This window comes from Shinella sp. WSC3-e (assembly GCF_945994535.1).
GTDB classification, from domain to species: domain Bacteria; phylum Pseudomonadota; class Alphaproteobacteria; order Rhizobiales; family Rhizobiaceae; genus Shinella; species Shinella yambaruensis.
Map to the genome: position 1 here is coordinate 57,672 of NZ_OZ000537.1, position 57,671 is coordinate 115,342.

Genomic DNA, 57,671 nt, shown 5'->3' on the forward strand with positions numbered 1-57,671 from the left:
ATGCCGATAATGTCATCTATCCTGCCTGCTTACGTAAGCTGCGGCGTGCTTTGATAGCGGCGGATGCCGATGCTGCCTACAGTCAACTGGTGATGTTTGGTGACATCACGGACATCGGCCTCGCAGACTATTGGTCAAAAGCCCTTTTAGCGGAGGGCCCATATATTGACGCGATGGCGCTAGTGCATAAGCGTGTATGGGAACGAGTGGGCGGTTATACACACTTGGACGGCGGATGGGAGGACTACGACTTCTGGTGCAAGCTCATCGAATTTAATTCACTGTGCTGTTATGTTCCAGAGTTTCTTGGAAAATACCGCGTTCACACCTCTTCTATGCTACGTACAGACACAGTAAAGAGTTACGAACGTCTCTTTAATATTATATCAATGCGGCACCCTTGGACGAAACTAAAGTGATGCTGGAGACCTCGAATTACCGCTGAATTGGTGATCGGCAGGGCGTCCTGATGGCTGTTGGCGGTTTTTGGCTGCGATTTCATGCTCGCTTGCGTCGTGTCACAGCCCTTTCGGGACGGCATTTGTCAATCGGCGCACAAATCTGGCTCTGAGGAGGTGCGGACGAAAACTTGGACTGCTTATGCTGCAGTTCCGAGATTCCGGCGGTATTCGGCGGGGCTAAAGCCGCCCAGTGAGAGCTTTATGCGATGCTGATTGTACCACTGGATGTAGGGATCCAGCTGCTGCATGAAGTCGTCAGCGGTCGTATTGATCCAGGTGCGATTATAGAGCGAATCCGATCATGTTGCATCATATCCTGCGGCGGCGAAATAGTTCTGGCATTCGTTTGGCGTGAAGAGTTTGAGCAATCGCCCGATGGTGTTCCAAAGGTCGCCGATGGAGCGTTCGGCGGCCTTTCTCAACAGCGTTTTGAGTTTCGAGAAGGCGTTTTCGATGGGGTTGAAGTCAGGGCTGTAAGGCGGAAGATATTCGAGCCTCGCGCCGATGCTTTCGATCATTTCCCGGACCCTTGGCCCCTTGTGGCTGGACAGGTTGTCCATCACCACGATGTCGCCGGGTTGAAGCTCGGGCAGCAACACCTTTTCGACGTAAGTCTCAAATGCGATGCGATTGATCGGCCTGTCGATGACGAATGGGGCAATGAAGCCGCGTAGCGTCAACGCTCCGATGAAAGTCGTGGTTTTCCAGTGGCCATGCGGAAGGCTGATCCGCAGGCGCTCGCCTCTGGCGCATCGGCCGTAGCGGCGGGCCATGTTTGTCGAAGCCCAGGTTTCGTCGATGAAAACGAGGCGCGCCGGATCAAGGTCAAGCTGGCCGTCGAACCATTCCTGCCGCCGTCTCAAGATATCGGGGCGATCTTGCTCCGAGGCATGCGCACTCTTTTTTTGCGCGTGACGTTGTGACGAGTGAAGAAGCGCTGGATCGTATCCGTCCGGCGAACCTTTCAATTACCCACATCTCTTGCCTTGGTTGAATCTCGTATGATTCCTTATCTGGCACCGAATCGAGGGGCGCCGGTGCATGGACGGAATAGCGACACCATGGTTTGATGAGGAACTTGCCGGTTGCAACCTTGCCGACAAGCGCCTTGACCGGCGACTGCGGCAATTGGTGGAGAGGATGGGCGGTTCTATCGGAGCAAGCATCCCGTTGGCATGCCAGGACTGGGCCAATACGAAGGCGGCCTATCGCTTCTTCTCGAACGACCGCGTTGGAGACGCGGACATTCTCGCTGGTCATTTCCAGTCCACCCGTGGCCGTTTCGTTGCAGCGTCTGGCCCCATCCTGGTCCTGCAGGACACGACGGAATTCACCTATCAACGGGAAAGCACCGATGCGATCGGCATGACGTATCGCATCAAAAGTGGCAAGGACAAAGCCGGGCGTTTCAGAATGCACACGGTCTGCGGTCTTCTGATGCATTCCAGTCTGGCGGTCACACTCGACGGCCTGCCGCTGGGGCTTTCAGCCATCAAGTTCTGGACGCGGTCGAAGTTCAAGGGCACGGCTGCATTGAAAAAGAAGATCAATCCGACGCGGGTCCCCATCGAGCAGAAGGAGAGTTTCCGCTGGCTGGAAAACATCCGGCAATCTGTCGCCCTGCTCGGCGATCCGGGCCGATGCGTGCATATCGGCGACCGTGAGAGCGATATCTATGAACTCTTCTGCATGGCCCATGATCTCGGCACCCATTTTCTGGTCCGCACATGTGTCGATCGTCTGGCGGGCGATGGCGATCATACGATTGCCGCCGAAATGAAGGACGCGCTGGTCGAGGGCTTTCATGAGATCGAGGTCCGCGACGACAAGGGGAACCGGGAAACAGCCACCGTCGAAATTCGATATCGCCGGATCCGCGTCCTGCCGCCGATCGGCAAGCAGAAGCGCTATCCGGCTCTCGAACTTACCGTCATTTATGCCCAGGAGCGGGACGAACCCCAGAACCGGCCGCGCATCGACTGGAAGCTGATCACCGACCTGCCGGTCCAGTCGGCTACGGACGCGATAGAGAAGCTGCATTGGTATGCAATGCGCTGGAAAATCGAGGTTTCCATAAGATTCTGAAATCCGGATGCAAGGCTGAGGAGGCCAGACTGCGAACGGCCGAGAGGCTCGTCAAGCTGATCGCCGTCTTCTGCATCCTGGCTTGGCGGGTATTCTGGATGACCATGCTCAATCGCACCACGCCTGGCGCCAAACCGGAAATGGCGATCACAGCCGTCGAGATGAACCTGCTCGATCGTCTCATCACCGGCAAACCGTCATCGTTTGAGCCTTGGTCAGGTTGTTGCGGTCGATGGTCATCAGGCGAACGACGGTGCGCGCGGCGGGAGCATAGCCGAGTCCGCTTTCAGCCTTTTCTGCTCGCCTTCGTCTCGTTGCCCATTCGGTGACAACACGCAGGCCTCCGCCAAAACCGGCCAGTCGAAGCTGCCGCCACAGTTCGGCGCCATTACGCAATCCAGCATCCCATTGAGCTTCAAGCCAAGGCAGGTGCGGTTCGAGAGAGGTTTGCCGGACCCGGAAGATGTCTGTCCGCTGACCACGAACGACACTGCGGACCAGCTTTCGGCTATGCCCAGTTCGGTGCACGATTTCCTTGATGGAGACACCATCGGCGACGAACCCGCGGATTACGGCATTTGCCTCTTCACGCCGCAGATATCCCTCGTATTGCAGCCGCTCAGCGGCAGTCAGCAGTTTCGGATTTACGGTTGCAGTGCCGATCGCCATCCGGACCTGCCGCATCGATTTACGAACAGCGTCGAGAAAAGCGTGGCTGGCGTTTTCCATCAGATGCCAACGGTCGGCGACCTGATCTGCGTGTGGGAGAGCTCGTGCGACGGCCTTCGCATATCCACCGCCACGGTCTCTTGCGACGATCTCGATCTGGGGCTGCTGGATCAGCCAGGCCTCGGCGGTCGCCTGTTCCCTGTCGGGCAACAATGCGATTGCCCTTCGGCGTTCAAGATCGCAAATGATGGTGCCGTATCGATGATTGCGTCGCCAGGCCCAGTCATCAATGCCGATGACGCTCGGTGGTATCGGCGCAGGACGGTCGTATCGGCGAACGGTTCGCAGCAGCGTGTCATTGCTCACCGGGAATCCGAGACGATCTGCAAATCGGGCCGCCGGGCGACCACCCAATGCGAGAGCAAGATGGCGAACCAGACAGTCCAGGCGTGCTGTACGGCGAGCCATGGGGCGAATTACGTCGTCACCAAAGCGCTCGGCGAAAATCTTTCGGCGGCAATTGCCGGCACTACAGACGAAGCGTCTGACAGTCAGGTGCAGCTCGATCCGCCGACCCGCACACGGCAGGTCGACAAGCCTCCGAGGATAGCGACTATGAATGCGCCGGGAGACGGTTCCACAGTGGGGGCATCTACATTGTTCTGACCGGCCAGATGCTACGACAACAATCGCGCCGGCCGCATCGTGCACTGCTTCAACGTTGAATTCGGCCGGGATCAGATCGGAAAGTCGAAATCGGGTCCGCATGGCGCTGATTCTCCAGAGAAAACAACGCCAATTGAAGCCTAAACATCATCGAGATTGAGTCAGAGCCGAATATTGACCCCTCTGTGGAGTGCGCCCCTTGGGGTGGGCAGACCGGGATGACGAATTGACCGGCCTTCCGGGTTTTCGGAAAGAAGACCCATGGCAAAACACCGAAGTCACAGCGTCGAGTTCAAACGTCAGGTCGTGCAGGAATTCCTGGCCGGCGAAACGCTGCATGGTCTGGCAAAACGCCACGACGTGTCTCGCAACCTTATCCGCATCTGGGTTCAGAAGTACGAGCAAGGCGCATTCGAGGACGATGCGCGGGCGGCCGATCTCGTCCAGGAATACGAGGCCCGGATCGCCGCCCTCGAACGGCTGGTTGGCAAGCAGGCTCTGGAACTGGAGTTTTTAAAGGGGGCTCTGAAAAGCGCATCGGGGCCGAAAAACGGAACTACATCCGTCATCATCGGCCCCGTGGCATCTCCGTCGCGGAAGGATGCCGGCTGATGGGAATCGCGCGCTCCACCTATTATGACCGCCCAGAACGGCCGGCCGACGACACCGCGATCGTCGAAGCGATGTTCGCGATCTGCGACGAGTTCGAGTTCTACGGCTACCGCCGCGTCGGTGCGGCCCTACGACAGCAGGGTCTTGTCGTGAACCACAAGAAGGTCCGTCGCCTCATGCGCGAACACGATCTGCGTCCGAAGATCAGGCGACGGTTCATTGCCACGACCGACAGTGACCACGACGGCCCGATCTTCCCGAACTTGGCGAAGGCCATCATCCCGAGCGGTCCCAACCAGCTCTGGGTCAGCGACATCACCTATGTCTCCTTGCCGGCCCGGTTCATCTACGTCGCCATCATCCTCGATGCCTGGTCGCGGTTGATCGTCGGTTACGCCATCGGTCGGTCGATCGACGCACGGCTGACGGTGGCAGCCTTGAAGGCGGCCATTGACAGGCGAAAGCCGCCGCGGGGCGTGGTTCATCATTCCGACCGCGGCTCGCAATACGCTGTCGAGGTCTACCGCGAGACATTGGCCGCCAATGGCCTGATCGGTTCGATGGGCCGCCGCGGCAATCCGTACGATAATGCCAAGGCCGAAAGCTTCATGAAAACGCTGAAGGTCGAGGCGGTCTATCCGATGGCCTTCGAGACCTTCGAGGACATCACTGAACACCTTCCCCACTTCATCGAGGAGGTCTACAACAAGCGCCGGCTCCATTCAGCACTCGGCTACCTGAGCCCCCCAACAGTTCGAGGATCAACACATCCGGCAGACTGGCAAATCAGCAGCCTGATCAGTGTCCACCCCAAGGGGCGCACTCCAGATTGCGGGAAATTATCACTGAGATTTGACCCATGTTTCAATCACCCCTCGCGAGGTTTCAGCGGGGGCTCTGGAGTGATCGACATGGCGTTACTGAGCGTAATCCGACGCTGGCATTTTCGAGAGCATCTATCGATCCGGGAGATTTGCCGCAGGACCGGCCTTTCCCGGAACACTGTCCGCAAATACCTGCGCCTGGACGGCGTGGAGCCGAAGTTCAAGGTCCCGGAGCGGCCGAGCAAGCTTGATCCGTTTGCAGATCGGTTGTCGGCCTGGCTGAAGACCGAATCCAAGAAGGGCCGCAAGCAGAAGCGCACCCTGAAGCAGCTCTACGCCGACCTGGTGGGCCTCGGTTACGACGGCTCCTATTGCCGTGTTGCAGCCTTTGCCCGCGAATGGAAGGCAGACCGGCAGAGGGAATTCCAGACGACAGGGCGCGGAACGTTCGTGCCTCTGGCCTTTGAGCCGGGCGAAGCGTTCCAGTTCGACTGGTCGGAAGACTGGGCCATTATTGGCAATGAGCGCACCAAGCTGCAGGTGGCGCATACGAAGCTGAGCTACAGCCGCGCTTTCATTGTTCGGGCCTATCTCCTCCAGACGCATGAGATGCTGTTCGATGCCCATAATCATGCATTCCGGGTCTTCGGCGGCATCCCCGGCCGCGGAATCTACGACAACATGCGCACGGCGATCGACAAGGTCGGCCGCGGGAAAGAGCGCGACGTCAATGTCCGTTTCCTGGCGATGGCCAGTCACTACGTATTCGAGCCGGAGTTCTGGCGAACATCACTCTGGCACATTGCGATGCCGTCGGGAGGGGGCATCCACTCCATCAGCTCTCAGTGCAAATCAACATCGAGGACACAAAGGACACGAAAGCGCCTGCCATCGACCAGCGCATCCGAGACGAAGTCCAGGCTCCAGCGCTGGTTCGGTCCCTGTGGGATTGCCATCGGCGCTCGCGTTCCCAGCGCTCTTTTGCGACCGCCGCGCTTGCGCACGGTCAGCCACTCCTCCTTGTAAAGCCTATACAGCTTCTTCCAGTTGATCTCGACGCCTTCCCGCTTGAGCAGAATATGCAGGCGACGATAGCCGAAGCGACGCCTTCGGCTGGCCAGTTCCTTTAGCCGCGTGCGGATCGCGACATCATCGCCTCGCGTCGACCGATAGCGGAAGACACGCGGATCGATGTTGACCAGACCGCAAGCGCGGCGCTGCGAATAACCTTTCTCGCTCATAGCCCAGTTCACGGCGTGCCTCCTTGAGCCGGGCTTCAGAAGTTTTTTCCGAGCATTTCCTTCAGCGTCGATACATCGAGCATCGCTTCGGCCAGGAGGCGCTTCAGCTTGGCATTCTCATCTTCAAGAGCCTTCAGGCGTTTGGCCTCCGGCACGTCCATGCCGCCATACTTCGAGCGCCACTTGTAGAAGGTCGCATCGCTGACCCCGTATTTGCGGCACAGCTCAACGACCGACAAACCGGCCTGGTGCTCCTTCAAAATGCCAATGATCTGCTCGTCGCTGAAACGGGATCGCTTCATTCTCTGTCTCCATCTCCGGAGAACAGACTAACCTCAAACCGAGGACATTCCAGGGGACCACGTCAAGGTTTTCGGCAACAATGTTCGAAACGCGCAGATCGGGGTTCAGGAAGGCGCAGGGTGTGATAACAACCTATTGGGCCCTAACTTGTTTAGGGGGTTATCGGAATACACGCTGTCAGCGGGGCCGGGACGCGTGTGTTGCAGGTTCCTCGAAAATACACCCCGCCATCAGCAGGTGCTGCCGCCATCAACGGAGAGCAAGCATACGACGACAATTATTTCTACATTGCGACTGCATCCAACACTTGGAAGCGCGCGGCAATAGCAACGTGGTAAGAGATGAGCCAGGCGGAGCTATATGGGCCGCTTGGCTAGGAAGACTTCGGTATATTCTCCGAGTATCCCGTGCGTTCTATCACAGAACCGATACACTCGAACATCGAACCCACCCCAGGCGGAAAGGGCTTTGTGGATGTCGTAGCCGTAATCTACCGTTACAATTGAACCTTTCGCATCCACGGGATTCCCGTGCCACTCTTCGGGTTTGACGTTTGTAGTGGTGCCATCATCATTGTATACAACTCTGCGCTCGATTGCGCCAACTTGGTTCTTTCGAACCGGCCAAGTGCAAAGCATAGCTCCACCGGGCTTGAGCGTGCGGCAAATCTCCCGAACCGCCGCTTCGGGATCAGGAATATGCTCCATAACATCTAATGATATAAAGAGATCAAACACATGGGATGGAAAAGTCAGATTCTGCAGATCTTCGCACTGATACTCTCTTTCCTTCGAGCCCCGTGGTAGATCGGGGTAGAACTGCGTTTGGACGAGGTCGGTCGCTTCTCTCTTGATCTTCGCAGAGATGCCTCGGGTAATTGGGGATGATTCATGGATTTTGAGTCGTCGCCAATTTGGGAAGTGCTCTTCAAGGACAAGGGCCAAGGCACGCTCGCGAGGCACAGATCCGTTTGGGCAACTGCGACATGTTAATGACCCGCGGTACCAGTCATCGGTCGCGCTAAAGCTTGCCTCAGCTTGGCAGATTGGGCAAAATCCTTTGTAGTTCATAGCGGCGACCATCTAATCCTCCAGCACGATCCCTCATTAGACCGTGTGCCATAGTCATCGGAGTCGAACAACCGAAATACACTTGACCGTCCTCAAAGAGCGGTAGCTTCGGCTTCACGTACTTTGTGAAGCTACTCTCCGATCATTCCCTGTAGCGCTTTCCTAGGTCGCCTGCTCGCGAGGCGGGGACATCGGGACTGAGGGGGATATCAAAGGGAAAATGGAGCGGCCAGGTGTGACGGTCTGCGCTGTTGCGCGGCGTTGCGGATGCCTACCAGTCCGCATGCGGATCTGCGATGAACGGCGAAAGGTCTTTACTCGAAAAGCCGGCGGCCTCGATAAGGCCGATGCAACGGGCCCGTTCCTGCTCGATGGCGTCGACGATCATCTTCACCGGATCGCGCTGGCCGCAGCCGAGATGACGAGTTGCGATCCGCCATGCGGCGCGCTCCGTCAGCGATGAAAAGATTGCAGAATCCACGTCTACCTCTTTCTCCCCCAGCAGCGCGGAAACTGCCATCCGAACCTTGCGTCTAGTTGGAGGAGGGAACCAAAAGACCCGGCCGAGCGCCCTATCGCTCAACCGGGTCCTGCCGGAAGGACTTTGGGGGAACATCCGGCGCCCCCTTTTACCGTGCCGCGTTCTAAAATTCCATCTCCCGCAAGTCTCCCATTGCGCGACGGCACCTAGCCGCAATTCTGCTGCCAACTGGTCTTGACTGCGTCCGTCCGAGCAGCTGCGCCCCCTCGATGCTAGCTTTGTCGGCTGCAATTAACCGCTAAGGTGGCGTTTTTACTTGGCGGCGCGAAATGCCAGACCGTCAAGTGAGACACGCAAGGAGGGCGAAGAACAGGTCGGGACCACATTACCGTTCACGGCGTCAACGATCACGTAAACATTGCTGTTGTCGACCGTATCGATCGCGTTCAGGCGTTGCGTCCTCATGGGATAGTAGAACGAGGGCAGGGCAAAAATCGGCGCGCCATTTGTCCCGACCCTGGCCTCTCCATAGAGGTGAATATAGCCGTTGCTGTCCTTCTGATAAGCCACCGGTCGAGCGCCGACGGAAGACCCATTCAGGAACGCGGTTACTGTGGTTGGCTGGCAGGGCGTGAGAACGGACGGGCTTGGTGCATGATTGTCGGCCGTGCCGACATCAACGCTTGAAGTTGCGAATCCGACTTGCTGCTGATGCAGCCGATTTCGCTTGAATTCTCCGCCTTTCATATTGGGGATGGAGAAATTCGCACCCATCCCTATGAAGTTATTGTTTATGCTGGCGCCGTACATAGCGGTTGTGTGGGAGAAGGGAAGGGTGCTCGTGCCCTCGACGTAATTCTGGCAGAAATAGAGTGATGCCCCGCCATCCGCAAGCGAGTACACTTGATAGCAATATTCAAAGTCGGAATTCTGTATGACGATATTGTCGGTGTGTCCGGCAACATGCAGGAAACGTCCATTGCTGGCTAGGCCGACATTGTATGCCTTGAACCGGTCGATGACTAAATTATGGCATGAGGTCGAAGAATTTATCATTATTCGACCGACATTTACCGCCTGGCATCGTAAGAAGCTCACCGCATAACTTGCGTCCATCAGTACGCCGTCACGCATTTCGTTGAAACTCACGCCTTCAAACTGCGCACCGTTTGCGTTCTTCAGCTCGAATGCCGTTCCCGCAGTCGTCCCGCCGCCAACGAAGGACATATCGGAGACCCGGAAATTTGTACCGCCGGCTGCAAGCGCGCCTCCGACGTAGAAGGCGGCTTTAGACGATGCAACGGAGGCGCAATTGATGATCGTGCTGCCCCATTCGCCAAAAACATGGATAGATTTGTTTGCTGTCTTTGGGAAAACAACCTGTGTGGCGATGCGATAGTTACCGGCAGGAACGAACAGGGAAGCCCCATTTGGTTCGGCCAAGATATCGGCGATGGCTGCGGCAAAGGCTGGAGAGTTGTCTGCCACTCCATTGCCGTTTCCGCCGAAGTCGAGCAAATTCCGGATGTTGATCATGGTGCGCGTCTCTCCATTTGACCCATGAAGCGTCGAAGCCGTTGCGCCCATCGGCACCATCGGCAATATGCTTGCAGTTCACACGGAATATTCCACTTATGCTTGAATGAAAGCATGGGTGGAGCACATAGTCGAGTCACAATTTAAAAGACCGCATGACGCCGCGCTCCCCAGCGCTTGCCTAGCCGCTTAGGCGGCGCCTCCTATGCCACCGAAAGGGTACCCCATGGACCGCACCATCCCGTATGGCGCGACGATCCTTCTCGCCTTCATCCGGAAAACGGAAGTCGGCCGGGAAGACCGCGCGTCTTATGACGTCATCTTCGCCAACAAGCAGGGCAAGCTTCCCGTGCCACTCACGTCGATGACCTATGGCGACATCATCGACGCCCAGCGGGCGTGGTCGAAAAACCACGGCTCCAGCGCCGCCGGCGCCTACCAGTTCATGCGCGCCACACTCATCGATCTGGCCAAGGCCAATCCCTGGATCAGCGGCAGCGATCCGTTCACGCCGGAGCTTCAGGACCAGCTTGGCTATCAGCTCCTGCTCCGGCGCGGCTATGCTCCTGCCGCGCGCACCATCGTTCGCCTGATGACCATCGACCGCAACAACCTGACCAAGGCTCAAACGATGACGGTTGCCGCCATCGAAGAGAGGCTGCCAGACCTTGTAGAGGCCAGGGACGTCGTCGAGAGCTTCCACGGCATGTTGCGCCGCAAGTCCTCCGGTGATCTGGGGGCCTGGATCGAACGCGCGGCGAAAAGTCTGGTCGCATCATTCGCGAATGGCGTTATCCGAGACCGAGCCGCAATCCAGAAGGCGATAACCTCCCAGTGGTCGAACGGCCAGACGGAAGGCCAGATCACAAAACTCAAGCTCATCAAGCGCCAGATGTACGGTAAGCGGTCAGCCGATGGCGTCAGGCTTGAAGTTCCATGGCATAAGCGCCTCGATATCGGCTACCGGCCAGCCTTGAACAATGCGGGTCAAGGTCTGAGATAGCCAGTGGAGCGGATCGACGCTGTTCATTTTGCAGGTCTGCAGCAAGGTGGCCAGCGTGGCCCATGTCCGTCCACCACCCTCGCTTCCGGCGAATAGGCTGTTCTTCCTGGTGATTGTCTATCCCCGTTCATTCTGCCCATGTCGGCGATGAGGTTGAGGTTTTCTACCGCTGGCATCCCTATTTCGGCCAAAAGGTTTGCATTCGACGGGTCGACCGACGGGCAATAGGTCAGTTTCTGCAGGTTCTGGGACCGGCAGGTGTCGTGGTGTCGATTGCCGGCTGGATGATCGATCCTGTGGCGTGCGCTGGTATGACAATGGGTTCGGCGCGCGTCGATCTTGCGGCGCTAATCGAGCTGAACAGGCTGGTCATGGGCGGTGACAAGCCTGCAATCTTCCAAGGTGGACGTGGAGTCGCCCAGGAGGAAGATGATGAGACCTCGCAATACGCCGGTGCCGGCCTCGGGTCGGCAGCTCAACCTGATATTCGAAACACGCAAGCTCGACGGACTGAGCGACAAAGATCGGGAGAAAGCGATATCAACGCTGGCACGGCTGCTGATGCAGGCAGCTTGACCACATCGACGAATTTACGCCGGGCATGGGCCATGCAGAATGCCAGCCTCAAGGGTCTGGAATTGCTCTTGCTGCGATGTCTGGCGAGCGTCTTGTAGGCGGTATATCCGTCCACCTGAAGCACGCCGTTGAAGGATACCAATTGGCGCTCGGCCTCACGGGCGCTGCGGCTCTCGGAGAAGATATAGCCGACCGCGGGCGGAGCCGGTCCTTTCCAGGGGCGATCGTCCACGGCCTGCGCCCAGAGCTGGCAGCTTTCGTTCGCTTTCGCCCCGGATCGAGCCGCGGCAATCGGGTCTCGTCGGAAAAAACCCTTGGCTGGGAGCGGATGAAGGTCAGCAGCCTGTCGTAGAGTGGTTTGAGCGTGAGCGCGACGAACGCACCACCTTGCCTGTAGGCTGGGTTGATGCTGGTGGCCGCGTTGTTACCGGGCCTGTCTTGTGACGGCGTGCAATTGCAGGACTGCGGATGAGATATGGTGGTGGGCCGTCGCCCTTATTTTGCGCCGCTCCTGAGGAGAAAGCCGGATGAGGAGCTTGGCGAGCTGCGGATTGACGGCCATGATGGGGGCGATCACCGGCTTTGGCGTGGCAAGGAGGATCGGCGCCCACGCTTCGCCGCCCAGACTGAGGCCAAGGGAAAATCCGATCGCCCAGGGACCGACGATGGTCTCGCCCTTGTGGTTCATGAAGATCGGAAAGTAGTGCCCGGGCGCGTCGCGCAGCAGGCTTTCGACTTCGTCGTGGCGGTTCAGCACGGTATTGACGAGCCGCTCCTCGATCGAGCTTGGCCTGGTTTGCGGTATTGAGCCGCCGAATACGTGCGGCAACCAGGTATGTGCAGGGATCTTCACCGGGCCGGCCACGACGGCCGCAATCAGCCCATCGATGGCGCTCACGCCGACATAGTCGTTGTGCCCATCGCCGCGAAGGTACTCATCGAGCTCGTCATAGGAAACGGCGGGCCGGGTCATGCGGCTTGACCGACCTGATCGGCTTTCCACTTCCAGGGCAGCAGCGTATCGAGCTGGTTGATCGTCGTGCGGCCCGATACGATCCGTTCGAGCACATCGGCAAGCCAGGTGTATGGATCCAGACCATTCAATTTGGCCGAGTTGATCAACGAGGCCAGGACCGCGAAGGTCTCGCCGCCCTGGACATTGCCGACGAACATCGAATTCTTTCTCGTCAGGGCAACGGACTTCATCGAACGCTCGATGATGTTGGAGTCGATCTCTATCGTTCCATCGTCGAGGAAAGCGTTCAGGCCCGTCCAATGGGTGAGCGTGTATTTGATGGCCTTGGAGAGGGCGGACTGCGTTGAGATGTCGTTCTTCAGGTCGAGCAGGCGCGCCTTCAACTGGCGCGTGAGGGGAGCTGAGCGGAGCTGGCGGGTATTGTGACGATCCTCGGCGCTTTGCCCCCTGATCTCCTGTTCGATCTGGTAGACCCCGGCGAGGATCGATACGACCTCGAGCGCCTCCGGCGATCCGGTCAGCTTGACCACATCGACGAATTTACGCCGGGCATGGGCCATGCAGAATGCCAGCCTCAAGGGTCTGGAATTGCTCTTGCTGCGATGTCTGGCGAGCGTCTTGTAGGCGGTATATCCGTCCACCTGAAGCATGCCGTTGAAGGATACCAATTGGCGCTCGGCCTCACGGGCGCTGCGGCTCTCGGAGAAGATATAGCCGACCGCGGGCGGAGCCGGTCCTTTCCAGGGGCGATCGTCCACGGCCTGCGCCCAGAGCTGGCAGCTTTCGTTCGCTTTCGCCCCGGATCGAGCCGCGGCAATCGGGTCTCGTCGGAAAAAACCCTTGGCTGGGAGCGGATGAAGGTCAGCAGCCTGTCGTAGAGTGGTTTGAGCCACCAGGCGACGCGCGTGACCCAGGCGCCAAGCGTTCCACGATCGAGGGCTATCCCATGGCCCGCGAAGATCTGGGTCTGCCGGTAGAGCGGAAGGTGCCACGCGAACTTGGAAACGACGATATGGGCCGCCAATGCTGTCGTCGCCATGCCGCCATCCATGAAGCGCGCCGGCGCGGGAGCCTGGACGACGCCATTCTCGCATGCCCGGCAGGCATAGCGAGGGCGAATGGTTCGTTTGACGCGCAAAATGGGCGGAACGACATCAAGTGCCTCGCTCGTCGTCTCTCCAATGCGATGGAGCGTGCCGGAGCAGCAGGCGCACGCCCGGCTTTCCGGCTCGATAATGACGTCGTAGCGTGGCAGGTGCCTGGGAAGAAAGCCGATGTTGCGGGCTGCGGGTTGCCGGCCACGCGCACTCTGCCGGGCACCGTCAGGCTGATCGTCGTTGGCAGCGACCGGAACAGCCGAGAGGTCGCCAAGATCGAGACTGGCTTGTGCGGGGTCGATTGTCGAAAGCACCTCTGATCTTGCGCCATGGATCAGCCGCTTCAGATAGGCGACTTCCGCCCTCAGATCGAGGACCATCCGGCTCAGTTGCTCGACATCTTGCGGGAGCTGAACGTGACGAAGAGACATGCCGAAAACTACCACACCGGCATGAATCTGCAAGCAAATACAATGGGATCAAGCGAGTTTCGTCGGACGCTTCAAGGGCTTTTGCCGGACCTGCGTCCAGTCCAGACCCGCAACAAGCAGACCGAACTGTTCGGGGGACAGGTGAAGAGCGCCATCCTTGACAGGCGGGAAAGTGAACTTCCCGCTTTCCAACCACTTCGTCGCCAGGATCATCCCTGACCCGTCCCAATAAATGTAGCGCAATCGGTCGCGCCGCTTGGCCCGGAAAACAAAAATGTCGCCGCAATAGGGATCGGCCGAAAGGGCAGACGCCACCAATGCGATCAGGCCGTTCATCCCGCGCCGGAAATCGACCGGCTGGGTCGCCACCATAATCCTCAGCCCCCTCGCAGGACCGATCACCGTCTACCCCGTAGCGCCGTCACCACCGCATAAGCCAGGTCGGGAGCAACATTGCCTGTAACGATCATCCGCCCGCCGCCGAGTTCGATCTCGATCCGGCCGGCGGCGCCCTCACTGGCGTCTGCAGCGCGCCGTCCATTTTGATGGTCGGCGATCATGATCGGCACGAAAGCAGGTTGTTCCACCGCGGCAACGGCTGAAGCCGGACTAATCTGCCCTGCCGCCCGCCGCCATGTGTTTAAAAGTCGACACCATCGCCAATCCGAGAGTCCATGCCACGACGCTGCGCGTGGTCAGCGAGGCCTTTGCCGAAGAACGGCCGCATCTGCGCCCGCTGCCCTTGGCTCCGTTCCGAGCGGTTTTGAAGCTGGAGCGCCGCATCTCGCGCGAAGGCATGGTCAGCGTCGGCGGCAATGCCTACAGCGTCCCGGATGCGACCCGCAGCAGGCTGGTCGAAGTCCATTCGCTTGCCAACGAGCTGCGCATCTTCGAGAACGGAACCCTGATCGCGGTCCATCCCGTGCTGGAGGGCCGCAAGCAGCGGCGTGTGCATCCCGATCACCGGAAAGGCATGGCGACCATCCAGCGCTCCTGGTCGAAGGGCGACAGCGCCGTCACCCTTCAAGGCGCCGGCGACAAGGTCATGCAGCGCTCGCTCGCCTTCTACGATGCTGTCGGCAAGGCCATGGCGCGGGAGAACCGTCCATGAGCACCAAACTCGACACCATGTCATCGATGATCGATCGCAAGCGCATCGATGCCCTGTTCGCCATCGAGCGCGACATCAACGGCCTGAGCGCGGCCGAGCGGCTGGCCGTCCGGCAGGAGAAGAGCAATCCGCTGCTGAACGATATGGAGGGATGGTTGCGCGCCGAGCGGCACGGCCTCTCGCGTTCATCCCCGGTGGCCGGGCCGATCGACTATATACTGTCGCGCTGGACTGACTTTGCCCGCTATGCCGATGACGGGAGGATTTGCATGACGAACAATGCCGCGGAAAGAGCGTTGCGCGGTGTAGCCTGCGGCAGAAAATCCTGGCTCTTCGCCGGTTCCGACCGCGGCGCCGATCGCGCGGCCATAATGCTCACGCTCATCATGACCGCACGGCTGAATGACGTGGATCCCAAGGCTTGGCTCGCCGATATCCTTGCTCGTATCGCTGACCTGCCGATCTCGCGTCTGCCGGAATTGCTTCCGTGGGAGTGGAAGCGGCTACGCCAGGGTGAAAGTCCAGCCCTCATGCTGGCGGCCTGACGATGGCAGCTTCCCTGGTCCGTCTGAAAGTCACCCTCGACCATGTCGAACCGATGGTGATGCGGCGCATTGTCGTGCCCTGGCGCATCCGGCTCAGCCGATTGCATGAGGTCTTGCAAGCCGCGATGGGCTGGACGAATACCCACCTCTACGAGTTCCAGATCCGCGATGTCGGTTTTGGTTTGCCCGACCAGGAATGGGGGGATGGCCCAATCGATGCGCGCAAGGTCTCGCTCCTGTCGGCAATCCAGGACACCGGCGCGAAATCCTTCAAATACCACTACGACTTCGGTGACGGCTGGACGCACAGCATCAAGATCGAGCGCACGTTCCCCCTCGTTGCGCTGGCAGACCCCATGCTGATCGAGGCGACGGGGCGCTGCCCGCCGGAAGACGTCGGCGGCCCTTGGGGATACCAGGAGTTCCGCGAGGCGCTTGCCGATCCCGCTCATGAGCGGCACGCCGAGCTTGCCGAATGGTGGGGCGCCAAAGACTTCGACCCGAACCATGCTGCGTTCGCCGACCTCAACAGAGCCGTTGAAGACCTGGTCGCAAAATGGGCGCGTCGATCACGCCGGAAAACCTGACGGTCCGCTACGCCAAGGGGTCCACTTCAAACCGAACTTCACCACCATAAACCGGTTGGTTCTCATCCGCGCGCGCAGAGACCGCGTGGCTGTTCGGATGCTTACGGATGATCGTCGCATCTACGATCTGCCCACCCTTGGCCAGATACCCGGACCGAGACAGGTGTTTGTCGAAGCGAGCGAACAGATTGTCGATGGCGCCGACCCGAACATCATCATGAGGCCATGACCTCGAAAAGGACCATGACCCCGGCACGGACAAAACAGACTTGAGTAAGTCCCGCAATTAAAGGGCCGGAACACAAACGTCTAAATCAGTCCAAGTTTTTATCCGCATCCCCGTTCGCCGCGCTCACAATCAACACACTCGCCATGGTAAGTTGCCCGCTAGTTCAAGAAGATTCATTCTCGCGTCATTTTCATAAGGTTCAAGAACCGCGCCCTCCGCCCATTCGTTCCATGCGTTCACGAACAGGAAAGGCACAGATGAATCGCCACGGGTGTATTTGGCGGCGCTAGCATGTGCCGCCAGTCGGACCCATCGCCCAAACTCTGCCGGAGACGCCCCGTAAAGTATATGCGCTCTCCGCTCCCTTCGGGCCGAATTATCCCAGTCGGGGCAGACGCCCGGCTGCAGCTTCCTGAATGTATCAAGCGCGGCTATGGACTGTTCACGGACCGAGGTATAACTCTCGAAAAAATCTTCTTTACTCGGATCTTTCAGGTCTGGAATCTCAGCCGGCGTCATTAGGGTACGAGGGGATTTGCGTGGAGTACGATGGGGCGGAAACTGGACAATAAAATCCACAAGCTGTTCCCATTCGAATTTGAATTCGTCGTTATAGGTAGTGCCGAGATATATCTCGACACCGAGGATTTCGTGCATTTCGCGTCGGATTTGATCGATAGCTAGAGCAGGATCAGGTAGCTTATTGAGCTGATAGATCATGAAGACCGGTTTGCCCTGCACCCGAATATACCGGTGATCACAACAGGCTGCGATCAGATCGGCGACGATGAGTGAGATGGTTTGATCGGAATAGTCCTGCTTGAGATTGACATCATCCGATCTCCCATCCCATGCGCGGGTCCAGTCCTCATTTGCCCAGCAATAGAAAAAGCGAAGCTGAATGCACGAGTTTGCGAGAAGAACATCCGTGGGCTGTTCCATTAAACGCTGATCACCAAATCGATAGTAGTAAAATGCCATCCCGAAGACCCCATAAAGCTCGGCTAGCTCCCCCTGTGCTTTTAGTGTCTCTTTAGTGCGCAAGTCATAATACCCTAGATCTCCCGGCAGACGCGGCTGATGGTGTCCGGCAAAACGCGGACGTCCTTTCACGACATTGCGCCATTCGGAGAAACCGGCTCCCCACAACTTGTCGTTTATTGTGAAGGGATGGAACTGGGGCAGATAAAAAGCGATAGGTATAATACTAGGTTCAACCGTCTTATGGCCGCTGATTGTCGCCGATATATAGGTCGCGATCTCTGCTGGCATCAATGGTAGAGCAAAATCCGCCAGCATATAGACCAACGCTGATGGCACGATACGCCCCGGTATCGTGCCGAGTCTCTGCTGCATGACTGATTTTAGATTCTGCGAGTTGTCGGCCATAAGGCCTGTGGCCACGTCGCGTCGCAACATAGCGGGAAAGCAAGCAGAGGCCATGGTCAGAATCACATCGTTGAAAGACGATTTCCCTGCTGCCTTTCGAAAATCATCGGCGACTTGGTCAGGCCAGACGGATTGGCTAGTCAACGCCGACTTGGTCATAATTGGCATGAAGGCCATGATCGCGGAGTCCGACAGCGCCGCTTTCGCAAGGTCATGCAAGGCACCTTTAGTGATTAGCGTGCCCGTCGCAATTAAGAAAACAAACTCGGACCGCAGTGCCGTTACCGGCATGTCAGTGACTATATCTTGCGGGCGTCTGCGCAAATGACGAGAGATCACCCCCTCAAGCGCTACTGACAACCCAGCCTCTATTGCGATAATCAACCGATCAAGTGAGCGGGCGACATTATAGAAGCGCTGTAAAGTCTGCGCCACAGCATCGGGCGCGTCAGTACTTTGTAGAATCAGGACCGTGTCGGTCGCGTCGTTGAATCGCATTTCGCTCGACAGTAACGGCTGAGGTTTCCTATGAACAACTTCGGCAATGCGTGGCATGACATCATCGTAAGGATGCGCGTGCTGGAAAATACGCAACTGCGGATCTGCGCGCAGACCCAACCCGTTGGCTGAAAGTGCGACTAGATCACTGTCCAGAGAAGATGCAGAAAGGGTGAACGCCAGCTCCGTGCCAACCTCAATATTCCCCAACTTCTCGGAGATTTCGCACCAGCGGTTCAGTACTTCTCCGGCCTTAGGATGGCGGAGGTCGAAAATAACTAGATCGAGGTCCAAGAGCTTTTGGTCCTGAATATCTGCGACTTGGTTAACTTTCCTAAGAAGGCCGACAGTAGGATAACGCCGGTCAATCCGTTCCACCTCGTTCTGAAGATGAGCCACTGACGGATGCCGGAACGCAGCGACCGCCCCCTTCTGCTCGAGCAATTTGACGATATGTCCAGAAATATCGCCTACGACTGAAACGTTCGGGGAAATCCAAATCGCGATATCTATATTCTTGGCTTCCTTGATTGCTTTAGCAATCCAACTGGTGCCGACACCAGCAGTCATAGCTCGAGCGGTCCAGTGGCCATAGACGGATTGCGCTGCTCGCAGGTTGTTTAGAAGAAAAATGTACTCCGCCCCCGTAAGCAAATGCTCATAAGGCAGGGGTTTGGCATTGGCACCGCCACTGAACACAGCTAAGCGCAACCCCGCAGGCGCTCTATCGGAACGCAGGTTTGGCATGTTGTCTGACCGGAAGCGTTCCAAAACCGGAGAGCTGTAGTTTTCAGGGTCCATCATGATCGAAGCTAACTTAAACGGTTGTGACGCTCGGACTTGCTGCGCGCGATAGCCGAGCTGACGGCAAATGAGCGCAAACGTTCGCTCGATCGCATGCGCTAATGTTCCGTCAACTTGCCCATTTTCTGGATCGAATTCGGAGAAGCTGAAATCGCCAGCGATTAGCGGAAGCAGAACTTCTCTACGAATGATGAAGAAGGATCCCGCAGGGAAGGGGCATAGGTCTGTTTCTTCAATCTTGACGCCCATGCGTGTCATTAGCCGTTTGCAGTTCTCGAAATTGGCGCCCCATTTGATCTGCTTGCGGATGCCGGGATGGTAGACGGGGAAGACCAAACCAAGTTTCGCATCGCACGCAAACATATCGATCAGGGCACTTGCATGCTCGCGTGACGCAAGCAAATGGTGTCCGAGCTGGGCAGCCCAATCGCTTTTTTCCGGTGTGTGATCGCTCCTCTTAGAATGCATGTGGTAGACGAGGTCATAAGGTAACAAATGCTTGCCGAAGCCGGCGATCATCGGGCCAAGATCGCGTCCGATATTCGGAAAATTCGCTACGATGACGCGCTTCACATTCTCAAGCCCCTCAAAACCAATCTCTGCCGTGACTACCTCTGACGCTCGTGGAACGCTGACATACAGGTCGTAGGGCACCGGAACGTTTCCAAGAAGCCTCCGAAAACTCTCAATCATGTCAACGTGGAACAGATGCAGATGAACTGCAATCTTGCCGGAAAAGCGTATAGGCTGTCCCGGGTAACTCGGTCTGATCACTTCGGCTGGGCCAATATGCGTTGAGCTAAGCGAGCCTGGTATTTCGAAGGCGGGTTCTGCAATCGGTACGTAAGTGGGATTCAGGCCTCCATTCATTCGAAGAATCGTGGTTGGATTGCGTAATGTTTGATTGCGCAAAGCGTAGAGGAGTGGATTATGCGAATCATGAGGCTTTGGTATAAAATAGGTACTAGGCGCTAAACCTTGGCGCCACCCTTGATTGCAGTAATGATCGGCCGGATCCAATCCCGCAATAGCGACTTCGGGATATTCTTTAAGATACCAGTCCGCGTCAAAAAGGAATGAACGACGAACAGCATCGATATCGTTACTAGTTGCGTATTTCTCCACAATTAAACCCTTCTGAACCACTATGTCTTTTGATGATTACATCAAGAACTTGGCTTTTATTGGTTAGTAAATTAAACTCATGCCAAACCTCTTTAACTGCCGCCTGCCTTGCCGCAAAAATACTGGAAGGTTTATCCACTAATTCATGAAGAGTATGAAGTGCGTCCACTTCTGTCTCGCATATCGTCAAAGCTGCGGGTTTGATGTCTCGCCGTGCGATGCTTTCCGCATCTGGTGCGATAACAACTGGTGTAATGCCAAGCGCCATCATCTGAAGAATGTAGCGGTCAGGCTGTCCGCGTAGAACCATGCCAACATCAGCATGAATGTTCTGTAGAAGCCATTTTGCGCGTTGGAAATAGCTATCGCATCCTAAGGGCCAATTATCGGCATTGAGCCAGTCTAGATGCGCGAACTCCTCAAAAACGGCGCCGATAATCCGGAGCTCAATGCGACCGGGTGAATGTCGCTCTATGATGTCAATCTGACGAATAAGTGCTGACAACTGCTTGGTGTCAGTCGCAGCATTATGTACGATCACAAACAGTCTAAGAGGTCCCTCAGAGGCGACCAGTACTCTTGGTACACGATACAGACGCCATATGCGTGGATCAAGCTTTGTTTCAATAGTCGTGACCTCCCTACCGTAATCCGAAGGAGATTTCCTGCCATCACCCCAAATCTCATCTGCGTAATAAACTGCTGCCTTAGAAGCTAGATTTCCATCAGCTGAAGCTATGTCTAGGATGATATGGCAACCTCGCTCATCCGCCTCCTTAACCGCGGAGATCATATCTTGCGTAATCGGATTACAATCCGGCCCCAGGATTAAGCAATCGATATTTGCAGCACGAACGTCCTCTGGCGACTCAAGACGGGAGATATTGATCAGACTCAGCGCGTGATCCGTCGTGAGCGGAGAGAAAATCCTCTCTATCGTAAGATCTAGAGCTTTAGGATCGCTCCAAGGCGCGACGATACCAACGTTGTATAAAGCTGGCCCAGACTGCACTTTTATACGCGAACTCGCCGCTTCTGTAGAGATATTTGGTGATAAGTATTTTCTGATCCACTCAATGATTGCCCCGGCACGATCATCGAAACTATGCCATTTGCGCACAGTTTCCGCTAGCGAAAGTCTTTTCGCATCATTTCTGGTGACCTTGTTCGACGCCACTGCATTCTTCAACTCATCTGCCGACGACACACAGACTACCGCATCACCAAACAGCGTCTCGATAGATTGCATTCTATCACTGATCAACTGCCCCCCGGCCGCAAGAACGTCGAAGATTCGATTCGAAACGATCCCGAAATCGCGCATCGACTCCCAGTGATCATTCAGCACGAATGCCGCGCTGCCATAAAGTTTTGCGAGTTCCTTATTGGGAGCGTTTGTCGCAATAATCCTTTCTGCATTGAGATAGGGCTCCCAATCTTGTCCAATAACCTCAAGTGGCAGATTGGCGTCCACAGCCCAACGAACGATCTGACGATACTCGCGACGAGAATTGCCGATAAAAATGCCGTAATTTGCCTTAACGGAAATTCCCTCCCCGCCTGCGGTCGTAGTCTGTTCTATGAAAGGCATAAAGCGATCAGGGTCAGTGCACTGCCAAAGCGTTTGGACTTGCCTTCCGAGCAGCGCTGAGAGTAATTCCGAGTAAGAACTCGATGCGACGAAAATACCCTGATAACTATTGTATTCTTCTGGCGTAACTGAGTCGGGGTGGCTGATGACCCAAAGCAAATTCAGATGGGTGGGGCGTGGTTTATAGGCTTCCAGGCCACGTAGCATAATCACGACATCATCTGCGATGACTGGATGACTATACCATTGTCCACGGAAATCAATGCGGACTCGATGTCCAAGTCTTTCGAACGCCTCAGCCAGTGACTCGGCATAATGAAAATCACCCCAAGCGTTCCTGTCAGCATAGGGAGCAAAAATTTTAATTGCGATGTTAAAGCCAATTTTTCCTACAGCGTCCGATATCTTGCAGTCCATCGCGTTCCGAAAATGGACTAGTTTGTATGATACGATAGGCTGTGATGTCGTAATGCGGCCCATATCAGTGTGATCTTCGGAATAGATACAGCCAATGAATGGAGCATAAAATACATCCTCATTCCGTGTGTAACGCAGAATAAGATCCCAATCGACCATTCGGCGCAAATCTTCATCAAACTTACCATATGCGTCGATAAAATCACGGCGATGGCAGAAAACATTCATATCCACATAGTTTTGCGCCAAGCAGGACTCCCAATCAAAGGCTTCACCTCGATAGCCTATCAAGTAACCATTGGGAGATTGGAGGCGGGCCCCCGCATAACCGCAGCGGGCACCAGATTGACGAATGCTATGAACCATTAGCCAAATAAAGTGTGGAGTCCATGTGTTATCAGAATCTAGATAGAATATAATTTCTCCATTAGCTTCATTTAGGCCAATATTTCGCGCTCTGCTCACTCCTTTATGGTTTGACTTAAATAACTTTATCCTTTTGTCAGAATATTTTGAGATGACATCAAGCGTATTATCCGTGCTTCCATCGTCAATTATAAGTAATTCTAAATTCCTCCACGACTGATTCAGGACAGATTCGATCGCTGCTCCGATCTTGGTACCTCGATTGTAGGCGGGCATGACAACAGAGACAAATTCGGAGTCGAAGTCATCTTGTGCGCATTGCTTTATGGCGGCCAAGAAGCGCTTCGTTTCTTGCACCTCGAAATTCAGCGACATCCGTGCGGGTTCCCCGACTACTTTTTCATTCAGCCGCCAAGAAAGATAAGCTTTGGCCGATATGGCGTCGGGCCATATATCCTCGTGCAAGAGATGGGTTGACGCGAGTACCGCGGGATCGGTCTCGGGTGCATCAAGATAAGCTGGAAGGATAACGCGTCCTTCGGATCGCCCCCACCGTTCATAATGGGCAAGCGGATTCATTCCGGATCTAAGAACATCTGGATGATTTTGAACATAAAATCTTGTACTAAACTCAGGAGATGGGTTTAAAAATTGTGTAGCTCCAGTTATTATATAGTGCTCTTCTGGTCTATTCTTTGATCTTTTAACCTCAGGATAGGACTCTTTATACCATTCTGCATTAAAAAGACGTGACTCAGAAACACATTTTATCTCATCTTGTTGACGATAAGAGAATTCTTCTTTGTTCTCTTCACTTTCCAAGGTCGTGCTATCCTGCCCCTTGGCCGGAATAGGTATCGTAGCGTCAAGTCTCTGGGTATTCGCGAGGTGAACGAGTGGGCAAACGTCACCCCCGCGCAACTGCGGATTCATTATAAGATAGTCATTTAAACAAAAATTCGGGCCTGGGTCGCGACCAAGCCTCCAACCAATCCAGAGATAGTGTTCGGCCGCTCCAAACTGCATCAGACGAACATCTGGATAGGCGTCAAGATACCAGTCAGCATCAAAGAATTCGCTTCTCTCTACGATTTCGAGTGGGGTAGGCTTGTCTGATGTCATTGATATATCTTATCCCTTTTCTTTAAGCGCTCGGATCGTATTGTTAAATTCGGTTCCACGCTGAATAGTAAAATTCAGAAAAGAAGCTGATGTATTTCGCTAAAGGTACTTATCTGGCACTTGCGATGCTGGATAACGAAACGCGTACCTCACTTTGCATCTTTGTGGAAGACCGTTCTTTCCCGGCCATTCCTCGTTCGACTTTGGTTATGGCATCGTCCATCCAGATCGATCTGGCTCGTGAGGCCCTGTGCGCGATTGAGGTGCGACCCCATAGCGCCATCGGCAACAAACCACCGATAGCACTTATGAATGGCTCTGGCGTACCCCATCCGCCATGAGCTTAAGCCCGGAAAACCCTCCAGCCAGGTGTCCAAGATCAGGGAGCACCGCACTTTGTTTATCGCCAGCGCCTTTCAAAGTGTAGCATCTTTGGTATCAGTACGGTCGGATCGGAGTGCCGGCGGTCATAGGCTGGATTAATTGCAGGATCTTGGAAGGCTTCTGTCTTGTGAAGGTGTCGCAAGTTGTCCTTCTCTCGTTCAAAGCGGGCTCGTCGCTCACCGGAAAGATCAGAGCCGCGTGATGCGGATTCGTGGTGGTAGAGGCAGGCAAAGGGGGTCCACACGACGTTGAACCCTGCCTTGTGGGCTCTTAAGCAATAGTCCACATCGTTGTAGGCAACGGCAAAAGAGACCTCGTCCCAAGTACCGACGGACCGAACGCATTCACCTGAGAGTAGCATGGTGGCACCTGTCACGCAGGTCATCGAATTGCGCAGGTGAAGCCGGTTCAGAGGGCCACCGAAATTCCGGTTCTTGTTGAGGTACCAGTGGCCCGCCAGCCCACCGAAGCCTGCTATGACGCCGGCATGCTGGATCCTGCCGTTCGGGTAGAGTAGCTTTGCGCCCACCACGCCGGTTCTGGGGAAGGAGAGGCAGGACACCATCTCCTTCAGCCAGCTGGGCTCGATTACTTCGATATCGTTGTTGAGGATGAGATAGTGCTCGCCGCTGGCAAGCGAAATGCCCTTGTTGACCGCACGGGCAAAATTGAACGTTACAGGCTCGATATAAACGGAAAAGGCTGGGAAGCGCATGGAATAGAATTTGTAAAGGTCCAGCACGCGGATGTCGGTTGTTCCGTTGTCGATCACGATAACCTCCAGGGCCGGATAATCCGTCTTCTCGAAGAGGTCGCTTAGCACGCGGGATATGAGGTCATAGCTGTTGCGGCTCGGAATGATGACCGAGAGCCTGGGCCAGTCCGTTGCGGCGCGGTCGAACAGGACGCGGTGCAGGGTCTCGGTAATCGCGCCCTCGACGCGGACCGGTATGCCTTCGCGGGCAAAGCGGTCGGCGATGGCGGTTCGCGCCGCTTTCGTCGCCGCATCGAGGAATTTTCGGGAATAGGTGTGGCCCGTGCGCCGCCACCAATAGGCGGGGTAGGGCAGGTGGAGCACCTGGTTCCGCGCAGTTCCTTCGAGATAGCGTAGCAGCAGGTCGTAGTCCTGCGAGCCGTCATAGCCCGTCCGCAGGTTGCCGATCCCGGCAAGGCGATCCCGTCGGTAGAAGGAGAAGTGGTTGATATAGTTCACGCCGGTCAGAAGAACGGGATCATAGGCCGGCTTCAGCATCAGCCCGGTCGCCTGCAGTGCGTCATCAACGACGAGCTCATCCGTATAGAGGAACAGCGCATCCGGATTGCGCGCGAGCGCCTCTCGGACGAGGCGGAGCGCATGGGGAGCGATGACGTCGTCGTGGTCGAGAAGTGTAACCCAGCGCCCGCCCGCCTTGGCAAGGCCAGCATTCGTCGCGTTCGCGATGCCGCCATTGGCCGCATTGCGAATAATTCTGATGGCGGCCTGCGGCGGCGGCTTCGCCAGCCATCGCCTTGTTTCCTGCGATGTTGAGGCGTCGTCGCTGAGGATCAGCTCGGCACCCGCCTCCTTCTGCGCCAGGAAAGACTGGACGAGATCGTCCAGATAGCGCGCCGAGGTATTGTAAATGGGAACGACGATGCTGAGCCAGGGGCTGTTCCCGGCCGGAAGCGCCATTGGTGCCTGGGCCTCAGCCAGGGCGTAGCACGCATCGGAATAGCGGGAGGCAAGGTTCGCCCGCCGACGGAACGACAGGCGCGGGACCGGCAATTTGAGACGCGGCAGGCGGCCAAGGTCGATTATGTTGGTATGGTCCCCGACGCGAGTAAGGGTGCGTACACAGGCCTGTGCCTCGGCGGCCGTTCCGAAAGCGCGGGCATCGAAGGTCAGTCTTGTTGGAAAGCTCGCCGGGTCCACTCGGAGGCTCTGGATGAGGCCGTAGCACCCAACATCCGCTTGGATCAAGAACGTGCGCGCCGGAGGGATTACCACGGCATCCTTTTCCCGGAAGCCAAAGCCGCGATCAACATAAATCTTCGGATCGATGTCTTCTTCATCGCAGGTTAGCAACAAGACGAGATATGGATTGCGGCGGATTGGCAGGATGATATGGAAGACTGGGTCGTCGCCCGTGCTTTCCCATTGGCATGGTTTCTCGTTTGCCACTTTTTGCAGATCGTTCTTAGCGATGATGTGCAGGGCCATGGGTCGTCAGCCTTCTAGCATAATCCGGCGAAAAACTCGTTCCATAAGGAGGCCGAGGCAGAGGGAAGTCATTCCGAAGCCGATGAGATACTCCTTGTCTAGAATCCGATCGCTGTAACCTTCGTAATACGCAATCCGCATCCACTCGACAGCATGGAGAACCGGGTTGAAAGATAGGGGATGGAGAATTGACTCCGGAAGTGCGGCAGCGACGAAGAGTGTGCCTGATAGGATATAGATCAGGATCATAAAAAGTGCGTAGACTGTAGCAAAGAAATTAAAAACCATGGTGATGACGCCCGCGACTAACCCAACCCCGATGGCAAGCAGGAGAAGTGCCAGATAGGCATAGAAGGCTTGGAAGGGGTCCCGGGGGAAGGGGTTGTCGCCAGACAGTAGCAGGATGGCGAAGACAGAAAAGAGCGTCAGGAAGGCTGCGATGACTTCGAGGAACGCACGAGCAGCCATGATGTCGAGGACCTTCACCACTGGAAAAGCAAGCATTGGCCGGTTCAGGATGAGAGACAGTGACATGAACCTTGAAACGTACATGAAAGTGAACGTAGGGATAAGCCCGGTAATGAAAAAAACCGGCATACTATCGCCGAACGGAGCGGTTCGCCCGAACAGTCTATAGATCCCGATCAGGATCAACATGTGTGCAAGCGGCCAAAGAGAGACTATCAAGAAGCCGAGGCCGTGGTTGAAGAAGCGCGTCCGCATGTCACGCAGCATGACGGCCGTCATGACATTGCGTTTCTCGCGCAAGGCGTCGAGGATCGACTGTCGATCACTTGTCATAAAGATACCTGTTTGGGTGAAAAGCGAGGCCCGGAAAGCTCGGTTGCGACACTGCACGCATGGTCGCCATCGACGCCATCGTTGCCGCTCGCGCCCGTTCCCGAAGGAAGGGGTCGCTGGCCAAGCGATCGATTTTCAGCCTCCATGCCTCTGGACTGTGGTCGGCGAAAATTTCGCCAGGCATGGCGCATCTACGGTAGATATCGCAGTTCGAATAGATTGCAGCCGCCTGCATGCGGCTAACGTCGATGCGCTTCGTGTCGGATCTTCTATCATTCGTTTTGCTTGGTAACAATGGAACGAGGGCAATATCGACATGCTCCGCCGCAGTTTTCTGAAAATAATCCGGCCATGGCAGGGGGGAGCATATCCTCAAGCGCGCCGGATCGATTGTAAGGTCGTTCCACCACCGGATAGGTGCACCATCTGCGATCACTTCGAACGAGAGGAACGTGTGGCGTGCCAGCATCTCGACAACGATCGGGATCAGGAAGCGGTGTTCAGAAAAATGAGCGCCCGTGGCATGAAAGACTACGCGCACGATATCCTTCGCGGCTGACCGTGTCCCGGTTGAGCGATAGTGCTCCTGCCTAGGCCGTGGTGGCAGGATGGATCCTACCAACCCATCTTGCGCCAGCGCCTCCGCCAACGCTTCTGTCGAGGTCCATAGATGGGTGAGAAGGCCGTTGAGCAGGGGCAATGGCAGGATACCCATGCCCAAAAGATAGGCCCGGTAGTCCAGCGGTCCGTCTTTGGAAGCAACCATGGCAGCAATATCGTCGTCGATGAATAGGCCGATGCCGGAAAGGTCGCAACGATGACGGAACAACCAGATCAGCTGTCGCGGTTTGACGTAGCGACACAGAATCACGAATGTTCCACTTGGATCGAGGTCATCGAGCTTGGCATCGAGAGCGCGGATTTCCACCGGTACGGCCAATTCGCGAAGACGATCCTCAATATAATAAGAAAAGCTCGGACTACCCGGCTTCGTCAGGACAAGAAGGCGCCGGATTTCGGTGCTGCTGACAAACTCACTTGCACGCTGCGCCGCCGGCTTCGGCAGCGCAGCATAAAGTCTTTCACGCGCGGTCTGGCCTAGATGCATGACACGGAGTTAATGGGACATGTAGTTGCGAAGCACGTTGAGTAGACCGAGAGTCACGCTCCAGGCCAGGAGGCTCGCGATAGCGGTCCCAATGATCCATAATAAACGCTTGGGATATTCCGCCTCTTCCGGAGGCCGCGGCTTCAGGAAGGTGTCAAGATAGAGCAACTGCTGCTGGCTTGTGAACTGGACCTGCTCAAAGGCCTTCACGCTTGAAGAAAACTGCTGTACGGCAAGGCTTTCCGCCAGCTGAAGCTGGGAGAAATCGAGTAAGACATCTGCAAGGTTTGCGTTTTTGGCAGTTTCGCCGGCGAGTTGAGCGCGAAGTTGCGCAACTTGCTCTTCTTTGCTGTGGATGTCCCGAAGAAGGACGCGCATCTGCGGGGCGTTCTTCGAGACGACGACGCTCTGCGAATCGTAGCGCTGTTGCAGTTTCAGCCGCTCGCCTTCGACGGTGCTGATAAGATTGGATAGGATCAGCGAACTGCCTTCCACGGTCAGCACGCCGCTGCGGTTGCGGGCGGCCTGAAGCTCTTCACGGGCCTTGCGCAGTTGGATGGTCGCCGCGTCAAGGTTCGTACGAGTGGTCGCGGTGATGTCGCTCCACATGCGGTCGTTGACTCGGTTGACCATGATCTCGGAGGCGGAGACCACCTTGTCGAGAATCCGGTGGGAGGTTTCCGGGGTGAAAGCCCGGACTTTCACCGTCACGATGCCACTCGCCGGATTAATCACGGTCGACACCATATCCTGCCAGTAGTCGAGGCGATCCTCGATAGTTGCATCGTCGGGAAGGCGGGCCCAGATGTCAATGGCTGGGTCGGAATACATGGCTTTAAGGCCAACTTCCTCCTCTAAGAGTTCGAGCATGTCACGACTCTCAATGTAGTTCGTGACCATTTGCGTGTCCTGCACGATCTTTGCCTTGGGAATGCCGGTGACCTTCGCCATCTGGTCCTTGCCGATAGCGGGTGTCGACGAGCGGACGGTGAACCGTGCTTCCGTCTGGAACTGGTCGGAGGCGAGATAGCCGAAATAGAAGACCGAAAGGGCGTTTGGTACGAGCAGGTAGAAGATGGTGACCAGCAAGATGGCGGTAGCAAAGAGTCGTTCCGAAAGCTGCGGCCGCAAGCCGACGGCCTTGTAGAGGGCGCTGCGGCTAGATGTGGAGAAACGTAGCTTGCGGGCGGTAGCCGACAGGCGCGTGGCCATGTCCTGGCTTGCCGCTAGGCCACCTTTCCCCCGCGGGACGTCCTTTTCGTATGTCAGTCGTTCGGTCATTTCTTTGCCTGTCCGATGCCCGCTCCTGTCAGCGGTTGAGTCGGTAGTAGGTTTCAATAGCCTCGTCCACTTTGTCGAAAACCATTAACCGGCCATCGACTAGCAGCATACCCTTGTCACAATAGCTTTTAATCGTGTCCATGCTATGCGAGATCATGATGATATCGGCATTCTTACGGCGATTTTCGAATGCGTCACGGCATTTCTTCTGAAAGCGCGCGTCCCCGACGGCTGTGATCTCATCGACGAGGTAGCAGTCGAATTCGATCGCCATGGAGAGGCCGAAGGCGAGCCGAGCGCCCATGCCGGAGGAATAGGTCCGCACCGGCGCGTTGATATAGTCGCCGAGCTCGGCAAAATCCTCGACGAAACTGGCGACCCGGCGCACGTTTTCCCCATAGGCGCGGGCGACGAAGTTCAGGTTTTCCCGTCCGGTCATGGCAGGATGGAAGCCGCCGGAGAAGCCGAGCGGCCAGGAGACCCGCAGGTCCTTCCATATCCGGCCGCCATTGGGCAGCATCGTGCCGGCAATTATCCGCATCGTCGTCGACTTACCCGCCCCGTTCACCCCCAGGATGCCATAGGAATAGCCCTGCTGGAATTCGACGCTCACCCGGTCGAGGATCGTCTTGCGGTGCTGCTGGGTCCTAAAATGCTTCGAGACGTTGCTAAACCGGATCATGTGCGCTTCAAAGTCGGTGATCTTCGATAGATGCCCAAGCCAGCGACAGCGTGGCCCAAAGGACGAATAGAAAGAAGAGCGTGAGGACGGGCGTCATTACCCGCTTGGGATAGAGTGCCTCCTCCGGCAGCATTGGCCGCACGAAAACGGTGAGATAGAGAGCCTTACGCATGGCTGCCGCCAGTGACATCTCGTAGTGATGGCGCGTCGCCTCGTAGAGTTTCTCCGCCACCATCCGGTCGGTCTCAAGCCGTGCGAAGGTGTTCAACGTATTGGCGTAGGATTCCACTTCCTTGCCGGTCATCTGATTGCGCAGCTCCTCAATCTGGGCCTCGATGCTCTTTCTGCCGAGAACGAGTTGCCGGTAGGTTGGGGAATCGATGCCGTTCGACTGCTGGATCACGAAAAGACGGCTGTCGAGTTCGAGCTTCTGCGCTATGAGTCCGGTTAGGAGCTTGCCTGTCTGTTCGGCCTGCGCTTCAGGACTGAGCAAGCCGGCTTCCTTCTGGAAGCGGTTAAGTTCGGCCAAGGCCTCCCCATAGATCTTGCCAGTGCGCTCGACCTCGGTAAGGACGCTTGCGATCATGTCGTTGCGCGAGCGCGTCGAAAGTTCGTTGATGAGTTTTTCACTCTCATCGAGAATAGCATTGGCGAGCTTGATGGAGTCCTCGGGGCTGAAGGTGCGCACACGCAGGACGACGATACTGGACGGGCCGTCAATATAGGTGGAAACTTGGTGGTTCCAGTAGTTTAGGAACTCCTCGGCGGAATCGCGGGGATCGAATTCCGCATAGAAGTCCGAACCGTCGCGAACGAACATCGCCTTATAATCGAGATGGTTGCCAATCCGTCGGAGGATTTCGGTCGAATGGATGAAGCTGGTGACCACATAGGCATCCTGGGAGGCGGGCGACATCTTGAGGATGCTGACGTCGCTCTCGTCCTCAGTCTCTTCGTCCGCCAAGGAACGGACGGCAAAGCGGGCCTCCGCGGTATACTGGTCGGCCGCGACGAAGGCATAGTAAATCACGCTCGCGAGAAACGGCACGAGCACGATCAGGCTGAAGACGATGAGGCGCCAAGGCGTTCGGCCACCGGCTTTCGGCATGGACTGCGGCCGATCCTGCACGCGAGAATATTCGACGGTCTCCACGCTTGACGAGAGCGCCGGCGTACTCGCGCCCTGCGGCTCAGCAACCATATCGTCGATGACGGGTCCTGCTCTTGAAAGCTCGTCAATTTTGGTCTTTGTCATGGGAACCTGCCGTCATTCGGCGCTAAAGACATGCGAGGCGGCGGCCTCTTGCACATAGTGATGTAAAATCAAGTCTGTTTCCAGCAGGCCTTCCGCCATGGGCAGGCGCCGGAGCCGGGTGGCGATCGCATCGAGGATGGAATGCCGGCTCACGGAAGGAATGTCCTCCAGAGGCAGCTCCAGCAGTTCGGCGAGTGCGCTTTCGAAATGCAGCGGCACTCCATCCTGGCCGACCACGGCAAAGCGCGACAGCAGATCGATCGCAGGCGCGACATCCCGGCGCGATACCGGCTGGTCCGGGGTGGAACGGGCGAGCTGGCGGGTCGCCGGCGAGACGAAGACGTCGCGTATCCTGGGGCCCGCCGTCTGCAGGGCCTTCTTGAGCGAGCGCTCGTCGTCGAGAGCGACCTCCGCGAAATGCGCGGCGGCGGACGCCAGCGCGAGCCGATCGCGTTCGCCGAGAATGCTGATCTGGGTTTGGGAAAGCCGTTTGAGCAGGGCGAGTCGACTGGCCATTTCATAATAGGGATCGGGCAAATAACCGACCACCTGGAAACCCTTGTCGAAAAATTCCTCGAAATTGCGCAAATGAAGACGGCCGCTCAGATAGATCGAATCGACAGCATTAAGGTGGAAGGCCTGCAGGGCGGTCTCCTGGCCGAAGCGCTCCAAGCCTGTCAGCTCGTACTGGAAGTGCTTGCCGCAATGATGGTCGAGCTTCAACAGCGGCAGCATTTGGAATTCCATGCGGAAGACCTTCAGGGGAACTTGGTGCCGTGCCCCGGGACGGCGATAAACGAGGATGCCGCTCCTGACATCGCGGATCTCCAGCAGCCGGCGGGCCGCCAGCCCCGGCAATATCGTATCGTCGAGACGGAAACCGACTAGGCCGGTCTCGTGCCGTCCCGACTGGACGACGGCCGGGCGCGGCTCTGCGCATTTCATCCGCAGGAGTTCCCCCTCCTCGCCGAGAACGCGGATGGCGGGCTGGTCCGAGAAACCATCCGGGATGAGGTATCCTTCAAGGACATCGCCATGGTCGAATTCGAGGTTGAACAGCAAAACGTCTTCCCATTTCACCAGCTGGCGGCCGATCGCGGTTACTTTCGTGCAAAAACGGAGAAGCAAGGCCCCCCACCATGCGCCAGTTCTTCTGCCTGAACCTCAATGGTCCTATACCCTACCCGCTGGAGCAGGGACAAGATGTCGTCGCGGTGCATCCAGTAATGCCGGTCTTTCATGCCGCCGCAGAAGGATGCGTTCGTGTTTGCGTGCTGATAGCTTCGTTCATAGTAGCGGACCGAAAGGCCCTCGATGGTTCGCGTCTCTACGCGACCGCTGAAAGGGTTTCGTCGCGGGTCGCCGTGTGGCATCGCCTCATCATGGAAAAAATGAGTCCAGATGAAGATGGCTTGCGCCCTGCGCGAGAGCTGCAGCAGAAAGTTCGCCGGGTCCGGCAGGTGGTAGAGCACGCCAGAGGCGAGCGCAAAATCATAGACGGTGTCCTCTTTCTCAAGCCAAGGCTGGATATTGCCAAGATAAAACCGTGCCCGATCGAGTTGCAGGATCTCCTTGGTCACTAGGCAGCGCAGGAAACACAGGCGGTTAGCCTCGATCGCGTCGATGCGCGCCGGGCGCTCCTGGCTGAGCATGTAGGTATGCATGCCCTCGAGCGGGCCGATTTCCAATACGAGCTTGCCTTCGAGTGGACCATAGGCCCGCATTGCCTCGATGATCCGACTGTCAGCATGAAGCGGATGGTTTCCTGCTGAAAGCGTATTGCCTCCGGGAAACGATGAATTCCAACCAGGAAGGGCATTGATGGCATTCTGATGCGCCGGCATGCTCATTTCGTACTGGCTGAATACCTGTTCGACCTCGTGTGTGCCTGGCGGATGTTTGAATCTTTTGAGAAGACGTTGCAGCATTGAAAGTACTTTCATCCGTCAGGTAAATGGAAAGGCGATTTCACCTCTCTATTCGCAGGTTTATTTCAAGGCCCAGAGGCCATATTAGGGCGCGCTTGGCGGATCGTCAGCCTTTATTGCATATCTGCGGCCATGGCGCATTTCGATATAGGTGGAGGCAAGGGGCCCGAAATAACCGAGCAGGCGAAGGGTCAGCCCAAAGTGAATCTCGCGCCTGTTTTTCTCCATGCCGGCAAGGATGATCCCGGCCACCGTCCGGGCATCGATCGGCCTGACGCGCCCCATGATCGCCTGCGCTTCCGGCGGGCGCAACGGCAATTCGCGTTCGAACTGCGGTGTCAGCGTGTCCGGCGGAAAGCAAATTGAAACTGAGACCCCGCTTCCGGCCGTTTCTAGCCGTAAGGCGGCGGCAAGGCCCCTGAGGGCGAATTTTGACGTGCAATAGGCGCTGTAGCCCGGAATGCCGATCAGGCCCGCGCCCGAAGACACGATCCCGACCCGGCCTCGGCCCCGTTCCAACATGGCCGGAAGAACCAAACGCACGCTGTTGGCGACCCCGGTCACATTGACGGCGATCTGCCGGTCGAAGGCGGCCCCGTCCTGGTCGACGAAGCGGGCCGGTTCGACGATCCCGGCGCAGGCAGCGAGCATGTCGACGCCGCCGAACCGGGCCGTGCAGCGGGCGACGGCGTCGCCGAGGGCTTCGGCATCGGTGACATCGGCCGGCATGCCTAGGACCCGTTGCGCCTGTGCCCCTGCCTGCGACAGCGCGCGCTGCGCCTCCGCCAGCCGGCCTTCATCGCGGGCGATGAGGGTGATGCGGTCACCGCGCGCAAGCAGCTGCACGGCAATGGCGAGGCCGATGCCGCTCGACCCGCCGGTGACGAGGACATGGCGCATGTCAGGTCCCCGAGAGCAGGCGCGCGATCTGGGTGGGGTCGATGGCGTTCAATCCGAAATTGTCGCGCACGAGGTCGCCGAGCAGCCTTGCCGTCAGCGCCACCGTTTCCCGGATCTGGTCTTCGTCGTGCTCGCTGGTGATGAAGAAGCGCAGCCGCGCCTGGCCTTCGGGCACGGCGGGGTGGATGATCGGCAGCACGTTGACGCCGGCGGCCAGCAGGTCGTTCGAAAGGCGGACCGCCCGCAGCGAGTCGCCGACGATCACCGGCACCACCGAATGGCCTTCGCTGAGGCCGGTATCGAGGCCGGCCTGGCGCGCAAGGTCGAGGAACAGGCGGCCGTTGTTGCGCAGCCGCGCCATGCGTTCGGGCTCCAGGGCCAGAAGGTCTAGGCTTGCAAGGGCGCCCGCCGCAAGGGCCGGTGCCAGGCCCACGCTGTAGACGAAACCGCCGGCCGCCCCCTTGAGGATCGTCGTCAGGGCCTCGCTGCCCGCGATGTAGCCGCCGCAGCTCGACGTCGTCTTCGACAGCGTGCCCATCCAGATGTCGACGCAGGCGGGGTCCATGCCGAAATGCTCGTGGGTCCCGCGCCCGCCGGAGCCGAGGACGCCGAGGGCATGGGCCTCGTCGACCATCAGCCAGAAACCGTAGCGGGTGCGCAGCTCGACGAGGCGCGGCAGGTCCGCAAGGTCCCCGTCCATGGAATAGACGCCCTCGACGATCACCAGGATGCGGCGGAACTTCCCGGAGAAATTGAGCAGAAGCTCTTCAAGATGCACCGTGTCGTTGTGCCGGAAGAAGCGCCGCGCCGCACCGGAAAGCTTGATGCCGGCGAGCGCGCTGTTGTGGATGAACTCGTCGTGGATGACGAGATCCTCTGGGCCGAGGATCGTGCCGAGGGTCGTCACGTTCGTCAGGTAGCCGCTGACGAAGACGACGGCGTCCTCCACCCCATAGGTGTCCGCAAGGCGTGCCTCCAGCTCCCGGTGGACCGGCCGCTCGCCGGCGACGACCCGGCTTGCCGAGGCCGAGAGGCCGTAGCGGTCGAGCGCATCGCGCACGCGGGCATGGACGGACGGATGGCGGTTGGCGCCGAGATAGTCGTAGGACGCGAAGTTCGCGATGCTCCGGCCGCCGATCTCGGTCCTGGCGCCGGCGCCGACATCGTGCGTCCGATAAAAGGGATTGTCGATCTTCACGAGTTCGCCGGCCAGCTCCTGCATGCGGATCTGGCGGTATTCGGGCAGGTCCTCGAAACGCGGCACGTGGCGGTCCTGCGCACCGGCCGATAGGCCGGCACGACCTTCCATGGCGGAGACGCCGCGCATCCGTTGCAGCAGCGCCGCCTTGCGTTCCCGTGCCATGCGGCTGGCGGGCAGTTCATCCATGCGCGTCACGTGCTCCGCGATGCGGTCGGGGAGGAGACCATGTGCTGTTCGGCCAGGGCCTCGATATCGTCGAGGTCATCCCTATCGTGCTCCGCCTCTTCGGCGCGCGCAACCTTCTCGTAGAGTTTCCGCACGACCTGCTCGACGGTGGTCGTCTCGCCGACGCTGGTGATCGGAATGTCGAAGCCCGTCTTCTCCTTGAAGCCGAGGGCGAGTTCCACGGCCATGAGGCTGTCCAGGCCGACATCCTTGAGGATCTTGTCCCGGCCGAGCGCGCTTTCGGGCACGCGCAGGATCGTCGCCATCTCCTGCGCGACGAGCGCATAAAGCGCCTCGAGCGCCTCCGCCTCGCTCTTTTCCGCGATGAGGGCGGCAAGGTCGACGGTTTCCGCGCCGCTGGCCGCGCCCGCCGGGCCCGCCTGCCGCAGCAGCACTTCGAAAAGCGGCGTCCCGACGATCTTCAGGCTGCGGGCCGCGGCCCAGTCGATCGGCGAGCAGACGAAGACGGCGGCCTCGACGGTTCCTGGATCGAGGCGCATATGGGCCTCGACCATGGCAAGGGCGGTCATAGCCTTCATCGCGACGCTGCCGATGCGCCGGGCCAGGAGGTCGCCGACCTCGTCGTTGCGGGCGAGATACCCCCGGTCCGAGATCGCGCCGAAGGCGACGGCGAGCGCCGGAAGCCCCTCCTGCCGCCGCCGGCGGGCCAGCCCTTCGAGATAGCCGTTGGCCGCGACATAGTTGCCCTGGCCGGGATTGCCGACCAGCGTCGTCGCCGAGGAGAACATCAGGAAATGGTCGAGCCTGTCCTGCCGGGTCGCCCTGTCGAGCAGCGCGGCGCCCTCGGCCTTGACGGCGATGACCTTGCGGAAGCGCTCTTCCGTCAGGTTGGGCAGCAGCGCATCGTCCAGCACCATGGCGGCGTGGACGATCCCGCGGATCGGCGCCTGTGCCCGCAGGCCGGCGAGCAGTGCGTCGAGCGCGGCCGCATCGGTCACGTCGCAGGCATGCAGGCCGGCCGTTACGCCCCGCTTGCGCCAGCGGGCGACCGCCGCCTCGGTTTCCGCGTCGCCCGCGCCGCGCCGCGTCACGAGGGCGAGCCGCCGCGCACCATGGGCAACGAGCCAGTCGGCGGCGGCAAGGCCGAAACCGCCGATGCCGCCGACGACGACGTGAATCCCGTCGGACGACAGTGCCAGGGGCTTGCCGTCCGCCTTCGCGATGGCGTCGCGGCCCGCCTGCGGCGGCAGGAGCACGATCTTGCCGACATGCCCGGCATTCTGCATCAGCCGGAAGGCATCGGCGATCTCGTCATGCGCGAAGGTCCTGTAGGGCAGGGCGCGAAGGTCGCCCTTGGCGAAGAGCGCGCCGAGCTGCTCGAAGATCGCCTTCGTCAGGGCCGGCGCCTTCAGCGGCAACTGGTCCGCATCGATGCCGAAATAGCTGATGTTGCGCCGGAAGGGGCGCAGGCCGATCTTGCGGTTGGCGTAATAGTCCCGCTTGCCGAGTTCGAGGAAGCGCCCGAACGGCTTGAGCAGTTCGATGCTGCGTTCCATCGCGTCCGAGAACAGCGAGTTCAGCACCAGGTCGACGCCCGCGCCGGCCGTCGCCGCCATCACGTCGGCGACGAAGGAGAGGGACCGGGAATCGAAGACCTGCTCGACGCCGAGCGAGCGCAGGTAATGGCGCTTCTCGTCGCTTCCCGCCGTGCCGATGATCGTCAGGCCGAGGGCCTTGGCGATCTGGATGGCGGCGAGGCCGACACCGCCGGCCGCGCCGTGTATGAGGATCGTTTCCCCCGCCCGCGCGCGGCCGAGCTCGACCAGCGCGTACCAGGCCGTCAGGAAGGTCACGGGAACGGTGGCCGCCGCGGTCAGGTCCAGCTCCTGCGGAACCTTGGCCAATCCGGCGCGCTGGATGACGGTATGGGTGGAGAAGGCGGCCGGGCCGATGCCCATCACCCGGTCCCCCGCGGCAAGGTCGCTGACGCCGGCGCCGACAGCGGTGACGCGGCCGGAAAACTCCATGCCGATCGTGGTGCCGGCAAAACCGTCTTCCAGCGCCTCTTCGGGCAGAAGCCCCATGGCCCACATCACGTCGCGGAAGTTCAATCCCGCAGCGGCGATCTCGACGAGCACCTCGCCGGCCTGCGGTGTCGGCCGTTCCATGCTTTCCCAATAGAGGCTGTCGACGCGCGAGGGGGTGCGTTGCCGTACGGTCGCGGCCGCAAAGTCCGCCGAGGAGACGGTGTGCGGGTCGACCGATCCGCCGACCGCCCGCAGGGCCTCGGCATGTCCGGTTGCCGCCGGTATGCGCCATTCCCGTTCGTCATGGCCGGCGCCCACGAGCCGGAGCGCCTTGCGCCAGGCGCCGGGTGCCGCATCCACGAGATGGATGTCGAGGTCGCTGAATTCGTTCGCCAAGACGCGGGCGAACGTCCAGAGCCCGGTGGCAAGCGGCGATGCCGCGATCCCGTCGCCGCGGCGGCCGTCCGGCGCGCCGCCGGGCAGGAGGAGGACGAGCGTCGACCGGTGCCCGGCCGCGGCCCTTGCCTGCAGGACTTCGGCGACCTTGGCCAGCCCGTGGGCTTCCTGTGCCAGGCCGCCCGCATCCTCGCCGTGGTCCGACGGGGCGGCGTAAAGCAGGAAACCGGCCTGCTGGCCGGCGTCGAGCGCCGCGTCCAGCCCGGCATCGGGCTGATGCAGGGCGATGGCAGGCAGGCCCGTCAGGGCGCCCGCCGCCGACCCCAGCGGCAGGAAGGGGACATCGCGCGCCTCCTGTTCCGCGCGGCGCCTGCGGGTCGGGGAAACCTCGACCAGCAGCAGCGCGCCATGGGCCCTGGAAACCGTGTGGAGGACCGGCGGGGTCTTCGTGAGCGCGGCGAGCCGCCGCCGCCATTCCTCTTCGCCGGCCAGCTTGCCGACCGGGAAATCCTCCGACAGGCTGCCGGAGAACCAGCCCGGCGTGAGGCCGAAGAGGAAATCGCAGATCGGGGAGGGTAGCGTTTCGGCGGCAAGCAGCCGCGCACCGTTGTCCAGCCCCGTGGCCAGCGCCGCGGACAGGGCTTCATCCGCCGCGAGCATGGCATGCAGCCGGTCGCAGCTGCTGACGATGAGGTCGGCGCCGCCGAGCGCCGCCGCCGATGCGGTGACCAGCACGCGCCCGCTGGCCTCGAAGAGCATTTCGACCCCGCGCCGCAGATCGTCCGCGGGCTCGATGATGACGAGGCAGCCGCCCGCCTGTCCGGCAAGGTCCGCCAGCCGCTGGCTGAAATCCCGGGCCGACGCGCCGATCTGGACGATGACCGGCGCGGGGCCGCGGCCTGCGGAGACGGCTTTCTCCGCGGCCGCCAGGATGATGGCGTTGCGCTCGCGGGCCTGCGGCGAATGTAGGCGGAGCGTTCGGCTCATGGCCGTTCCGGCATAGTCCAACACAGCCGCGTCCTGCGTCTGCAGTGCCTGGATATGCGAGAGCGCATTAGCGCGGATATCGGCGAGCATTACCGCCTCCACGCCGCGATCCGGGCGCTCGGCCGTGAATTCCGCAAGGGTTTCTTCGATGGCGGGCAGGTCGCAGAGTAGCTGGACCTGCCAGGCGCGATCCTGTTTTTCGGCCATCCCGGCCCCTTCCAGGAGATGGAGGGCATTCGACAGGAAGGCGCGGAAGTCCCGGTCGCCCGGCACGGCGAAGAGGGAGAGCCCCCCTGCCGGATCGGCCAGCTGCAATGCCATGTCGTGACAGGCCCTCAGGATGGCGGCCTGCAGCAGCAGCGAGCCGTCGTCCGGCACGGCCGGCGCAGGCGCCTCCAAGACGCGGTCGGGCGCCTCCGGGGCGGGGTGCTCCAGACGCGCTTCGACCACCGGGACGGACTCGTAGTGGAAGGCAAGCGACGCCAGGGTGTGCGGCTGCTGGAACCAGGTCCGGCGGAAACGACAATCCTCCAAGAGAAGGAGCGGCTGGCCGTCCCCCGCCTCGATCAGAAAGCGGGCCTTGATCGAGTGAGCGCTGACCCGCTCGATCGCAATGCGCGCGCGTCGGGGAAGGCCTTCCGCCAGCAGCGTGGCCGAACCGAAGCGGACCGGGATATAGGGCGCGCCCTCCACGTCGCCCGAAAACCTGTCGAACAGGCCGACAAGCCCATGGAAGGCCGCATCGAGGCTCAGCGGGTTCACCCCCCATTCCAGCATCGGATGGGCAGGGCGGGCAGCGGCCCGAAGATCGACGTCGACGCGCTCGTGCCCTTCGGTCCGGACCCGTTCGGCCAGCCGGAAGGCCGGGCCGTAATCCAGCCCGAAGGAGGAGGCGATCGCGTAGATCCGCTCCGGCGGGACATCCTCGGCCGCCGGGCCGAGCGCCGGGAACGGCGGCATGCGGGTCGCGGGCAGGACCTTCTGGCACCGGCATACGGCATGAAGGGTCCAGTCGTCCGCGCTCAGCCGCTCGCGCGAGCGGATCTCGATCGTGCCGGTCTCGCGCGAGACCACGGTCGACAGCTCCACGAGCGTCGGGCCGAGCTCAAGCGGGCGTATCAGCTCGATATTGGTCAGCTGTACGGCGGTGGCCTCAAGCACCTGCCGGGCCACCTGAAGCGCGATCTCGATGAAACCCGCACCGGGCATGATGGCGCGCCCCTCGACGACATGCTCGGCAAGGTCGGGGAAGAGGCGGGCGTCCAGATGGTTCTTCCAGGCGGCCCCGTTCGGGTCGACGCGCCAGCCGGCCAGCGAATAGGGCCGGGCAATGTCCCGCCCGAACAGGTCGTACCTGTCCGTCGTCGGCGTGCCGGCCATCGGCTCCGGCTCGAAGGGAACGCCCGGCAGGTCGATCGTGGCGTCCCGGCGGGACGACGGCAGGGCGGCGCCATGGGCGAGGGCCCGGATGATGCAGGTCTCGACGGGATCGGCCGCGCCCTGGGCCTCAGTCTTGTCGAGCGTCGAAAGCAGCTGGGCCGCCGCGCCGCTGACCTTCACCGCGTCCTTGAGATAGTTGGTCAGGATGGGCCTGGGGGAGATCTCCATCAACAGGTTGCAGCCCTGTTCCAGCGCCTTGGCGACACCCTGCCTGAAATGAACGGGTTCGCGGACGTTGCGCCACCAGTAGGCGGCGCCGAGCGCCGCCCCGTCGACGGGCTCTCCCGTCACGGTCGAGATGAAATCGTATTCGCTCGCCCGCGGCGTGATCCGGGGCAGGGTCTTCAGGAATTCCGTCTTCGCCTCGTCGATGAGGGGATGATGGAACGGATAGTCGATATCGGGCAGCGGCTGCACCGCCAGCTTCTGGCGCCGGCCGAGCGAACGAAGGGCGGCGATCTGCTCCTTCGGTCCCGAGATCGTGACCGAGTTGCTGGCATTGACGGCGGCGACGGTGAGATCGTCGAGGCCGTTGCGCTGGAGGAAGTCCTGCGCGGCCTCCTCGCTGCAAAGCGCCGCCGCCATGGTGCCCCGGCCCTGGGTGACGTGCTGGCAGCGCGAGCGGACCGCAACGACCGCGACCGCATCGACCAGGGAGAGCGCGCCGGCGATATGGGCGGCGGCCACCTCGCCGATGGAGTGGCCGAGCACGGCGGCCGGGCGGATGCCGGCGCCGAGCAGGCACTGCGCGAGGGCGACCTGGATCGAGAAGAGGAGCGGCTGGGCGACGCGCGTATCGGCAAGCCGGCCGGCGAGGTCCTCGGCCGTCAGCAAGGTCGTCAGCCTTTCGCCGAGATGCTCTTCGAAAAGCGCGCTTATGGCGTTGAAATGCCGGCGGAAAGCCTGGTTCTCGCGGATCGCGTCGATCCCCATGCCGGCCCATTGCGCCCCGTTGCCGGAGAACAGGAAGGCGATCTTCGGCTCGCCCACCGGCGCTTCGCCGGTGGCGGCGCTTGCCGTGCCATGTCCCACCAGCTGCTGGTCGATCGCCGAAATGACGTCTCGGACCTTCCTGCGGCGCGCGACGAAACGGTGGCGAAGCGAGGTGCGCCCGGCCGTGGCGGCCGAAAGGAGGGCCTGCGCCGCGTCCGGATCGGGCGCCGCGGCAAGCCGCGCCTTGTAATCCCGCAGGAGCGCGTTCAAGGCCGTCTCCGTATGGGCGGAGGCCATGAAATAATTCTCGCGCGCCGCCTGCTCGCCGTTGCCGGCCTGGTGCACGGCCGGATCGGAGATAACGACATGTGCGTTCGTTCCGCCGAAGCCGAAGGAGTTGATGCCGGCAAGCCGCGGGCGATGGCTGCGCAGCAGCTCCAGCGGCGTCGCCGTGACGCGCACGTTGAGGCTGGAAAAATCGATCGTCTCGTTCGGCCGGTCGAAGAAGAGCGAGGCCGGCAGGTAGTCGTTCTCGAGCGCCATCACCGCCTTGATCACGCCGAAGAGCCCCGAGGCGGGCTCGGTATGGCCGATATTCGTCTTGATCGAGCCGAGCGGGACGGGCGCATGGCGGCGGCGGCCGATGACCTGGCCGATGGCCCAGACCTCCGCGGGATCGCCGACCTTCGTTCCCGTGCCGTGCCCTTCGATGAAGGCGAGATGGTTCGGGTCGATGCCCTGCCCGTCGTAGATCGATTCCAGGAGGCGCGCCTGGGCTTCCTGGGAGGGCAGCGAGATGCCGTTCGTGCGGCCGGCGGAGTTCACGCCCGTCGCCAGGATCCGGGCGCGGCTGCGATCGCCGCTGTCGTTCGCCCTGTCGCTGCGGCGCAGGATGACGGCGGCCGCGCCCTCGGCGCGGACATAGCCGGACGCATCGTTGTCATAGGCCCTGCACCGGCCTTCCGGGGACAGCATCCGGGCCTGCGCGAAACCGCCGAAGGGCAGCGGGTGGCTGAGCAGGTTCACGCCTCCGACGATCGCGGTGTCGATCTCGCCGCGGTTGAGGGCCCGGACCGCCTGGTCGAGTGCCACGAGGGAGGATGAACAGGCCGTGTCGATCGTCAGGCTCGGCCCGCTCAGCCCGAAGATATGCGAGATGCGGTTCGCCACGATGGACAGCGTGTTGCCCGTCATGAAATAGGGGCCGGCCCCCGCGGGATCCTCGACGGACAGGTTGGCGCTGTCGAGGCTGGATGTCCCGATATAGACGCCGATCGTCTCCGCCTGCAGCGAGGCGAGGGGGAGGTTGGCGTCCTCCAGCGCGCGCCAGGTCACCGACAGCAGCAGCCGCTGCTGGGGATCCATCGCCATGGCCTCGCGCCGCGAAAGCCCGAAGAGGCGCGCGTCGAACAGGTCGATGCCGTCGACGACGCCGGCGGCGAATGTATAGGTCTTTCCGGGAACGCCGGGGCTGGGGTGCCAGAAGCGGGACCGGTCCCAGCGCCCTGCGGGAATCTCGGTGACGGTGCACTCCCCCTTGCGCAGCACTGCAAACAATTGCGATGCCGAATCCGCACCGGGAGCAACCGCAGCATATCCGATAATTTCAACCGTCATGAGCACCAAACATCGCGACTATCCACCCCGGATATGACGACCTCGAAGGTCTTGTCGTTCCTGAACAAAACTGAACTGCCTCACCTAGGGTTGTTCGCTACTTTAGCAGAGCAATACAAGAGACTGGGTTGCCATCGCAAGTCCATAACTTGCTGCCGGGTATATGAACATAGGCTTACGAAAGTATTCCCCAATCGATCGAATCAAGGCACGGCATCCAGGCCCGTGGAAAGCCGACGGGTGCTTATGCAAAAGACGGTATATGCCGGGTGCTTATTCGAAGATGATGTATAAAGCACGACAGGCCCCGTCCTCGACCGGCCTGTCATGGCTCCCCGCCGTCCGGGGGCGTGGACTGCCTCCCGTCGAGACGGTCCGCCACGGCTATCGCAGCGGCGGACGAGCCCGCATCCGAATAGAAATTCCCCCGGACCTGGTATTCGTGGGCGAGCAGCCTGAAAAAGGCGCCGGTCAAGGCCGCATCGGCCGGGAAGGGATTTTGCCAGAAGGCGTCCAGCGACCCCGGATAGCTGAGGCCCGGCGTGTCGAAAACCGCCGATCCTAGCGTCTTGACGGGCTTTAGCCGGCGCAGGGCCGCGATCGCGGCGGTCGAGTTGACCGTCACCAGGCCTTCCGCCCTTTCGACCAGGTCGTCGAGGCTGCCGCCGTCGATGAAATGCACGCGTTCCCCGATCCCGCGCCGCCGCGCCTCGGCCGCGACATAGGATCGCCAGTCGATGAGGCCGTTGTCGAGGGGATGCAGTTTCACCAAGAGTTGGTGGGCCGGACCGGCATGCGCGGCAAAGGAGGACAGCACCTGGGAAATGGCTTCCTGTTGGCCGGCATAGGGGGAATGGGCCCGGAGCTGGTAGTCCGTCTGCAACTGTAGCGGGTATACGTAGAAGGGGTCCCCGGCGGCGAACAGGCGCGCGCATGTGGCGCGTGCCGCCTGTTCGGTACGTTTGCGCCACAGCAATCTCAGGCTCCACCCCGCATATTCGGCAAGGGGATGGAAAAGGGCGTGCCGCCGGTAATGGGGGTAGAGGAACCAGAAGAAGACATTGGGCAGATTGTAGAGCAGATCATAACCGGCTTCGCGCAGGAAGCTCTGCCGGAAGCGGACGGCCCAATCCGGTTCCGGCAGCCCGGCCGCCGCCTCGAGAATGCGCTGGGGGTCCCGCGGAAAGCGCGAATTGGACGACATGCCGTCGCGCTCGAACGTCACCCAGTCGGGCCTGAGATAACCCATCTCGATGACGTGGACATCGACATGCAGCGCCCTGGCGGCCCGTATGGCGGCCTTGTGGTAGGGACGCTCCTCCCCCAGCAGGACGAGATCCGTCGTGTCGTTCCGGGCCATGAAGTCATGGACGAAGGCCGGCCAGTCCTCGCTTCGGCCGCGATAATCGACACCGCCGCGCAGCCGCCAGAAGATCCAGTCCCCCAGATTGAGATTGATGCGCTGGCAGGCATGGCCCATCCGCTCGAGCCGCGCCGCGCATTTGGAAAAAAGCGGAGACGACGGCCCCTGGAGGAACAGGACCGTCCGCTTGCCCCGCCCCCTCCCGGCCGGTGTCTCCTCTTCCCTCACGGCTCCCGCCTCACCGGAAGATCGGCGTGGGCAAGGAGGGCGCCGAGCAGGTTCCAGGGGGCTTCCTCCTTGGTGACCGGCAGACCGGGGCGATCTTCCCCGGCATGCGCGAGCGGAACCACCACATAGTCCGTCCTCGGATCGGGAAAGGGATCGGCGAAGGATTTCAGCAGCGGGGCGTGATCGCCGTAGAAGGCGAGCCAGACAGGACGGTCCAGGCGGTCGAGATAGGCCGTCAGATGCCCGAGCGCATCGTCCGCCTTGCGCAGGAGCTCCGCGTAGATGTCGACGGGATCGGTCAGCTCGCCGCATCGGCCCGGCTGCCACGGGCCATGGTTGCCCATCGACGCGACGAAGAGAAAGGCCGGCTGCTCCTTGTCAATGCCCTCGATGATGTCGATAACCCGGTCGGCAAGATGGCGGTCCGAGACATAGGGTTCGTCTGCCCGTGGCGTATGGTCGAACGCATCCAGCATGGTCATCTGCTCGAAGCCGAGGAGCGGCATGGCCTTGTCGCGGAAGAAGAAGGTCCTGTCATAGGGATGGATGAAATGCGTGTGCCAGCCCGCCCGCTTGAAGCGCATCGGCCACACGACATCCGCATAATGCGATGCCCTGAGATAGGGATAGCTGGCATCGACATAGGCATCGTCCGGCTGAATGCCGCTGAGCACGGCGAACTCGGTGCGCAGCGTGTAGCCGCCTTCGAAAACGCTCGTCATGCGCCCGGACTGGGCGGCAAGGGACCGCATGCGGTCGAGATGGGGAAGCTCCAGCCCGGAGACTCCGAAATGGCGAAGATCGATGAAGGATTCGGACTGCCAGACCAGAACGAGGGGGGCGCCGTCGCGATGGAGCTCCGCATCCGCATGCACGATCCCACGAAAGGCGTGCTGCATCGTCGCCGTCAAGTCCATCAGGAATTCGTCCCGCCGTTTCCCGATCCAGACGATGAAATGGTAGACGACGGAGGCGAATGTGCCGAAGCGCACCGTGTTGCTGTGCACGTCGAGCGTACGCAGCAGGCCTTCGCTGAGCTTCACCAGCCGGACGTTGGCCGGCCTGAAGAAGAGCAGCATCCAGGGGCCGAAGGCGACGAAGAGCCCGACGGCGATCCAGAGCAGGCCGTTCCGCTCCGGCAGGATGCTCGGCTCGAAGATGTAATAGAGCGCCGAAGCCCCGAACACATAGGAGGCCGCGGCGGTCCAGAAGAAGATGTTGAGCCTCGTCGCGTAGAAAATCTCCTTGTGCTTCAGGACGCTTGCGGCAAGGGCTATGTCGGAGAACACGAGGGGTTCGCGGATGAAGATATATTTCGCCCGGGAGATGCCGGTGAAGATGATGAAAAAGCTGATCGTCGCCTGCGAAGCGTAGACGGGACGCCACGAAATCGCGAAGAAGCCGGCAAAAACGAGGGCAATGACAGGAAGGCGGGCCAGCGTCTCGAGGATCGTCCGGCCAAGGGTATGACTGGCACGATGCTGGCGTGCGACGGCGCGTGGAAGCGCAAAGCCATCCGTCAGATAGACGATCGCGCAGGCCCACAGGTAGCAAGTGGCCGTCAGCAGCCAAGCGTTACCAAACCAATCCATCCACCCGGCCTATAATCCACCATCTTCTTCAGCGAGACGGCCGAAAGTGGTCGACCTGCAAGGAGTGGGAATACTTCGGCACGCCCTGGCGTGCAAGTGCCGGGCCCGACGCCACGGCTGGCAGCGGGGTTCTGCCGGAATTTGCCCCGCCGGTCCCGAGCTGGTAAATCGTCAGCAAAACAGCGGAGGCGAAATGCGGCGCAGGTTCCTGAACGTCGGCGGCGGCAGCAAGGAAACGCCGGCCTCCAACATCTACGAGGGGTGGGATCATGTCCTTCTCCGACATCGATCCTGCGGGCGATCCGGATATCTGCCTGGATGCCCGGGACCTGCGCACCCTTCAGCCCGACCAGTTCGACGCCGTGTAACTGCTCCCACAATCTGGAGCACCACTTCGCGCATGATGTGAAAAAGGTGCTGGCGGGGTTCATCCATGTCCTGAAGGCGGACGGCTTCGCTGAGATCCGCGTGCCGGACATGGGCGCGCTCTTCGAGGAGATCGTCGCCCGGAAGCTCGACATCGACGATCATCTCTATACCTCTCCCGAAGGGCCGGTGCTCGTCCGCGACGTCATCTATGGCTTCGGCCCGCAGATCGAGGCGTCCGGGGTGGATTTCTACGCACACAGGACAGGCTTCACCAGGAAGTCGATGCGATCGGCCCTTGCCGCCGCGGGCTTTCGCTATTGCGTCTTCACGACGGGCCGGGATCGCGAAATCGCCGTCCGGGCCTTCCGGCAGATGCCCACCGGCGCGCAGAAGGCCCTGATCGGCCTCCCGCCAAGCTGAATAGGCTGCCACGCGGCGGCGCTGCATGCTCCGTTGATGACCCACGCAAGCATATCCCGGGCAGACTCGAATTCCCAATATGGGAATTTCATTGACTCCTCCATCGCCATCCACTATTTTTCCCAATGTGGGAATCGGGGCATCGAATGCGGATCATCTCTCGGAAGGTGCTCGTCGACTTTGCTGTAGACCACCCTCAGGCGAAACCGTCCCTGGAGCATTGGGAAAGGCTGACCAAGTCGGCCTCTTGGGCGACCGTTCAGGAGGTAACCGCCGCATTCTCACAGTCCAAGGGACCCAACCACGAGCGGGTTCGCTTCAAGGTACAGGGCGGGAATTACCGGCTCATAGTCGCCTTTGATTTCGACCGGCAGGCCGCCTTCATCAAGTTCGTTGGCACCCATGCCGAATATGACCGTATCGATGCCCTGACCGTATCCCAGTTCTGAGGAGCCCATGATGGACATTCAACCGATCCGAACGGACGATGATCTTTCGAAAGCCATTGCCGAGATTGAAACCCTCTGGGGGGCCGAGCGGGGCACGGCGGACGGCGACAAGCTTGATGTCCTGATCACCCTTGTTAACCGATATGAAGACGAGCACTATCCGATCGGGCCGGCGCATCCTGTCGATGTGCTCAAGATGCACATGGAGATGACCGGGCGGCGGCGGGCGGACCTTGCATCGCTTATCGGGTCGTCTTCACGCGCCTCCGAAGTGCTGAACAGGCGGCGGGCGCTCACCCTCGACATGGTGCACAAACTCAACAGGCATTGGGGCATTCCGGCCGAATACCTTGTTGTTCCCTACGAGCTTGAGCGCCCGGCCGTCAAACCGGTTCGTCGTGCTGCCAATCCTGTCCGAAAAAGGGCCTGACGATGATGGCAGCAGGTTGCGGCTGGGCATGCCGATCGATCCCCCCCGAATTGCAGGGCTGATCGAACCGGAAAAGGCACCGGGCACCGGCAGCGTGAAGATCGAGCCGTCTGCGCCCAGCACAACTCTTGCGAATGGACGCGCTTTGCTTCATCCTCCTCTAATAAAATGGAGGAACAGGCATGGAATCCGATTGGAATCAGCGCCGGAAAGAATTCCTTCTGCAGATCGCTCAGGCCGAAGAAGATCTCGTCTTTCTCGACCTGGAGGCGGAGATGGCCGAGTGCTGGGGAAGCGACGAGCAGGTCCAAAGCGCCGCCCGGGACAAGGTCGAAAGCTGTCGCGCCGCGATCGCCAACCTGTCCATTGCCATCCGGGCTCTGGACCGGCTCAATACACAGCACTGATAGTCTCTCCGGCATGTGCGCTCAGAGAATGCAGACGAGGGGAACGGCCGACGTTCCCAGAAGGCCGGCCAGCGTCACCAGGAAGACCTTCAAAAGTCTGCGGTCATACTCTTCCTTTTTCGGCGTGCGATAGGCCATGTCGTCCTCCCACGAGGGATGCGGAGCTACCAGGGGGTAAAGCGTGACCGGCCGGACTTGTTCCAAAATGCGCCGATCCTCCCGAAGGCGGGTCGATCGATGGATTGACCTTTGTTGCGAGTTTGAGAATATCGCACCCGCCGAGAGCGGGGGATTGGGCAATGTCTCGCCTGCGCTTCAAGCCTAGAACACGAGAACAGGCCGTAGATGCTCTCCTGGCTGCAAAAACCGGTGAATTTTCAGGAAGTCCTGGTCGACGAGTATTTCGAGCCCGTTCGCGCGGACTATTATGCCGGCCCTCCCGGAAAGCCGCTGCAGCTTCTTCTCCAGGCGCGCACCGACTTTCTCTCGATGTGGCGGGCAAGCGATTATCGCGAGATCGTCTCGCAGATCCGGATCTTCGGCCGTCAGGTCGTGCTCGTCAACAGTCCCGCCCTCATCCGCGACGTCGTCGTGAAACGACAGGACAACTACGAGCGCAAGAGCCCGCAGATGCGCAGGGCGCTGGAATATCTGCTCGGCGACGGGCTGTTCATCTCCGATGGCGAGACCTGGCGGCAGCGCCGCGCGCTCGTCGCCGACATCGTGCACATGAACCGCGTGCCCGCCTTCGGGCCGGTCATGGAGCAGACGGCGGGCGAGCTCGTCGAGCGCTGGCGCGCCATGCCGGAGGGCACGACCCTCAACGCGCTGCACGAAATGGCCGGCCTCACCGCCGAGATCATCTCCCGCAGCGTCTTCGGCAACCAGCTCGGCGAGGACAGCGCGGCCGCCGTCACCGACAGCTTCACCAGCTACCAGGCGCTCATCGATTCCATCAATCTCGGCTATTTCATCGGCTTCGACGACGGGCTGCCGATCCTGCGCACGCCGTCCCTGCGCCGCTCGGTCAAGCGCATCCACGGCATCATCGACAAGGTGGTCGAGGACCATCTTGCCGGACGCGGCGACCACAATTCGATGGTCGAGCTGCTGATCCGCCGGCAGCAGCGCAATCCCGAGCTCAAGCTCGACGTGATCGCGCTGCGCAACGAGGCCGCGACCATCTTCATGGCGGGACACGAGACGACGGCCGCCACCCTGACCTGGGCCTGGTACCTGCTCGCCCGGGCCCCCTGGGTGGAGCGCTCCATCCATGCGGAAATCGCCAGGGTCTGCGCAAACCGGACGCCGACTATCGAGGACGTGCCGCAGCTTGTATGGTGCAAGGCGGTGATCGAGGAGACGCTGCGTCTCTATCCGCCGGTGCCCATCCTCGCCCGGCAGAACCGCAGGGCGGACACGCTCGGCGACATCGCCATCGCCCCCAATTCCCTCATTCTCATCGTGCCCTGGCTGCTCCACCGCACGGAAAGCCTGTTCAGCGAGCCGCACCGGTTCCTGCCCGAGCGCTTCCTGGGCGGCCGGCGCCCGATACCCTACAGCTACATTCCGTTCGCCAGCGGCCCGCGTGTCTGCCCGGGCCTGCATTTCGGCCTGACGGAGGCCGTGCTCTGCCTTGCCATCATAGCCCAGCGCTTTCGCGTGCGCGTCGCGGAAAGCCACAGGGTCGAGCCCGTCTGCCGCCTGACGCTGCGCCCGCGGGACGGATTGCCGGTCACCTTGGAGCGACGCCCATGACGGAACAGAGCCCGCCGCAGGACAAGGCCATGACCCGCCGCAAGGCCTGGATCTTCGCCGCCGGCGACCGCCCCGGCCTGTCCGCTTTCCTGGCCGGCGGCGTGCAGCGCAAGCACTTCCTGCGCTACTGGATCCACGACAATATCTGGAATGGACTGCATCTTCTCGGCCATTTCTCCATTAAACTGCTGCCGATGGACATCGCCTCCGGCCTCGGGGCGCGGCTGGGGCGCTTTGCCATTCCCCGGTTCCACAAGGTTGCGGAAAGCCGCGCCCGTGACACGATACGCCAGCTTCGGCCGGATCTTTCGCAGGCCGAGCAGCAGGCCCTGCTGGAAGAGAACCAGCGATCGCAGGGCCGCATCATGACGGAGTTTTCCGTCGTGAACCGTATCGCCGGTCATCCCGACCGCATCCGGTGCCACGGGCTGGACATCATCGACAGGGCCGTCCGGGCAGGCCCGACCATCATCGTTGGCCTCCATCTCGGTAACTGGGAAATCGGACCGGCCATCCTGCGGACGATCGGCATCGCGCCGCATATCTTCTATGTGCCGCCCACGGAACGGGCGAAAGCCTGGGTCGCCGGCCGCGTTCGCACGAAAATGGGCCTGCGGTTCCTACCGCCGGGCTTCCAGGGGGTACGTCCCGCCGTCAAGATCCTGCGCGAGGGAGGCGTCGTCAGCGCCTTCTGCGACGAGGGCTTCGGCGGCATCATCCGCGGCCCCTTCTTCGGCCGGCCACCACACATGGAGGGCAATATTGCCCTCATCACCCGCCTGGCGCGCATGACCGGCGCCACGATCTGCCCCTGGTACAACATCCGGACGGATAGCTTTCGCTTCGAGGCACATGCCCTGCCTGCAATAACGCTGCCGCCGGAACCAAAGCCGGGCGAGCGGTTGGTGGAGGACATGCAGTTGCTGAATGCAGCGATTGAACCGATCGTGCGCGCCCATCTCGACCAATGGTATTTTCTGGACAGCGCACTCCGCCCGATGCACAGTCAGGAATGAACGTTCCCTGGCCTCGTTCTACCGATCGCGGATACTCTGTTACCGGGCAGATGCGCGCCAAGACAGACCCGACAGGAAACGGACAAAATCGATCCGGCGCCTGAATCCCGACTTTTCGAGCACCGCACCCGTGTGGGTTTTCAGCGTTTCGCTGCCGATGCCGAAATCCATCGAGATTTCCCTTGACGTCCTGCCGGCCAGCAGCGCGACAGCCACGCGCGCCTCCATCGGCGTGAAATCGAACAGCGCCCGAAGCAGCCCGGTATCAGGCGCTGGCCTGTCGACAAGCTGCGTGACGAGCAGGAGGGCGGTCTGAGCCCCGAAAAGCTGGCGAGCCGCTCCCTCCGTCGGCACGATGTGGAGGACGAGGGGCGCCAGATCCTGCCTGCCTGGAACGGCGATGGAAAGCGGAGGTCGGCGGCTGTTCGAGCCGTAAGGATATTTCAGAGCATGCTCGAGCATTGTCGTCATCGTTGCACCACGCAGCCGAATGCGATTTTCCGCACCGATTGAAATCTGGCCCTCCAGCGCGGCAAAACTCTCATTCGCCGCAACGATGGAGCCGTTCAGGCGGACCAAGGCTGCCGGCACCCCGACGACATCGAAGGCTTCAACACTCGATCTGGCGCTTTGCAGACGAAGTTTCGATGTAAGCAGGGCGGCGCGGCTGATATGCGGCCGCAAAAGCTCCAGCCTCGCCATCGCTTCGTCCGACAGGGGGCCTCTTTCCCAATACTGCTCGATGGAAAAAAGAAACGTCTCCCCCGTCGGCACAGGCGTTGCCAAGGCTGCGCTCCAGCCATATCCCAGCGGACGATAGAAGTCGCGGACCACGGGGATCGCCGCGACCTCCGAGGCATCGTAGAGATCGATATCCCGCACGAACCCAACATGGCCTTCGCGGATCAGGCGCTGCATGCGGTCGTTCTTCAGGTGCCACCCTTCGCGGAAATAGCGTGCGACGCCTTCCGCGATCCGAGGCGAACATACATTCATTGCGCTGCCCGCTTCTATTGAAATGAAGTTGGCGCCGGCCACATCAAGGCTGTTGGCCATCTGCTCCAGAAGCGCCGGCCATAGTTCAGGCAAAGCTGCCGCCTCATAGATTTGCTCGATCAAATCCATTCCGATCTTCCTCCTCTGAGCGTGCCACCTCGAAAATTCCAGCAAAAAGAGCAAAAAATAGCAATGCCTCCCCCAAAAGGGGGAGGAACCATCCATTACATGGAAATACCTAATATAAGAGGATTACATGAGTTCAGTTACATACTGACCAACGTTTCTACAATACTTCAGAGTCCATTATAGTATGGGGAAGGATGTTTGCCGTGGGTTCGAGGGTTATATTGTTAACGCTTGGAACGGTTGGTGACATATACCCATTCATTGCTCTTTCCAAGGCGCTTGGCGAAAACGGCCATGATGTTACTCTTTTTACCTCTTCAGATTACGAAGCTATGGTCTCCCGGCACGGGATTTCCTTCCAGCCGATTTGCGACGACCTTGAACATCTTCTGTATTCCGGGCTAGCAGATATTCTGCGGCAGAAGTCCGCTCTTCACCTCCTGGCGCGCCCGATTGCCGTCAAGACGCTGGTGCACACCCTGTGCCATCAGCTCATCGCCCGCACATGGGAGGCGATGAAGGATGCCAACATTGCGATCTATCATCCGTCGCTCGCGTTCGTGCCGGAGTTGGCCGCGGCAGCAAATATCTCGTCGGTCATGGCCTGTCTTCAGCCCACCTTGCCGACGCGCGCATTTCCGTTTTGTCTTTTCGGCATGCGGCAAACCGGCCCCCTCAACCGCATAACCTATCTCCTACCCGACCTTCTGAGAACGCTGGTGAAAAGGCAGGCCAGAGGTTTCCTGCTGCGCTGCGGAATCACACCGCGCAAAGATCCACCGAAGCATGGCGATTTTGTCCTCAATGCCTTCAGCAAGGTCCTGTGCCCGCCTCCTGTCGACTGGCCGGACAATGTCGCCACGACAGGCGAATGGATCGTGCCGGCAAGCTGGGCGCCGGACGACACGCTTCGCCGGTTCCTGCAGGCGGGCGATCCGCCGATCTACGTCACGCTAGGCTCCATGCCCTGGAATGCAAAGGCAAACGGCAACCTCCTCCTTGAAGCGGCGAAGCATTGGGGTGGGCGCATCCTTATCGGAACCGCGTCCGGCGGGTTCGGCCAGATCGAATCCTCGGAAAATATCCTGCCGATTGGGCATGTTCCTCACCACCTGCTCCTGCCGCATCTCGGTGCCATCGTCCATCATGGCGGCGCAGGAACCACCGCGGCTGGGCTGAGGGCGGGGCTTCCGACACTGGTCACCCCGATCGTGCTGGATCAGTTCTTTTGGGGTCGTCGCGTGGAAGCCCTAGGTGCCGGGCCTTCGCCGCAGCGCCTGTCGACGATGAACGCCGCCTGCCTCGCGCGCGCGTTCGACGCCCTCCTTGCCACGCCCTCCTACCGTATCTCGGCCCGGGCGATCGCCGGGCAGATGAAAAACGAAGACGGTCTGGCGGCAAGCCTCGACGTGATCGACGGCGTGCTGTCGCGTGAAAGACAGCGGCCCCTCCTTGCCGGTCGACCGTCGCGCGGCGCGTGCGTGGAAAATCTCATGCACGCCCGACGACCAGTTTGAGAGCCGAAACCGCCGCTCTTCATCCACCCAGAACCCGCTCACTAAGGGAGAGAAACAATGACCTACGTCTTCACGTACAGCACCACTGGAAGCTTTTCCACAGACGATCTCATTTACAACCTCGCTCTGGCCGCAAAGAAAATAAAAAATATTGCATTCAACAGCGATGGGACGGCATGGTTAAGTCTTCTTGTCGATGGAAGAATGATCGATTTAGAGTTTTCTGAGGATTATTTGGGATCTATCGACAGCAATAGCTCTTATTTCGATAGAATTACATTCTATGATGATCTAGGAGAAAAAAATTATATCTCTTCAGATTGAGGCAATGACGTTGAATGATTTCAAGAAAAGCACTACGTTATCCAAGATAAAAGAACTATTCTTCTCTGAAAACGACGTACTTTACGGCGACGACGAAGATGACGTCATGCGAGGCTACGACGGCGACGACAGCCTTTCAGGCTACAGAGGCGATGACTTTCTGGGCGGCGGCGACGGCGCGGACAGCCTTTGGGGCGACGCCGGCGATGACGCGCTCGCCGGCGGCGCAGACGACGACTTTCTCTACGGCGGAAACGGCAAAGACCTGCTGAATGGCGAAAGCGGGAATGACTCGCTCTTTGGCGAGAGCAATGCCGATATCCTGAAGGGAGGCAGCGGGAACGACTGGCTAGAAGGGGGGGAGCGGCAAGGATACACTGGAGGGCGGAAAAGGCGCCGATACGCTAAAAGGCGACTCCGGCGTGGATCGTTTCGTCTTCAAATCGATCGCAGACTCGACGGTCAAGGAGATCGGCCGCGACATGATTCTGGACTTTTCCGGGGATTCTGGCGATCGCATCGACCTAAAAGCGATCGACTCCAACGCGAAATCCGCCGGCAACCAGGCATTTAAATTCGTCGGTGACGGCGGCTTCCACAGGACGGCCGGGGAATTGCGCTACAAGCAGTACGACAACAACGAGACCTACGTCTACGGCGACGTGAATGGCGACGGCAAGGCCGATTTCGCGATCGGCTTCTCCGGTCTCATCGATTTCACCAAGGCCGATTTCATCCTCTGAAACCAGGGCAGCGCCAGCAAAGCCGACGCGGCCGGAGGAAAATCGTCGGCTTAAGACCCTCCAGTTTGTATCGGATTAAAGGGGCCTGAACCGCAACTTCGCGGCATCGGCCAGCGAATGTTCGGCATACCGGCTGATGAAGCGTTGCCAGCCTTCCGGCGTGTGCTGCGCTCGGCCATCCGGAACTCCTCCTGGACAGATGGCTTCCGCTCGAGGCACATGCCCTGCCTGCAATCACGCGCCGCCGGAAACAAGGCCGGGCGAGCGGAATGCGGCAGTAGAGCCGATCGTCCGCGCCCATCTCGACCAATGGCACTTTCTGGACAGTGCGCTCCGCCCGATGGAGTAAGGAGGATGGATCCAGCATCGACTTTTGCCAGCCGTCGGTAGAGGCGATGCGGCATCAACCTGCGGCGCGCTTCAGAGCCTCCGCCATTTTCGTCCGCCATTCAGGATCACGCTTCCAACGCTCGAGAACCGAGCGCGGAAGGCGAAGGGTGACGGCTTCCTTCGGGTCGCTGCTCTTAGGGCGACCACGAGATTTCTGGATGCTTTCATAAAGGTCCGGACGGATCGCCTTGAACGGCTTCATTGCTGCGAGGTCTTCCTGGTCCAGGGGGCGTTCGATCTCAGGATCAGGGCCAATCAATTCTCCGGCGGCTGTCTCGACCCACCACCCATCCTTGTCCTTGTGAGCGCCACCCTTTGCAACAAGGTCCTTCATTTCACGATCATAGACTTGCCACCGGCGCTGCATCTCAACGGCGTCAGCTTCGCTGTCTCCGAGATCCTTGGTGATAAACCGGGGCCACTTTCTGGTCATGCGTGGCTCCTTTCGGCGAAGCGGAGCGGGAGACCCCAGGATCAGGCCCCTCAGTTCGCGCCGGATTGCAGGGCCTTGAGCCGCGTCTTCGCGGCGTCGGCCAGCGCATGTCCGGCATGCCGGCTGATGAAGCGTTGCCAGCCTTCCGGCGTGTTGCTGCGCTCGGCCATCCGGAATTCCTCCCGGACGGCGATCTCCGGATCGCGTGGCAGCGGCATGGTCATTCCGTCCTCCTGGGCGCTCAAGGGCAGGCAAGCGGCGATGACCAGCAGCGCCGCGGCGTTGATCCTGCCGATCATCCCCAATTTTGCCATGCGCCGCGGCCTCCCGTAGAATTTTTTAATGAAATCGTCCGTGCTTAGAGTAGCATAACTGCGGCTGTCATGCGCGTTCGTTTTCCGATTTACTGACAGCCGGGAGGAAGCCAAGAAAAGTTACAGACCGCCGTGGCGGCGACGGCCGGACATTTCAGGCAACACACAAATAGTGGGGGCAAGCTATGGCGATAGCAATCAGTTCAATTCCGACTGGCGACCAATATATCGATGGCGTCTTGTATGGCACTCAATGGAGCGGCACGGTCACTTACAGTTTCGCGGACGCCTTCAGTGATTTCGGGCCCTATCCCTACACCGTTACCGGTTTTCAGCAGGTAAGTCTTCAGCAACAGAATGCCATCCAGTCCATCTTGGAGGGAACCGTTACATCCGGTACTGCGATGTTCACCTACGGTTCGTTCGCGCAGGTTTCGAACCTCGACATCTCGCTGGCGGCAGATCCTGCGGGAAGCTCGGATCTCACCATTGGCCAGGCCAACTTTTTCGACGGTACAAACCTGGATACGGCGAGGGTGGCGGATTTTCCCCGTCTCGATCAGGATCCGTCGGGCGGTGACGTCTGGTTCGGCGACGACTATGCTTCGTATCGCACGCCGCTGGTCGGCACCTATTCCTGGGCAACCCACATCCATGAGTTCGGTCATGCCATGGGGCTGAGCCATGGGCACAATGCCGGCACGGATATAGACGGCTTCGAATTCGCCATCCCGCATGACCGCGACGGCATGGAATTCTCCGTAATGACCTACCGGAGCTATGTCGGCGCGCTGACGAACGGATACACCAACGAGCAGTATGGTTATGCCCAAACGCTGATGATGTACGACATCGCGGCAATCCAGCATCTTTATGGTGCCAATTTCAACACGAATTCCGGCAGCACCACATACACCTGGTCGACGACGACGGGCGAGATGTTCATCGATGGCGTTGGCCAGGGCAAGCCGGGCGACGGCGTTTCAGCCATCGCGAACCGGCTTTTCCTGACCATCTGGGATGGCGGCGGAGAGGACACGTACGACTTTTCGAATTACACGGAGAACGCCTTCATCGACCTTTCGCCGGGCGGGTGGTCGCTCGCCTCGCAGATCCAGCGGGCCTATCTCGGCGAAGGCGCCTATGCGAACGGGAACATCTACAACGCGCTGCTCTATAACGACGACCTGCGCTCGCTCATCGAGAACGCCATCGGCGGCTCCGGCAATGACGACATCGGCGGCAACGTCGCCGACAACACGCTCACGGGCAACGGCGGCAACGACATCCTCGTCGGGCGCGGCGGAGACGACACGCTGAACGGCGGCGCGGGCGACGACACGCTCTATGGGGATTTCCGCACGCCGGCGAACACCTATGCGGGAACCGGGCTTTTCACCGAGAACGGCGACGCCAGCAACTCCTCCTTCGCCACGGCCCGCAACCTGGACGATGCGATCGGCTACAGGAACGACCCGAACATCGAGCATTCGGACACGAATCCGAGCGTGACCATCACCGGGACCGGGGACGGGAACCATGACTGGTTCTCCTTCGATGTCAGAACGGCCGGGCAGATCACCCTGGACATCGACGGTACGCTCGATTCCTATATCGAGCTCTACGATGCCAACGGGAACCTGCTGGCCTTC

Annotated in this window: 41 protein-coding genes and 13 pseudogenes (2 of these 54 cut by a window edge); 22 read left to right on the plus strand and 32 right to left on the minus strand. The window is 59.8% G+C overall.

Features of this window, described 5'->3' with window-relative positions; genetic code table 11:
* Positions 1-419 carry the 3' portion of a glycosyltransferase family 2 protein gene (locus AABF56_RS35760; RefSeq protein ID WP_272809432.1) on the plus strand. It extends 268 nt beyond the left edge of the window, so only the last 419 of its 687 coding nucleotides appear in the window; its start codon lies beyond the left edge, outside the window; it ends in the stop codon at positions 417-419.
* 179 nt (positions 420-598) lie between these two features.
* On the opposite strand, the pseudogene AABF56_RS35765 reads toward AABF56_RS35760, so the two are convergent.
* Together AABF56_RS35765 and AABF56_RS35770 are read right to left on the minus strand one after the other, a co-directional pair.
* Positions 599-727, minus strand: a pseudogene (locus AABF56_RS35765) (IS3 family transposase); the annotation flags it as partial.
* A 33-nt stretch (positions 728-760) separates the two neighbouring features.
* Positions 761-1,407 (minus strand): annotated as a pseudogene (locus AABF56_RS35770) (IS630 family transposase); the annotation flags it as partial.
* Positions 1,408-1,502: 95 nt separating this feature from the next.
* On the opposite strand from AABF56_RS35770, the gene AABF56_RS35775 reads away from it, so the two are divergent.
* Positions 1,503-2,546, plus strand: coding sequence for an IS4 family transposase (locus AABF56_RS35775; protein WP_272809431.1), 1,044 nt, complete (start codon positions 1,503-1,505; stop codon positions 2,544-2,546).
* 192 nt (positions 2,547-2,738) lie between these two features.
* On the opposite strand, the pseudogene AABF56_RS35780 reads toward AABF56_RS35775, so the two are convergent.
* Positions 2,739-3,983: pseudogene (locus AABF56_RS35780) on the minus strand (ISL3 family transposase); the annotation flags it as partial.
* Positions 3,984-4,142: 159 nt separating this feature from the next.
* Between AABF56_RS35780 and AABF56_RS35785 the strand changes: the two are divergent.
* The 3 genes and pseudogenes from AABF56_RS35785 to istA all read left to right on the plus strand — a co-directional run.
* Complete coding sequence (locus AABF56_RS35785; RefSeq protein WP_272809430.1) at positions 4,143-4,493, plus strand: transposase; 351 nt, start codon at positions 4,143-4,145, stop codon at positions 4,491-4,493.
* Positions 4,466-5,227, plus strand: a pseudogene (locus AABF56_RS35790) (IS3 family transposase); the annotation flags it as partial. The gene AABF56_RS35785 and the pseudogene AABF56_RS35790, both read left to right, overlap by 28 nt.
* 177 nt (positions 5,228-5,404) lie before the next feature.
* A pseudogene (gene istA / locus AABF56_RS35795) lies at positions 5,405-6,097 on the plus strand (IS21 family transposase); the annotation flags it as partial.
* A gap of 77 nt (positions 6,098-6,174) precedes the next feature.
* On the opposite strand, the pseudogene AABF56_RS35800 reads toward istA, so the two are convergent.
* The 4 genes and pseudogenes from AABF56_RS35800 to AABF56_RS35815 all read right to left on the minus strand — a co-directional run.
* Positions 6,175-6,860: pseudogene (locus tag AABF56_RS35800) on the minus strand (transposase); the annotation flags it as partial.
* Between the two features lie 357 nt (positions 6,861-7,217).
* Complete coding sequence (locus AABF56_RS35805) at positions 7,218-7,805, minus strand: class I SAM-dependent methyltransferase (protein WP_272809429.1); 588 nt, start codon at positions 7,803-7,805, stop codon at positions 7,218-7,220.
* A 397-nt stretch (positions 7,806-8,202) separates the two neighbouring features.
* Complete coding sequence (locus AABF56_RS35810) at positions 8,203-8,451, minus strand: hypothetical protein (RefSeq protein WP_272809428.1); 249 nt, start codon at positions 8,449-8,451, stop codon at positions 8,203-8,205.
* A gap of 273 nt (positions 8,452-8,724) precedes the next feature.
* Complete coding sequence (locus AABF56_RS35815) at positions 8,725-9,948, minus strand: glycosyl hydrolase family 28-related protein (RefSeq protein WP_272809427.1); 1,224 nt, start codon at positions 9,946-9,948, stop codon at positions 8,725-8,727.
* Between the two features lie 226 nt (positions 9,949-10,174).
* Between AABF56_RS35815 and AABF56_RS37885 the strand changes: the two genes are divergently transcribed.
* Positions 10,175-10,951 carry a transposase gene (locus AABF56_RS37885; protein WP_443021321.1) on the plus strand — a complete coding sequence of 259 codons (777 nt, stop codon included), beginning with the start codon at positions 10,175-10,177 and terminating at the stop codon, positions 10,949-10,951.
* Here AABF56_RS37885 and AABF56_RS35825 read toward each other — a convergent pair.
* The 6 genes and pseudogenes from AABF56_RS35825 to AABF56_RS35850 form a co-directional block, all read right to left on the minus strand.
* Positions 10,856-11,068: pseudogene (locus tag AABF56_RS35825) on the minus strand (transposase domain-containing protein); the annotation flags it as partial. The gene AABF56_RS37885 and the pseudogene AABF56_RS35825 sit on opposite strands and share 96 nt — an antisense overlap.
* A gap of 397 nt (positions 11,069-11,465) precedes the next feature.
* Positions 11,466-11,890: pseudogene (locus tag AABF56_RS35830) on the minus strand (IS66 family transposase); the annotation flags it as partial.
* Between the two features lie 61 nt (positions 11,891-11,951).
* A complete protein-coding gene (locus AABF56_RS35835) occupies positions 11,952-12,500 on the minus strand; it encodes a YecA/YgfB family protein (protein ID WP_272809426.1) in 549 nt (182 codons plus the stop codon).
* Positions 12,497-14,031: pseudogene (gene tnpC / locus AABF56_RS35840) on the minus strand (IS66 family transposase). Before tnpC ends, AABF56_RS35835 begins: the two are co-directional and overlap by 4 nt.
* Positions 14,032-14,079: 48 nt before the next feature.
* The gene (gene tnpB / locus AABF56_RS35845) at positions 14,080-14,403 is read right to left on the minus strand and encodes an IS66 family insertion sequence element accessory protein TnpB (protein ID WP_443021320.1); all 324 of its coding nucleotides are present in this window, start codon (positions 14,401-14,403) and stop codon (positions 14,080-14,082) included.
* Positions 14,404-14,429: 26 nt separating this feature from the next.
* A complete protein-coding gene (locus tag AABF56_RS35850) occupies positions 14,430-14,600 on the minus strand; it encodes a hypothetical protein (RefSeq protein ID WP_272809424.1) in 171 nt (56 codons plus the stop codon).
* Between the two features lie 65 nt (positions 14,601-14,665).
* On the opposite strand from AABF56_RS35850, the gene AABF56_RS35855 reads away from it, so the two are divergent.
* From AABF56_RS35855 to AABF56_RS35865, 3 genes and pseudogenes are all read left to right on the plus strand, one after another.
* Positions 14,666-15,142 carry a Mu transposase domain-containing protein gene (locus AABF56_RS35855; protein WP_272809423.1) on the plus strand — a complete coding sequence of 159 codons (477 nt, stop codon included), beginning with the start codon at positions 14,666-14,668 and terminating at the stop codon, positions 15,140-15,142.
* Between the two features lie 41 nt (positions 15,143-15,183).
* Positions 15,184-15,687: pseudogene (locus tag AABF56_RS35860) on the plus strand (IS66 family transposase); the annotation flags it as partial.
* Positions 15,688-15,689: 2 nt separating this feature from the next.
* Positions 15,690-16,274: a plasmid pRiA4b ORF-3 family protein gene (locus tag AABF56_RS35865; protein ID WP_272809422.1), complete on the plus strand. Its 585-nt coding sequence runs from the start codon at positions 15,690-15,692 to the stop codon at positions 16,272-16,274.
* A 106-nt stretch (positions 16,275-16,380) separates the two neighbouring features.
* Here AABF56_RS35865 and AABF56_RS35870 read toward each other — a convergent pair.
* The 3 genes and pseudogenes from AABF56_RS35870 to AABF56_RS35880 form a co-directional block, all read right to left on the minus strand.
* A pseudogene (locus AABF56_RS35870) lies at positions 16,381-16,485 on the minus strand (IS5/IS1182 family transposase); the annotation flags it as partial.
* Between the two features lie 147 nt (positions 16,486-16,632).
* Positions 16,633-20,319 (minus strand): glycoside hydrolase family 99-like domain-containing protein, encoded by a 3,687-nt coding sequence (locus tag AABF56_RS35875; RefSeq protein WP_272809421.1) that lies wholly within the window; start codon positions 20,317-20,319, stop codon positions 16,633-16,635.
* The gene (locus AABF56_RS35880) at positions 20,300-23,815 is read right to left on the minus strand and encodes a glycosyltransferase (protein ID WP_272809420.1); all 3,516 of its coding nucleotides are present in this window, start codon (positions 23,813-23,815) and stop codon (positions 20,300-20,302) included. Before AABF56_RS35880 ends, AABF56_RS35875 begins: the two co-directional genes overlap by 20 nt.
* An 89-nt stretch (positions 23,816-23,904) precedes the next feature.
* Between AABF56_RS35880 and AABF56_RS35885 the strand changes: the two genes are divergently transcribed.
* Positions 23,905-24,156, plus strand: a complete 252-nt coding sequence (locus AABF56_RS35885; RefSeq protein WP_272809419.1) for a hypothetical protein — start codon at positions 23,905-23,907, stop codon at positions 24,154-24,156.
* 59 nt (positions 24,157-24,215) lie between these two features.
* On the opposite strand, the gene AABF56_RS35890 is transcribed toward AABF56_RS35885, so the two are convergent.
* The 13 genes from AABF56_RS35890 to AABF56_RS35950 form a co-directional block, all read right to left on the minus strand.
* The gene (locus AABF56_RS35890; RefSeq protein WP_272809418.1) at positions 24,216-26,399 is read right to left on the minus strand and encodes a glycosyltransferase; all 2,184 of its coding nucleotides are present in this window, start codon (positions 26,397-26,399) and stop codon (positions 24,216-24,218) included.
* 6 nt (positions 26,400-26,405) lie between these two features.
* Entirely contained in the window at positions 26,406-27,200 is a 795-nt protein-coding gene (locus AABF56_RS35895) for an ABC transporter permease (RefSeq protein ID WP_272809417.1), read from the minus strand.
* Positions 27,190-28,308 carry a hypothetical protein gene (locus tag AABF56_RS35900; protein WP_272809416.1) on the minus strand — a complete coding sequence of 373 codons (1,119 nt, stop codon included), beginning with the start codon at positions 28,306-28,308 and terminating at the stop codon, positions 27,190-27,192. The genes AABF56_RS35895 and AABF56_RS35900 overlap by 11 nt, the downstream gene beginning before the upstream one ends.
* 9 nt (positions 28,309-28,317) lie before the next feature.
* Positions 28,318-29,589, minus strand: a complete 1,272-nt coding sequence (locus tag AABF56_RS35905) for a capsule biosynthesis protein (RefSeq protein WP_272809415.1) — start codon at positions 29,587-29,589, stop codon at positions 28,318-28,320.
* Positions 29,590-29,617: 28 nt separating this feature from the next.
* A complete protein-coding gene (locus tag AABF56_RS35910; RefSeq protein ID WP_272809414.1) occupies positions 29,618-30,271 on the minus strand; it encodes an ABC transporter ATP-binding protein in 654 nt (217 codons plus the stop codon).
* A 7-nt stretch (positions 30,272-30,278) separates the two neighbouring features.
* On the minus strand, positions 30,279-31,526 hold the full coding sequence (locus AABF56_RS35915) for a capsule biosynthesis protein (protein ID WP_272809413.1): 1,248 nt from the start codon (positions 31,524-31,526) through the stop codon (positions 30,279-30,281).
* A 12-nt stretch (positions 31,527-31,538) separates the two neighbouring features.
* Entirely contained in the window at positions 31,539-32,588 is a 1,050-nt protein-coding gene (locus AABF56_RS35920; RefSeq protein ID WP_272809412.1) for a hypothetical protein, read from the minus strand.
* Positions 32,589-32,626: 38 nt separating this feature from the next.
* Positions 32,627-33,454, minus strand: a complete 828-nt coding sequence (locus tag AABF56_RS35925) for a class I SAM-dependent methyltransferase (RefSeq protein WP_272809411.1) — start codon at positions 33,452-33,454, stop codon at positions 32,627-32,629.
* 84 nt (positions 33,455-33,538) lie between these two features.
* Positions 33,539-34,354: an SDR family oxidoreductase gene (locus AABF56_RS35930; RefSeq protein ID WP_272809410.1), complete on the minus strand. Its 816-nt coding sequence runs from the start codon at positions 34,352-34,354 to the stop codon at positions 33,539-33,541.
* Between the two features lies 1 nt (position 34,355).
* Complete coding sequence (locus tag AABF56_RS35935; RefSeq protein WP_443021318.1) at positions 34,356-35,741, minus strand: aminotransferase class I/II-fold pyridoxal phosphate-dependent enzyme; 1,386 nt, start codon at positions 35,739-35,741, stop codon at positions 34,356-34,358.
* A gap of 5 nt (positions 35,742-35,746) precedes the next feature.
* Positions 35,747-43,141, minus strand: coding sequence for a type I polyketide synthase (locus tag AABF56_RS35940; protein ID WP_272809409.1), 7,395 nt, complete (start codon positions 43,139-43,141; stop codon positions 35,747-35,749).
* 325 nt (positions 43,142-43,466) lie between these two features.
* A complete protein-coding gene (locus AABF56_RS35945; RefSeq protein ID WP_272809408.1) occupies positions 43,467-44,621 on the minus strand; it encodes a capsule biosynthesis protein in 1,155 nt (384 codons plus the stop codon).
* 107 nt (positions 44,622-44,728) lie between these two features.
* Positions 44,729-46,324, minus strand: coding sequence for an LTA synthase family protein (locus AABF56_RS35950; protein ID WP_272809407.1), 1,596 nt, complete (start codon positions 46,322-46,324; stop codon positions 44,729-44,731).
* A 414-nt stretch (positions 46,325-46,738) separates the two neighbouring features.
* On the opposite strand from AABF56_RS35950, the gene AABF56_RS35955 reads away from it, so the two are divergent.
* The 6 genes from AABF56_RS35955 (at position 46,739) to AABF56_RS35980 (ending at position 51,173) form a co-directional block, all read left to right on the plus strand.
* Complete coding sequence (locus tag AABF56_RS35955; RefSeq protein WP_272809406.1) at positions 46,739-47,113, plus strand: hypothetical protein; 375 nt, start codon at positions 46,739-46,741, stop codon at positions 47,111-47,113.
* Between the two features lie 146 nt (positions 47,114-47,259).
* Complete coding sequence (locus AABF56_RS35960) at positions 47,260-47,562, plus strand: type II toxin-antitoxin system HigB family toxin (protein ID WP_272809405.1); 303 nt, start codon at positions 47,260-47,262, stop codon at positions 47,560-47,562.
* A 7-nt stretch (positions 47,563-47,569) separates the two neighbouring features.
* A complete protein-coding gene (locus AABF56_RS35965; RefSeq protein WP_272809404.1) occupies positions 47,570-47,992 on the plus strand; it encodes a helix-turn-helix domain-containing protein in 423 nt (140 codons plus the stop codon).
* Between the two features lie 182 nt (positions 47,993-48,174).
* Positions 48,175-48,399 (plus strand): hypothetical protein, encoded by a 225-nt coding sequence (locus AABF56_RS35970; RefSeq protein ID WP_272809403.1) that lies wholly within the window; start codon positions 48,175-48,177, stop codon positions 48,397-48,399.
* A 369-nt stretch (positions 48,400-48,768) separates the two neighbouring features.
* Positions 48,769-50,157 (plus strand): cytochrome P450, encoded by a 1,389-nt coding sequence (locus AABF56_RS35975; RefSeq protein ID WP_272809402.1) that lies wholly within the window; start codon positions 48,769-48,771, stop codon positions 50,155-50,157.
* On the plus strand, positions 50,154-51,173 hold the full coding sequence (locus AABF56_RS35980) for a lysophospholipid acyltransferase family protein (RefSeq protein WP_272809401.1): 1,020 nt from the start codon (positions 50,154-50,156) through the stop codon (positions 51,171-51,173). The genes AABF56_RS35975 and AABF56_RS35980 overlap by 4 nt, the downstream gene beginning before the upstream one ends.
* A 39-nt stretch (positions 51,174-51,212) precedes the next feature.
* On the opposite strand, the gene AABF56_RS35985 is transcribed toward AABF56_RS35980, so the two are convergent.
* Complete coding sequence (locus AABF56_RS35985) at positions 51,213-52,298, minus strand: helix-turn-helix transcriptional regulator (RefSeq protein WP_272809400.1); 1,086 nt, start codon at positions 52,296-52,298, stop codon at positions 51,213-51,215.
* 203 nt (positions 52,299-52,501) lie between these two features.
* Between AABF56_RS35985 and AABF56_RS35990 the strand changes: the two genes are divergently transcribed.
* The 5 genes and pseudogenes from AABF56_RS35990 to AABF56_RS36005 all read left to right on the plus strand — a co-directional run bounded on the left by AABF56_RS35990 (position 52,502) and on the right by AABF56_RS36005 (position 54,882).
* The gene (locus AABF56_RS35990; protein ID WP_272809399.1) at positions 52,502-53,815 is read left to right on the plus strand and encodes a glycosyltransferase; all 1,314 of its coding nucleotides are present in this window, start codon (positions 52,502-52,504) and stop codon (positions 53,813-53,815) included.
* 57 nt (positions 53,816-53,872) lie between these two features.
* The gene (locus tag AABF56_RS35995; RefSeq protein WP_272809398.1) at positions 53,873-54,139 is read left to right on the plus strand and encodes a hypothetical protein; all 267 of its coding nucleotides are present in this window, start codon (positions 53,873-53,875) and stop codon (positions 54,137-54,139) included.
* A 4-nt stretch (positions 54,140-54,143) separates the two neighbouring features.
* Positions 54,144-54,497: pseudogene (locus tag AABF56_RS37890) on the plus strand (calcium-binding protein); the annotation flags it as partial.
* 10 nt (positions 54,498-54,507) lie between these two features.
* Positions 54,508-54,561: pseudogene (locus AABF56_RS36000) on the plus strand (hypothetical protein); the annotation flags it as partial.
* Positions 54,562-54,882, plus strand: a complete 321-nt coding sequence (locus AABF56_RS36005; RefSeq protein WP_272809397.1) for a protease — start codon at positions 54,562-54,564, stop codon at positions 54,880-54,882.
* Positions 54,883-55,285: 403 nt separating this feature from the next.
* Here AABF56_RS36005 and AABF56_RS36010 read toward each other — a convergent pair whose 3' ends face one another.
* Both AABF56_RS36010 and AABF56_RS36015 read right to left on the minus strand, forming a co-directional pair.
* Positions 55,286-55,705, minus strand: a complete 420-nt coding sequence (locus AABF56_RS36010; RefSeq protein WP_272809396.1) for a BrnA antitoxin family protein — start codon at positions 55,703-55,705, stop codon at positions 55,286-55,288.
* Positions 55,706-55,755: 50 nt separating this feature from the next.
* Positions 55,756-56,004: a hypothetical protein gene (locus AABF56_RS36015; protein WP_244770824.1), complete on the minus strand. Its 249-nt coding sequence runs from the start codon at positions 56,002-56,004 to the stop codon at positions 55,756-55,758.
* A gap of 419 nt (positions 56,005-56,423) precedes the next feature.
* Here AABF56_RS36015 and AABF56_RS36020 point away from each other — a divergent pair, with 419 nt between their 5' ends.
* A protein-coding gene (locus tag AABF56_RS36020) for a M10 family metallopeptidase (protein ID WP_272809395.1) crosses the window boundary here: on the plus strand, positions 56,424-57,671 show its 5' portion. 1,206 nt of this gene lie beyond the right edge of the window; 1,248 of the gene's 2,454 nt are visible here — the first part of the coding sequence; the start codon lies at positions 56,424-56,426; its stop codon lies off the right edge, out of view.

What these genes read in the sequence shown, in the direction of transcription:
- AABF56_RS35775 (WP_272809431.1), top strand. Translation starts at nt 1,503, where the DNA reads ATGGACGGAATAGCGACACCATGGTTTGATGAGGAACTTGCCGGTTGC.
- AABF56_RS35785 (WP_272809430.1), top strand. Translation starts at nt 4,143, where the DNA reads ATGGCAAAACACCGAAGTCACAGCGTCGAGTTCAAACGTCAGGTCGTG.
- AABF56_RS35810 (WP_272809428.1), bottom strand. Translation starts at nt 8,451, where the DNA reads ATGGCAGTTTCCGCGCTGCTGGGGGAGAAAGAGGTAGACGTGGATTCT.
- AABF56_RS35815 (WP_272809427.1), bottom strand. Translation starts at nt 9,948, where the DNA reads ATGATCAACATCCGGAATTTGCTCGACTTCGGCGGAAACGGCAATGGA.
- AABF56_RS37885 (WP_443021321.1), top strand. Translation starts at nt 10,175, where the DNA reads ATGGACCGCACCATCCCGTATGGCGCGACGATCCTTCTCGCCTTCATC.
- AABF56_RS35835 (WP_272809426.1), bottom strand. Translation starts at nt 12,500, where the DNA reads ATGACCCGGCCCGCCGTTTCCTATGACGAGCTCGATGAGTACCTTCGC.
- tnpB (WP_443021320.1), bottom strand. Translation starts at nt 14,403, where the DNA reads ATGGTGGCGACCCAGCCGGTCGATTTCCGGCGCGGGATGAACGGCCTG.
- AABF56_RS35855 (WP_272809423.1), top strand. Translation starts at nt 14,666, where the DNA reads ATGTGTTTAAAAGTCGACACCATCGCCAATCCGAGAGTCCATGCCACG.
- AABF56_RS35865 (WP_272809422.1), top strand. Translation starts at nt 15,690, where the DNA reads ATGGCAGCTTCCCTGGTCCGTCTGAAAGTCACCCTCGACCATGTCGAA.
- AABF56_RS35880 (WP_272809420.1), bottom strand. Translation starts at nt 23,815, where the DNA reads ATGACATCAGACAAGCCTACCCCACTCGAAATCGTAGAGAGAAGCGAA.
- AABF56_RS35885 (WP_272809419.1), top strand. Translation starts at nt 23,905, where the DNA reads ATGTATTTCGCTAAAGGTACTTATCTGGCACTTGCGATGCTGGATAAC.
- AABF56_RS35890 (WP_272809418.1), bottom strand. Translation starts at nt 26,399, where the DNA reads ATGGCCCTGCACATCATCGCTAAGAACGATCTGCAAAAAGTGGCAAAC.
- AABF56_RS35895 (WP_272809417.1), bottom strand. Translation starts at nt 27,200, where the DNA reads ATGACAAGTGATCGACAGTCGATCCTCGACGCCTTGCGCGAGAAACGC.
- AABF56_RS35900 (WP_272809416.1), bottom strand. Translation starts at nt 28,308, where the DNA reads ATGCATCTAGGCCAGACCGCGCGTGAAAGACTTTATGCTGCGCTGCCG.
- AABF56_RS35905 (WP_272809415.1), bottom strand. Translation starts at nt 29,589, where the DNA reads ATGACCGAACGACTGACATACGAAAAGGACGTCCCGCGGGGGAAAGGT.
- AABF56_RS35910 (WP_272809414.1), bottom strand. Translation starts at nt 30,271, where the DNA reads ATGATCCGGTTTAGCAACGTCTCGAAGCATTTTAGGACCCAGCAGCAC.
- AABF56_RS35915 (WP_272809413.1), bottom strand. Translation starts at nt 31,526, where the DNA reads ATGACAAAGACCAAAATTGACGAGCTTTCAAGAGCAGGACCCGTCATC.
- AABF56_RS35925 (WP_272809411.1), bottom strand. Translation starts at nt 33,454, where the DNA reads ATGCTGCAACGTCTTCTCAAAAGATTCAAACATCCGCCAGGCACACAC.
- AABF56_RS35930 (WP_272809410.1), bottom strand. Translation starts at nt 34,354, where the DNA reads ATGCGCCATGTCCTCGTCACCGGCGGGTCGAGCGGCATCGGCCTCGCC.
- AABF56_RS35935 (WP_443021318.1), bottom strand. Translation starts at nt 35,741, where the DNA reads ATGGATGAACTGCCCGCCAGCCGCATGGCACGGGAACGCAAGGCGGCG.
- AABF56_RS35940 (WP_272809409.1), bottom strand. Translation starts at nt 43,141, where the DNA reads ATGACGGTTGAAATTATCGGATATGCTGCGGTTGCTCCCGGTGCGGAT.
- AABF56_RS35945 (WP_272809408.1), bottom strand. Translation starts at nt 44,621, where the DNA reads ATGGGCCATGCCTGCCAGCGCATCAATCTCAATCTGGGGGACTGGATC.
- AABF56_RS35950 (WP_272809407.1), bottom strand. Translation starts at nt 46,324, where the DNA reads ATGGATTGGTTTGGTAACGCTTGGCTGCTGACGGCCACTTGCTACCTG.
- AABF56_RS35960 (WP_272809405.1), top strand. Translation starts at nt 47,260, where the DNA reads ATGCGGATCATCTCTCGGAAGGTGCTCGTCGACTTTGCTGTAGACCAC.
- AABF56_RS35965 (WP_272809404.1), top strand. Translation starts at nt 47,570, where the DNA reads ATGATGGACATTCAACCGATCCGAACGGACGATGATCTTTCGAAAGCC.
- AABF56_RS35970 (WP_272809403.1), top strand. Translation starts at nt 48,175, where the DNA reads ATGGAATCCGATTGGAATCAGCGCCGGAAAGAATTCCTTCTGCAGATC.
- AABF56_RS35980 (WP_272809401.1), top strand. Translation starts at nt 50,154, where the DNA reads ATGACGGAACAGAGCCCGCCGCAGGACAAGGCCATGACCCGCCGCAAG.
- AABF56_RS35985 (WP_272809400.1), bottom strand. Translation starts at nt 52,298, where the DNA reads ATGGATTTGATCGAGCAAATCTATGAGGCGGCAGCTTTGCCTGAACTA.
- AABF56_RS35995 (WP_272809398.1), top strand. Translation starts at nt 53,873, where the DNA reads ATGACCTACGTCTTCACGTACAGCACCACTGGAAGCTTTTCCACAGAC.
- AABF56_RS36010 (WP_272809396.1), bottom strand. Translation starts at nt 55,705, where the DNA reads ATGACCAGAAAGTGGCCCCGGTTTATCACCAAGGATCTCGGAGACAGC.
- AABF56_RS36015 (WP_244770824.1), bottom strand. Translation starts at nt 56,004, where the DNA reads ATGATCGGCAGGATCAACGCCGCGGCGCTGCTGGTCATCGCCGCTTGC.